General features: G+C 32.9%; 52 protein-coding genes and 1 tRNA gene. 29 read left to right on the forward strand and 24 right to left on the reverse strand.

Annotated elements, in window-relative coordinates; genetic code table 11:
* Window positions 1–585: T9SS type A sorting domain-containing protein (locus tag Q1A73_RS23530; RefSeq protein WP_299610964.1), on the forward strand; the 585-nt coding region annotated here is incomplete at its 5' end.
* 75 nt (window positions 586–660) lie between these two features.
* Here the strand turns inward: Q1A73_RS23530 and Q1A73_RS23535 are convergent.
* From Q1A73_RS23535 to yaaA, 5 genes are all read right to left on the reverse strand, one after another.
* Entirely contained in the window at window positions 661–4,113 is a 3,453-nt protein-coding gene (locus Q1A73_RS23535; RefSeq protein ID WP_299610965.1) for a pyruvate carboxylase, read from the reverse strand.
* Between the two features lie 194 nt (window positions 4,114–4,307).
* On the reverse strand, window positions 4,308–5,441 hold the full coding sequence (locus Q1A73_RS23540; RefSeq protein ID WP_299610967.1) for a TRAP transporter substrate-binding protein: 1,134 nt from the start codon (window positions 5,439–5,441) through the stop codon (window positions 4,308–4,310).
* A 17-nt stretch (window positions 5,442–5,458) separates the two neighbouring features.
* The gene (locus Q1A73_RS23545) at window positions 5,459–6,805 is read right to left on the reverse strand and encodes a TRAP transporter large permease subunit (RefSeq protein ID WP_299610968.1); all 1,347 of its coding nucleotides are present in this window, start codon (window positions 6,803–6,805) and stop codon (window positions 5,459–5,461) included.
* On the reverse strand, window positions 6,805–7,308 hold the full coding sequence (locus tag Q1A73_RS23550; protein ID WP_299610970.1) for a TRAP transporter small permease subunit: 504 nt from the start codon (window positions 7,306–7,308) through the stop codon (window positions 6,805–6,807). Before Q1A73_RS23550 ends, Q1A73_RS23545 begins: the two co-directional genes overlap by 1 nt.
* Before the next feature lie 101 nt (window positions 7,309–7,409).
* A complete protein-coding gene (gene yaaA, locus Q1A73_RS23555; RefSeq protein WP_299610972.1) occupies window positions 7,410–8,171 on the reverse strand; it encodes a peroxide stress protein YaaA in 762 nt (253 codons plus the stop codon).
* 442 nt (window positions 8,172–8,613) lie between these two features.
* On the opposite strand from yaaA, the gene Q1A73_RS23560 reads away from it, so the two are divergent.
* The gene (locus tag Q1A73_RS23560) at window positions 8,614–9,981 is read left to right on the forward strand and encodes a glycoside hydrolase family 71/99-like protein (RefSeq protein WP_299610974.1); all 1,368 of its coding nucleotides are present in this window, start codon (window positions 8,614–8,616) and stop codon (window positions 9,979–9,981) included.
* Between the two features lie 91 nt (window positions 9,982–10,072).
* On the opposite strand, the gene Q1A73_RS23565 is transcribed toward Q1A73_RS23560, so the two are convergent.
* The 3 genes from Q1A73_RS23565 to Q1A73_RS23575 form a co-directional block, all read right to left on the reverse strand.
* Window positions 10,073–10,264 (reverse strand): cold-shock protein, encoded by a 192-nt coding sequence (locus tag Q1A73_RS23565; RefSeq protein ID WP_299610976.1) that lies wholly within the window; start codon window positions 10,262–10,264, stop codon window positions 10,073–10,075.
* A 71-nt stretch (window positions 10,265–10,335) separates the two neighbouring features.
* Window positions 10,336–11,385 (reverse strand): RluA family pseudouridine synthase, encoded by a 1,050-nt coding sequence (locus tag Q1A73_RS23570; protein ID WP_299610979.1) that lies wholly within the window; start codon window positions 11,383–11,385, stop codon window positions 10,336–10,338.
* A 25-nt stretch (window positions 11,386–11,410) separates the two neighbouring features.
* On the reverse strand, window positions 11,411–11,989 hold the full coding sequence (locus Q1A73_RS23575; protein ID WP_299610982.1) for a PASTA domain-containing protein: 579 nt from the start codon (window positions 11,987–11,989) through the stop codon (window positions 11,411–11,413).
* A 94-nt stretch (window positions 11,990–12,083) separates the two neighbouring features.
* Here Q1A73_RS23575 and Q1A73_RS23580 point away from each other — a divergent pair, with 94 nt between their 5' ends.
* From Q1A73_RS23580 to Q1A73_RS23610, 7 genes are all read left to right on the forward strand, one after another.
* On the forward strand, window positions 12,084–13,064 hold the full coding sequence (locus Q1A73_RS23580; protein ID WP_299610985.1) for a D-alanine--D-alanine ligase: 981 nt from the start codon (window positions 12,084–12,086) through the stop codon (window positions 13,062–13,064).
* Between the two features lie 76 nt (window positions 13,065–13,140).
* Window positions 13,141–13,602, forward strand: a complete 462-nt coding sequence (gene coaD / locus Q1A73_RS23585) for a pantetheine-phosphate adenylyltransferase (RefSeq protein ID WP_299610987.1) — start codon at window positions 13,141–13,143, stop codon at window positions 13,600–13,602.
* 47 nt (window positions 13,603–13,649) lie between these two features.
* Window positions 13,650–14,384, forward strand: a complete 735-nt coding sequence (locus Q1A73_RS23590) for a hypothetical protein (RefSeq protein WP_299610989.1) — start codon at window positions 13,650–13,652, stop codon at window positions 14,382–14,384.
* Window positions 14,385–14,448: 64 nt separating this feature from the next.
* Window positions 14,449–15,846, forward strand: coding sequence for a DUF1800 domain-containing protein (locus Q1A73_RS23595; protein WP_299610991.1), 1,398 nt, complete (start codon window positions 14,449–14,451; stop codon window positions 15,844–15,846).
* A 12-nt stretch (window positions 15,847–15,858) separates the two neighbouring features.
* Window positions 15,859–17,052, forward strand: a complete 1,194-nt coding sequence (locus tag Q1A73_RS23600) for a DUF1501 domain-containing protein (protein ID WP_299610994.1) — start codon at window positions 15,859–15,861, stop codon at window positions 17,050–17,052.
* Window positions 17,053–17,386: 334 nt separating this feature from the next.
* On the forward strand, window positions 17,387–17,731 hold the full coding sequence (locus tag Q1A73_RS23605; RefSeq protein WP_299610997.1) for a hypothetical protein: 345 nt from the start codon (window positions 17,387–17,389) through the stop codon (window positions 17,729–17,731).
* A gap of 98 nt (window positions 17,732–17,829) precedes the next feature.
* Window positions 17,830–18,651, forward strand: a complete 822-nt coding sequence (locus Q1A73_RS23610; protein WP_299611000.1) for a class I SAM-dependent methyltransferase — start codon at window positions 17,830–17,832, stop codon at window positions 18,649–18,651.
* 108 nt (window positions 18,652–18,759) lie between these two features.
* On the opposite strand, the gene Q1A73_RS23615 is transcribed toward Q1A73_RS23610, so the two are convergent.
* The 4 genes from Q1A73_RS23615 to Q1A73_RS23630 form a co-directional block, all read right to left on the reverse strand.
* Window positions 18,760–18,972: a hypothetical protein gene (locus Q1A73_RS23615; protein WP_299611003.1), complete on the reverse strand. Its 213-nt coding sequence runs from the start codon at window positions 18,970–18,972 to the stop codon at window positions 18,760–18,762.
* Window positions 18,969–20,363 (reverse strand): radical SAM protein, encoded by a 1,395-nt coding sequence (locus tag Q1A73_RS23620; RefSeq protein WP_299611006.1) that lies wholly within the window; start codon window positions 20,361–20,363, stop codon window positions 18,969–18,971. Before Q1A73_RS23620 ends, Q1A73_RS23615 begins: the two co-directional genes overlap by 4 nt.
* Window positions 20,353–21,096 (reverse strand): prolipoprotein diacylglyceryl transferase family protein, encoded by a 744-nt coding sequence (locus Q1A73_RS23625; protein ID WP_299611008.1) that lies wholly within the window; start codon window positions 21,094–21,096, stop codon window positions 20,353–20,355. The genes Q1A73_RS23620 and Q1A73_RS23625 overlap by 11 nt, the downstream gene beginning before the upstream one ends.
* 91 nt (window positions 21,097–21,187) lie before the next feature.
* The gene (locus Q1A73_RS23630; RefSeq protein ID WP_299611011.1) at window positions 21,188–22,786 is read right to left on the reverse strand and encodes a SulP family inorganic anion transporter; all 1,599 of its coding nucleotides are present in this window, start codon (window positions 22,784–22,786) and stop codon (window positions 21,188–21,190) included.
* Between the two features lie 151 nt (window positions 22,787–22,937).
* Here Q1A73_RS23630 and Q1A73_RS23635 point away from each other — a divergent pair, with 151 nt between their 5' ends.
* On the forward strand, window positions 22,938–24,683 hold the full coding sequence (locus Q1A73_RS23635) for a M14 family metallopeptidase (RefSeq protein WP_299611013.1): 1,746 nt from the start codon (window positions 22,938–22,940) through the stop codon (window positions 24,681–24,683).
* A 20-nt stretch (window positions 24,684–24,703) separates the two neighbouring features.
* Here Q1A73_RS23635 and Q1A73_RS23640 read toward each other — a convergent pair whose 3' ends face one another.
* The 4 genes from Q1A73_RS23640 to Q1A73_RS23655 all read right to left on the reverse strand — a co-directional run bounded on the left by Q1A73_RS23640 (window position 24,704) and on the right by Q1A73_RS23655 (window position 28,026).
* Window positions 24,704–25,384, reverse strand: coding sequence for an ABC transporter ATP-binding protein (locus Q1A73_RS23640; RefSeq protein ID WP_299611015.1), 681 nt, complete (start codon window positions 25,382–25,384; stop codon window positions 24,704–24,706).
* Complete coding sequence (locus Q1A73_RS23645; RefSeq protein WP_299611017.1) at window positions 25,381–26,298, reverse strand: hypothetical protein; 918 nt, start codon at window positions 26,296–26,298, stop codon at window positions 25,381–25,383. The genes Q1A73_RS23640 and Q1A73_RS23645 overlap by 4 nt, the downstream gene beginning before the upstream one ends.
* A gap of 84 nt (window positions 26,299–26,382) precedes the next feature.
* Complete coding sequence (locus Q1A73_RS23650; protein ID WP_299611020.1) at window positions 26,383–27,402, reverse strand: hypothetical protein; 1,020 nt, start codon at window positions 27,400–27,402, stop codon at window positions 26,383–26,385.
* A 15-nt stretch (window positions 27,403–27,417) separates the two neighbouring features.
* Window positions 27,418–28,026, reverse strand: coding sequence for an NUDIX domain-containing protein (locus tag Q1A73_RS23655; RefSeq protein WP_299611023.1), 609 nt, complete (start codon window positions 28,024–28,026; stop codon window positions 27,418–27,420).
* A gap of 8 nt (window positions 28,027–28,034) precedes the next feature.
* On the opposite strand from Q1A73_RS23655, the gene pyrE reads away from it, so the two are divergent.
* Both pyrE and Q1A73_RS23665 read left to right on the forward strand, forming a co-directional pair.
* On the forward strand, window positions 28,035–28,676 hold the full coding sequence (pyrE, locus tag Q1A73_RS23660) for an orotate phosphoribosyltransferase (RefSeq protein WP_299611026.1): 642 nt from the start codon (window positions 28,035–28,037) through the stop codon (window positions 28,674–28,676).
* Between the two features lie 13 nt (window positions 28,677–28,689).
* Window positions 28,690–29,082, forward strand: a complete 393-nt coding sequence (locus Q1A73_RS23665) for an SRPBCC family protein (RefSeq protein ID WP_299611029.1) — start codon at window positions 28,690–28,692, stop codon at window positions 29,080–29,082.
* Window positions 29,083–29,097: 15 nt separating this feature from the next.
* On the opposite strand, the gene Q1A73_RS23670 is transcribed toward Q1A73_RS23665, so the two are convergent.
* Complete coding sequence (locus Q1A73_RS23670; RefSeq protein WP_299611031.1) at window positions 29,098–29,829, reverse strand: biotin--[acetyl-CoA-carboxylase] ligase; 732 nt, start codon at window positions 29,827–29,829, stop codon at window positions 29,098–29,100.
* A gap of 90 nt (window positions 29,830–29,919) precedes the next feature.
* Between Q1A73_RS23670 and rsfS the strand changes: the two genes are divergently transcribed.
* The 6 genes from rsfS to Q1A73_RS23700 all read left to right on the forward strand — a co-directional run bounded on the left by rsfS (window position 29,920) and on the right by Q1A73_RS23700 (window position 34,703).
* The gene (gene rsfS, locus Q1A73_RS23675) at window positions 29,920–30,291 is read left to right on the forward strand and encodes a ribosome silencing factor (RefSeq protein ID WP_299611034.1); all 372 of its coding nucleotides are present in this window, start codon (window positions 29,920–29,922) and stop codon (window positions 30,289–30,291) included.
* 11 nt (window positions 30,292–30,302) lie between these two features.
* A complete protein-coding gene (ftsH, locus tag Q1A73_RS23680) occupies window positions 30,303–32,252 on the forward strand; it encodes an ATP-dependent zinc metalloprotease FtsH (RefSeq protein ID WP_299611036.1) in 1,950 nt (649 codons plus the stop codon).
* Between the two features lie 119 nt (window positions 32,253–32,371).
* Complete coding sequence (locus tag Q1A73_RS23685) at window positions 32,372–32,983, forward strand: LUD domain-containing protein (protein ID WP_299611039.1); 612 nt, start codon at window positions 32,372–32,374, stop codon at window positions 32,981–32,983.
* Between the two features lies 1 nt (window position 32,984).
* Window positions 32,985–33,794 carry a phosphatidate cytidylyltransferase gene (locus Q1A73_RS23690; protein WP_299611041.1) on the forward strand — a complete coding sequence of 270 codons (810 nt, stop codon included), beginning with the start codon at window positions 32,985–32,987 and terminating at the stop codon, window positions 33,792–33,794.
* Entirely contained in the window at window positions 33,784–34,431 is a 648-nt protein-coding gene (locus tag Q1A73_RS23695; RefSeq protein ID WP_299611043.1) for a phosphatidylserine decarboxylase family protein, read from the forward strand. The genes Q1A73_RS23690 and Q1A73_RS23695 overlap by 11 nt, the downstream gene beginning before the upstream one ends.
* A 2-nt stretch (window positions 34,432–34,433) precedes the next feature.
* Window positions 34,434–34,703: an acyl-CoA-binding protein gene (locus tag Q1A73_RS23700; protein ID WP_299611046.1), complete on the forward strand. Its 270-nt coding sequence runs from the start codon at window positions 34,434–34,436 to the stop codon at window positions 34,701–34,703.
* Between the two features lie 55 nt (window positions 34,704–34,758).
* Here the strand turns inward: Q1A73_RS23700 and Q1A73_RS23705 are convergent, their stop codons facing one another.
* The gene (locus tag Q1A73_RS23705; protein ID WP_299611049.1) at window positions 34,759–37,392 is read right to left on the reverse strand and encodes a valine--tRNA ligase; all 2,634 of its coding nucleotides are present in this window, start codon (window positions 37,390–37,392) and stop codon (window positions 34,759–34,761) included.
* Window positions 37,393–37,518: 126 nt separating this feature from the next.
* Here Q1A73_RS23705 and Q1A73_RS23710 point away from each other — a divergent pair, with 126 nt between their 5' ends.
* Window positions 37,519–37,923 carry a DUF1573 domain-containing protein gene (locus Q1A73_RS23710; protein WP_299611053.1) on the forward strand — a complete coding sequence of 135 codons (405 nt, stop codon included), beginning with the start codon at window positions 37,519–37,521 and terminating at the stop codon, window positions 37,921–37,923.
* Between the two features lie 51 nt (window positions 37,924–37,974).
* On the opposite strand, the gene Q1A73_RS23715 is transcribed toward Q1A73_RS23710, so the two are convergent.
* Window positions 37,975–39,354, reverse strand: a complete 1,380-nt coding sequence (locus Q1A73_RS23715) for an aspartyl protease family protein (protein ID WP_299611055.1) — start codon at window positions 39,352–39,354, stop codon at window positions 37,975–37,977.
* 105 nt (window positions 39,355–39,459) lie between these two features.
* Between Q1A73_RS23715 and Q1A73_RS23720 the strand changes: the two genes are divergently transcribed.
* The 4 genes from Q1A73_RS23720 to Q1A73_RS23735 all read left to right on the forward strand — a co-directional run bounded on the left by Q1A73_RS23720 (window position 39,460) and on the right by Q1A73_RS23735 (window position 42,679).
* Window positions 39,460–40,689 carry a pyridoxal phosphate-dependent aminotransferase gene (locus Q1A73_RS23720; protein WP_299611057.1) on the forward strand — a complete coding sequence of 410 codons (1,230 nt, stop codon included), beginning with the start codon at window positions 39,460–39,462 and terminating at the stop codon, window positions 40,687–40,689.
* Window positions 40,690–40,751: 62 nt separating this feature from the next.
* Window positions 40,752–41,768: a UDP-N-acetylmuramate dehydrogenase gene (gene murB, locus Q1A73_RS23725; RefSeq protein WP_299611060.1), complete on the forward strand. Its 1,017-nt coding sequence runs from the start codon at window positions 40,752–40,754 to the stop codon at window positions 41,766–41,768.
* A 99-nt stretch (window positions 41,769–41,867) separates the two neighbouring features.
* Entirely contained in the window at window positions 41,868–42,074 is a 207-nt protein-coding gene (locus tag Q1A73_RS23730) for a membrane or secreted protein (protein ID WP_299611062.1), read from the forward strand.
* A 32-nt stretch (window positions 42,075–42,106) separates the two neighbouring features.
* Entirely contained in the window at window positions 42,107–42,679 is a 573-nt protein-coding gene (locus Q1A73_RS23735; protein ID WP_299611065.1) for a sigma-70 family RNA polymerase sigma factor, read from the forward strand.
* 58 nt (window positions 42,680–42,737) lie between these two features.
* Here the strand turns inward: Q1A73_RS23735 and Q1A73_RS23740 are convergent, their stop codons facing one another.
* Window positions 42,738–42,971 carry a hypothetical protein gene (locus Q1A73_RS23740; protein ID WP_299611068.1) on the reverse strand — a complete coding sequence of 78 codons (234 nt, stop codon included), beginning with the start codon at window positions 42,969–42,971 and terminating at the stop codon, window positions 42,738–42,740.
* A 543-nt stretch (window positions 42,972–43,514) separates the two neighbouring features.
* On the opposite strand from Q1A73_RS23740, the gene lipA reads away from it, so the two are divergent.
* From lipA to Q1A73_RS23755, 3 genes are read left to right on the forward strand one after another with little or no spacing between them, the layout of a single operon-like run.
* Window positions 43,515–44,387: a lipoyl synthase gene (lipA, locus tag Q1A73_RS23745; protein ID WP_299611071.1), complete on the forward strand. Its 873-nt coding sequence runs from the start codon at window positions 43,515–43,517 to the stop codon at window positions 44,385–44,387.
* Window positions 44,388–44,411: 24 nt separating this feature from the next.
* A complete protein-coding gene (gene gap / locus Q1A73_RS23750; RefSeq protein WP_299611073.1) occupies window positions 44,412–45,416 on the forward strand; it encodes a type I glyceraldehyde-3-phosphate dehydrogenase in 1,005 nt (334 codons plus the stop codon).
* Window positions 45,417–45,444: 28 nt separating this feature from the next.
* Window positions 45,445–47,667 carry a response regulator gene (locus Q1A73_RS23755; RefSeq protein WP_299611076.1) on the forward strand — a complete coding sequence of 741 codons (2,223 nt, stop codon included), beginning with the start codon at window positions 45,445–45,447 and terminating at the stop codon, window positions 47,665–47,667.
* A 99-nt stretch (window positions 47,668–47,766) separates the two neighbouring features.
* Here the strand turns inward: Q1A73_RS23755 and lpxK are convergent, their stop codons facing one another.
* On the reverse strand, window positions 47,767–48,774 hold the full coding sequence (gene lpxK, locus Q1A73_RS23760) for a tetraacyldisaccharide 4'-kinase (RefSeq protein ID WP_299611079.1): 1,008 nt from the start codon (window positions 48,772–48,774) through the stop codon (window positions 47,767–47,769).
* A gap of 197 nt (window positions 48,775–48,971) precedes the next feature.
* Between lpxK and Q1A73_RS23765 the strand changes: the two genes are divergently transcribed.
* The 3 genes from Q1A73_RS23765 to Q1A73_RS23775 all read left to right on the forward strand — a co-directional run bounded on the left by Q1A73_RS23765 (window position 48,972) and on the right by Q1A73_RS23775 (window position 52,181).
* Entirely contained in the window at window positions 48,972–50,066 is a 1,095-nt protein-coding gene (locus Q1A73_RS23765; protein ID WP_299611082.1) for a Nif3-like dinuclear metal center hexameric protein, read from the forward strand.
* 3 nt (window positions 50,067–50,069) lie between these two features.
* Window positions 50,070–50,849, forward strand: coding sequence for a C4-type zinc ribbon domain-containing protein (locus Q1A73_RS23770; RefSeq protein WP_299611085.1), 780 nt, complete (start codon window positions 50,070–50,072; stop codon window positions 50,847–50,849).
* Between the two features lie 90 nt (window positions 50,850–50,939).
* The gene (locus tag Q1A73_RS23775; RefSeq protein WP_299611088.1) at window positions 50,940–52,181 is read left to right on the forward strand and encodes a glycosyltransferase; all 1,242 of its coding nucleotides are present in this window, start codon (window positions 50,940–50,942) and stop codon (window positions 52,179–52,181) included.
* Here Q1A73_RS23775 and Q1A73_RS23780 read toward each other — a convergent pair.
* From Q1A73_RS23780 to Q1A73_RS23790, 3 genes are all read right to left on the reverse strand, one after another.
* Window positions 52,178–52,732: a hypothetical protein gene (locus Q1A73_RS23780; protein WP_299611091.1), complete on the reverse strand. Its 555-nt coding sequence runs from the start codon at window positions 52,730–52,732 to the stop codon at window positions 52,178–52,180. The two genes, Q1A73_RS23775 and Q1A73_RS23780, sit on opposite strands and share 4 nt — an antisense overlap.
* Before the next feature lie 124 nt (window positions 52,733–52,856).
* On the reverse strand, window positions 52,857–53,105 hold the full coding sequence (gene rpsT / locus Q1A73_RS23785) for a 30S ribosomal protein S20 (RefSeq protein WP_299611094.1): 249 nt from the start codon (window positions 53,103–53,105) through the stop codon (window positions 52,857–52,859).
* A 36-nt stretch (window positions 53,106–53,141) separates the two neighbouring features.
* Window positions 53,142–53,213, reverse strand: a tRNA-Glu gene (locus Q1A73_RS23790).

Here is a 53,213-nt window from a genome sequence, read left to right on the forward strand (position 1 = left end):
ACTGATGATGGCAATGGAACTACTTATTCCTTTAATCCTACTACTGCAGGTATAGGAAATCAAAATATTACCTATAGTTTTACCAATGCAAATGGATGTACAGATACTGATTCTGATACTGTAGAAGTGTTGGAATCACCTGATGCTTCCGTAGATGATTCTCTTAGTCCAACTTTAACTGCGACTACCTCTGGCGCTACCTATCAATGGATTGATTGTGATACTAACACTCCATTATCAGGTGAGACAAATCAATCTTTTACAGCAACACAAGATGGAAATTATGCAGTGGATATTACATTAGATGGATGTACTCAGAGATCTTCTTGTTATTTAATAGCAAGTCTTGGCAATGAAGATGAAGAATTGATTACTGATAAATTACAAGTATACCCAATTCCAACTTCAGGACTTTTAAACATTTCTATTACCATAAAAAAAGCGGAGATATATGATATCACAGGTAAAAAAGTATTCGAAACTCGTAATACCACATTTGATATATCTGAATTAAATTCTGGAGTATATTTTATGAATATTGAAGGAGAAAAAGGAAATACAATAAAACAGATTATAAAAAATTAGCATCTATCTTTAGTTAAAAAAAAGTCTTTCAGGTTTCTGAAAGACTTTTTTTATACATATAAATAGGATTATTCTTTATTTTAAAGTAATCACTAAATCATCGGCTTCAACCATCGTTCCTGATTTAAGCACTATTTTCTTTACTACTGCATCCTCATTTGCAGTAATAGTAGTTTCCATTTTCATAGCTTCGATAATAAACAATGGATCGTTTTTCTTTATTTCTTGTCCAGTTTTCACCAATACTGAAGATAAAGATCCTTGTAATGGAGCTCCGATTTGTTTTACGTCCGCTTTATCAGCCTTGACGTGAACAATTTTATCTACTTTAATAGAATTATCCTTGATTTCAACATTTCGGGTTTGTCCATTTACTTTAAAAAAGACGGTAACCATTCCATTATCCTGAGGCTCTCCGATAGAAATTAGCTCAAACAATAAGATTTTACCTTTATCTAATTCTATAATAATTTCTTCTCCTGGAGTCATTCCATAGAAGAAATTCTTAGTAGGAATATTCATTACATTACCATATTGCAAATGGTGATTGTAAGCTCCTGTAAATACTTTTGGATATAGCTTATAAGAAAGAAAATCTGTAATATCTAACTCTCTTCCCATTCCTTTTTTAAAGACCTTTACAAAATCCTTAAATTCCGTTTCGAAATCTACTGGTTCGAGATGTGCGTTAGGTCTATTGGTAAACGGTTTTTGATCTTTTAATATTGATTTCTGAAGTTCTTTTGGAAAACCTCCTTCTGGTTGTCCTAATTCTCCTTTAAACAAACTTACTACAGATTGAGGAAATGAAATCGTTTCTCCTCTTTCTTTTACATCATCTATGGTTAAATTATTACTTACTAAATATTGCGCCATATCTCCAACAACTTTAGAACTTGGAGTCACTTTTACGATATCGCCAAACAATTCATTTACCTCTCCATACATTTTGGTAATTTCATGAAAACGATCTGCCAGTCCTAAACCTTGTGCTTGTGGCTTCAGGTTGGAATACTGCCCACCAGGAATTTCATGTTGATATACCTCACCAGTACCTGCTTTTAAACCAGATTCAAATACATAATAATATTCTCGTACCGCTTCCCAATAATTTGAATACTCATTTAATTTAGACATATTCATCGGATTCTCACGATCATGGAATTTCAACATTTCCATAACTGCATTGAAATTAGGCTGCGCTGTTAACCCAGACAATCCACCTAAAGCTACATCTACCACATCTACTCCAGCCTCAATCGCTTTGAGATATGTCGCAGATTGTACCGAAGAAGTATCATGCGTATGCAAATGTATCGGTATATTGATTTCTGATTTTAATGCAGAAACTAATTCATAGGCAGCATAAGGTTTTAGTAAACCTGCCATATCTTTTATTCCTAATATGTGTGCTCCTGCATTTTCTATATCTTTTGCTAATTGCACATAATATTCTAAGGTATACTTGGTACGTTTTGGGTCTAAAATATCGCCTGTATAACACAAAGATCCTTCTGCAAGTCCTTGTGTACGTGTTCTTACGTGTTCTATGCAAGGTGCAATAGATTTCATCCAGTTTAATGAATCGAAGATTCTAAAAACGTCTACTCCGTTCTCCCAAGATTGCTCTACAAATTTACCAATTAGATTATCTGGGTAGGCAGTATATCCAACTCCGTTAGATCCCCTAATAAGCATTTGCAATAATAGGTTTGGCATTGCTGCTCTTAAAGAGCGCAAACGTTCCCACGGGTTTTCTCTTAAAAATCGTAGACATACATCAAATGTAGCACCTCCCCAAACTTCCATACTAAACACTTCTGGATGGTTTTTTGCAAATCCTTCTGCGACTTTAAGCATGTCATACGTTCGCATTCGAGTAGCTAATAAACTTTGATGGGCATCTCTCATGGTGGTATCTGTAAAATGAACTTTCTTTTCATTTTTTAACCACTCCGCAAATTTCTCAGGTCCTAATTCTGTAAGCAGGTCTTTTGTACCTTTTTGATAGGCTGCTTTTTTATCAAATTCAGGAATATGAGGAGTAACGAAGGTTTTGGATGGATCCATTTTTTTTACATCTGGATTTCCATTAACAATGATATCTCCTAAAAAGTTTGCCAGCTTTGTCGCTCGGTTACGAGACTCTTTAATTTTAAAAAGCTCCTTGGTATCTCTAATAAAATTAACAGTAACTGCTCCTTTTCTAAATGTAGTATGATTAAGAATGTTATCTAAGAAAGGCATATTGGTTTTCACCCCTCTAATTCTAAATTCTGATAACGCTCTTCGCATTTTTCTACAAGCTCCATCCAAGGTTCTACTGTTTGCTGAAACCTTTACTAGCATGGAGTCAAAGAAAGGAGAGATAGTAACGCCTTGATAAACACTTCCTGCATCTAAACGAATACCAAATCCAGAAGCACTTCTATAAGTAGTTATGGTACCATAATCAGGTTTAAAATCGTTTTCTGGATCCTCTGTTGTAATTCTACATTGTACAGCATAGCCATTTACTTTAAGGCTTTCCTGACTTTCGATCTTAATTTGCTTATCTGAAAGTTGATATCCTCCAGCAATAAAAATCTGTGTTTTAATTAAATCTACACCAGTCACAATCTCTGTAACGGTATGTTCTACCTGTACTCTTGGATTTACTTCAATAAAATAAATACTACCGTCATCATCCACCAAAAACTCTACGGTACCTATATTATTATAATCTACAGCTTTACATATAGTTAGTGCATATTGATAAAGATTATCCAATATATCTTGAGACACTCCATAGGAAGGAGCATATTCAATTACTTTTTGATATCGTCTCTGCACCGAACAATCACGCTCAAAAAGATGTACCATATTTCCATGATGGTCTGCTACAATCTGTATCTCGATATGCTTAGGGTTTTCTACGAATTTTTCTAAAAAAACAGTATCATCTCCAAAAGCATTTAACGCCTCTCTTTGTGATTCTGGGTAGGCTTTTTCTAACTCTTCCACACTTCGGATTACACGCATACCACGACCTCCTCCACCAGAAGCAGCTTTAAGCATTACAGGAAAACCAATTCTCTTTGCTTCTTTAACTGCGATCTTAATATCTGTAAGATCTTCTTTATTACTTTGAATAATTGGGATATCATTAGCGATGGCAACTTCTTTTGCCATAATTTTATCTCCTAAAGATCGTAGCACGGATACCTTAGGACCAATAAAAATAATATCATTCTCCTTACATCGTTGTGCAAAATCTGCATTTTCTGATAAGAATCCATATCCTGGATGTATCGCATCTACATTATTATTTTTAGCAACTTGTATAATTGCTTCAATATTTAAATACGGTTTTAAAGGTTCATTATCTGCCCCAATTTGGTAAGCTTCGTCGGCTTTATATCTATGTAAAGAATATCGATCCTCATAGGTATAAACTCCTACGGTTTGTAAACCAATCTCTGTACAAGCTCTGAAAATTCTGATGGCAATTTCCCCTCGATTAGCAACTAAAACCTTTTTAATTTGCATGATAAAAATTTTGTGTTTAAATAATATTTAGCGAACATTCGCTGCGAAGATATCGATTCGAATGAACACTTCCAATACATTTTAAACAGAATCCCTGAAATAATTAATTTTTGTAGTTATTATTAACCAACTATTTCTTTCTGTTAAACCTTAAACGTTAACAGCAAATTCATACGTTGAATTAACACAAATACCTATTTCTGTATTTTATTATAGTATGCTTTTTCGGTTACTTCAGACCATTTAGCAATCCTATTCTGGAAGTTGGAATAGCTTTCATAGACCTCTTTAGATAAAGGATCGTCTCCTATCATTTCCTGAATGGCTTCATCAGTATAACTTCGTAATGCGTCCAAAGTTTCTTTAGAAAATTCTCTTACCTCTACGCCTTCTTCATTCACTAATTTATCTAAATAAATACCATTTTGTTTATCAAATTCAGACAACACCCAAACTTGAGCCCTTTTGGCAGCAGCCTGTAAGACAGCTTGAAGATGCGGTGGCAGTGCATCGTGTAAATTTTTATTAATAAAAAACTCTAACTGAGAACCCGTTTCATGCCAACCTGGTGTATAATAATATTTTGAAATTTTATGAAATCCCATTTTATAATCATGATAAGGTCCGATCCATTCCGTAGCATCAATAACTCCTCGTTCTAAACTCGTATAAATTTCGCTACCAGCTACCAAAATTGGTGCTCCTCCAGCTTTTTCTAGCACTTTACCCCCAATACCTGGCAAACGCATCTTTAAACCTTTAAAATCTTCTACAGAGTTAATTTCTCTATTAAACCACCCTCCCATTTGCACTCCAGTATTCCCTCCCATAAAAGGAACCAAATTAAACTGTGCATATGTTTTTTTCCAAAGTTCATATCCTCCTCCTACCTCTAACCAGGAAGTAATTTGTTGGCTATTCATCCCAAAAGGTACTGCGGCAAAAAATTGTGCTGCTGGAGTTTTTCCTGCCCAATAATACGATGCACCACACCCCATTTCTATAGTTCCTTGAGAAACCGCATCAAATGCTTCTAATGGTGGTACTAATTCTCCTCCACCATATACTTTAATTTTAATTTGACCATTAGACAATTCCTCTACCCATTCTGCATATTTTTCCGCTACTTCCCCGACCACTGGAAAATTAGGTGGCCAAGTTGTAGTCATCTTCCAATGGAATATTTTGTCAGGCTTAGTAGTATCATAGGAAGTAGGATTAGTCATACTTGCAGGAGGTTCTCCAAGGCAAGACAAAAAAAACATCATTAGAATACCATATATGAATGTTTTCAAAAATCTATCTCTCCGTATCTTATATAAACTCATGATTTTAGTTATTCTAATTAATTACTATTAAAAATAATCTCTGGAAAAAATAATACTAAGCCTACTATAAAAAGTTGTATAACAATAAAAGGAACTATCCCTCTATATATTTGGCTTGTTTTTACTGTATCTGGCGCGACTCCCTTCAGATAGAACAACGCAAAACCAAATGGAGGAGTTAAAAATGAAGTTTGTAAATTCAATGCCATCAAAATTCCTACCCAAAGCATATTCATATCCAAAGCATTAAAAACAGGTGTTACCACTGGTACGATAATAAATACGATCTCTATAAAATCAATAAAGAAACCCGCAATAAAAATTACCAACATTACCAATAATAGAAACATTAAGGGAGTCAGCTGAGATGAAATAATCAATTCTTGTAAGTATCGATCTCCTCCTAAAGTCCTAAAAACCAGTGTAAATGTGGTAGCTCCTAACAAGATAAAGAATACCATCGATGTAAGACGAGTCGTTTCTTGAGCTACTTCTTTTACTATTTTAAATGAAAACTTTTTCTGAATAATCGTTAAAATCGTTGCTCCCAAAGCCCCAATTGCAGAAGCTTCTGTTGGCGATGCAATACCACTAAATATAGATCCTAGCACTATAACAATTAGCAGTACTGGCAACAATAACACCTTAACAACTTTGGGCCCAAAATGAGTCCCTTTAAACTCCGCAATCTCTTCTGCTGGAATACTCGGTGCGTCGTTCTTATGAACAAATGATTTTATCAAAATATATAGAATGTAAAGCCCAACTAATATCAAACCTGGTAATAAGGCCGCAGAAAATAAGGTTCCCACATCTACAGACGCTGCTCCTCTTGATGAACTATTAATCGTATCCGCCAACAGCACCAATACTATAGACGGTGGAATTATTTGACCTAAGGTACCCGAAGAGGCAATAACTCCTACTGCGAGTTCTGTCTTATACCCTCTTTTTAGCATCGTTGGGAGACTAATTAAACCCATAGTTACCACTGTTGCACCCACGATTCCTGTTGATGCGGCTAATAAAGCACCTACAATAACAACAGATATAGCTAAACCTCCTCTAACTCGACCAAACATCATCGCCATTGTTTCCAAAAGGCTTTGAGCGAGCCCAGATTTTTCCAACATGATTCCCATAAAAATAAATAAAGGAACTGCCATTAACACATAGTTATTAACAACCCCCATAATTCTAGAAGGCAATAAATAAAATGTAGACATGGTAAACTGTTCTGGCGCGAAAATTGAAACACCAAAAGCAAAAGCAACAGAAATCCCACCTAAAGTAAAAGCTACAGGGTATCCTTTAAGAATTAAAATGAATATGATTACAAATAAAACAACCGCTAAAAACTCCATTAGATATCTCTCTTAAAAATTATCTGAATAGATTTTAGCATTTCAGAAACTCCTTGCAATAATAAAAAGGCAAACCCCAAGGTGATACAAAATTTTAGCACGTACAAAGCTGGTAATCCACCTGGTTGGGGAGATCCTTCATTGATCATAAAGGATGACAATCCATAATACCAAGAAGAAACAATCACTACATAACACCAAGGAATTAATAAACATACCCCTCCTAAAAGGTCTATCCAGGCTTTTCCTTTTTCGGAAAATCTAGTGTAAAAAACATCTACTCTAACATGTTTCCCATGTTTAAAAGTATACGCGGAACCTATTAGAAAAAGCATTCCGAAGAGATAAATTTCGGTTTCGATCATCCAAATGAACGTGAACTGAAAAACATATCGCATAACAACATCTAATCCTACTAAAACCGCCAATAGAACCGCAACCCAACTGACAAGAGTTCCAATTTTTTCCCCAATCCAATCTAGAGAATTAATGATTTTTTGCATCCAAAAAAGCCTAAAATATTGAAGGCTTAAGATACTAAAATTAGGAGCATTTAGAAATTTATTCTAATATCGAATATAAAAGCAAAATAAGAACATTGGAATTACCTTACAAAAACCAATTCATTAGGTTTTGTTGTATATTCTTCGCTATAACCATAACCATCATAGTTAAAACCTTTTAAGTCTTCTATAGTTTCCGCTCCAGTATCTATGATATAACGCACCATCATTCCTCTTGCTTTTTTAGCAAAGAAACTGATCATTTTTAATTTATCCCCTTTCCAATCTTTAAACTGAGGTGTGATCACAGGTACTTTCAGGGCTTTCTTATCAATCGCACTGAAATATTCGTTACTTGCTAGATTTACAAATAATTCATCATCTTTCAATTCATTATTTAGTTGTTCCGTAAGCTGCTTCTTCCAAAACTCATATAGATTATTACTTCGTCCTACCTTTAGTTTTGTCCCCATTTCTAAACGATACGGTTGAATTAGATCTAATGGTTTTAGTATACCATATAAACCAGAAAGGATTCTTAATTTATCCTGTAAGACATCTAATTTATCTTCTGGAATTGAATAACCATCTAAGCCTGTATAAACATCTCCATTAAAAGCATATACTGCAGGTCTCGCATTTTCTTGTGTAAATGGAAGACTCCAATCTTGATTTCGTTGCCAATTTAATTGCGCCAACTTATCACTAATACTCATTAGATCTGATAAATTTTTTGGTGACTTTTTTTGAAGAATAGTATTTAATTTTTCAGCTTCAACCAAAAAAGAAGGCTCCGTATATTTTTGAGTAGGTAATGCGGTTTCAAAATCTAAAGACTTTGCTGGTGATACTACAATTTTCATGTGTTTACAATATTACTTTATAAGTTACACTGCACTAAAGGCTGGTGTTAGACATAAAACTCATCATTGTTTATTATACTTTGACGTGCCTCATGAAGTGAATTTCGTTTTTTCAAAAATACAATAGTACTGGAATAAATAAAATCAACTCGAGTAATTCTTACCTATTGAAGCATTGATATACTTTATTGCAAAATACATAAACGCTTCTTCTTTACACGGTTTAACACACTGTTAAGGAATAAATTAACATATAAAAATAAAGGCTTTAATATTTTTAACAGAAAAAAAACCTTACCTTTATAACGTTTTAAACATAAAAACACTTTCGAAACACAGTAGTCATATATCGCTAATTTTAATTAGCAATTCACACTTCCCATCTTTTTTAGTACATCACGCTTATCTGTATTGTGTAATTAATTAATAAACCTATATGACAATGAAACTACAACCTACGATTAAGGCGTTTTTAATGGTTGCCTTAATGATTTTCATTTATTCCTGTGAAAAAGAAGAATTTCCAAGCATCGAACCAGAACAAACCGTCCCCCAAAGAATTCAAGACACAACGTACACTGATGCCCAATTAAAAAAAGTATTGGAAGAAGAAGCAGAAATCATCAAATTAGAAAAAAGCGGTTATGTGGCGGATATATCTGGAATGGATGTAGCAAAAGATAACCCTAAAAAAGTTTATATGCATTATATGCCTTGGTTTCAAAGTAAAGATTACGATGGATACTGGGGACAACATTGGACAATGACTAATAAAAATCCTGATATTACAGATAGTAACGGCAAACAAGAAATAGCTTCTTATTTTTATCCCGTAATAGGTCCATACTCCTCTAACGACCCTGACTTACATGAATATCATTTTTTAATGATGAAATTAGCCGGAATCGATGGAGTTATATTTGATTGGTATGGAAGTAAGGATCTCTACGATTACGAAAATATTAAAAGTGCTACGGAAAGTTTTATTGAAATTATGGAGGATTTAGATTTTGATTTTTCAATTATGTACGAAGATAGGGTTGCTAAGCAAGCATATGACCTAGGATTATCGAACAGTATTATTGAAGCAGCTCAGGAAGATTTCACCTATATCAATAACACCTACTTTACCAGCCCTAATTACATAAAACACAATGATAAAAATTTACTATTTGTTTTTGGACCACATCATATCACCACCCAACAAGAATGGGACACTATTTTCGATATCCTACCCACTGATAACCGTCCAGACTTTTTAACCTTGTGGGCAGCCAATAATTTAGTAGGACAGAATGCTACTGGAGAGTTTTTATGGGTAGACCAAGATCATCTACTAGCCCATGAGCATTATTATAATAATTACGATACCGAAAATCTTACCATTGTTGGGTCTTCTTATCCTGGTTTTGATAGCTTTTATGCAGAAGGTGGATGGTCTGAAGGGATTAATTTATGGAGTATCGACCATAATCAAGGGCAAACCTTTGCAGAAACACTAAATTATACACATCATGAAATTGCAGATTTTATTCAACTTATTACCTGGAATGATTTTGGAGAAGGCACCATGATTGAACCCACAGAAGAATTTGGTTTTATGTATTTACAGCTATTACAACAATATACTGGTGTTGATTTCACTACTGACGATTTAATAGTAGCATTAGATCTATATACAGCCAGAAAATATTTTAGTGGAAATCAAGAAGCCCAAGACTATTTAGATCGAACATACAAATATATAAAGCAACTCAATTTAGTTAGAGCAGACAAGATTATTAAAGCAGTTTATAAATTTTATTCTTAACCATAAAATCACATTAAAAGCAATTGTAAAAATCATAAAAGCCCGTCTGTATCAGACGGGCTTGTTCTTTAAAAAAGTCAAAATGTATATATTATAATACTCTCACGTTTACCGCGTTCATTCCTTTTTTACCTTCTTTAAGTTCGTACTCTACTTCATCACCTTCACGAATTTCATCGATTAAGCCCGAAATGTGTACAAAACGATCTTGATTAGATCCTTCTTCTGTAATAAATCCAAATCCTTTGGAGTCATTAAAAAATTTTACTGTTCCTTTGTTCATTATAAATAATTAAAGCACCAATATACTATTAATAAATGAGCATTCCCCAATTTATTTCAATAAAGACACATTTATTCTTTAGTTAGCTGATTTTTAGCATAATTTCTCCAACGTTCTACACATTGTTGCATATCATCAGGTACTGAGGTTTCGAAGTGCATTTTTTCTCCGGTAACGGGATGTACGAACCCCAAAGTTCTTGCGTGCAATGCCTGTCTTGGTAGTATTTTAAAACAATTTTCTACAAACTGTTTATACTTGGAAAAAGTCGTACCCTTTAAGATTTTTTCACCACCATATCGTTCATCATTAAAAAGTGTATGACCAATATGTTTCATATGCACACGTATCTGATGCGTTCTTCCAGTTTCTAATCTACAAGAAACCATTGTAACATATCCTAAACGTTCAATAACTTTGTAATGTGTAACTGCAGGTTTTCCTTTTTCTGCTTCATCGCTCTCAAAAACAGTATTTTGAAGTCTATTTTTAGGATGACGACCTATATTACCTATAATTGTTCCTTCATCTTCTTTTAGATTCCCCCAAACAATTGCTACATATTCTCTTTCTGAGGTTTTATCAAAAAACTGTTTCGCTAAATGCGTCATAGCGTCTTCAGTTTTAGCAATCACCAATAAACCACTGGTATCCTTATCTATTCGGTGCACCAAACCTGGACGCTCACTGCTATTATTAGGCAAATTATCAAAATGATAAATTAAGGCATTAATCAAAGTTCCGGAGTAATTACCATGACCAGGATGCACAACCATTCCAGCGGGCTTATTCACTACTAACAGAGCATCATCTTCATAAACAATATTCAATGGAATATCCTCTGGTGTTAGCAAATTCTCATAAGGTGGATGAGCAAATAACACTCTTACCACATCGTTAGGCTTTACCTTGTGATTTGATTTTACCGGAATATCATTGACAAAAACACTTCCTGCTTTGGCTGCTTGTTGAATCTTATTTCGGGTAGCATTCTCAACAAAATTCATCAAAAATTTATCTACCCTAAGTGGTACTTGACCTGCTCCTGCTACAAAACGATGATGTTCATACAATTCGTCTTCATTAGGTCCTAAATCGTCTATATCTGGATCTGATTCCAAAAGATGTTATTTTTAGAAGTTTTATTTATGGATTAAGTCGTAGATTACCACTTTGGTCACCTACAACAAGATCAATGGTAGAAGTCTTCATTATTTTATCTCCTGGCTTCAACCTTTTGCCTTTGTACCTAAGTTCTAGTACCTGATCAGAAGGATCTGGTTTAAAAGTAATAGATCCTATTTTAAAGCCAAGAGCCACTAGTCTTGGTTCTACCTGCCTTCTGGTTTTTCTAATAACATCAGGTACTTCTACTTTTCGATATCCCGATGGGTTTAGGGTTACATAGATCTTTCTATTTTCTTTTACCATATTTCCTGCAGGAGGATTCTGCTCAATTACAGAATAACGCGGATAATCAGGATTAAAATTAGCAGAATCTTGCACTTCGAATCTCAAATCTTTGGATTCGACAAGCTCTTTCACCTCATCGAGTGTTTTTTTACTTAAACTTGGAACTACAATTCTCTGATCGTGATTTGTAGAACTATCTAACCATTTCAATGCTATAAAACATAAAATAGCAGTCATTGCGACAGCAATTACTAATTGAATAAGAAATGCTTTACTCCAAATAAACCTTAAAAGTCCTTTAAAAAAATCCATGTATCTGATGATAGTTTCGGCAAAGATATAAAAACGGAAACTTTTTAGCTTTTGTTGTTGGATAAATGATATTTTTGTTTGCAAACCATATCCAATGAAGAAAAATATTGCCATCCTTATGGGAGGTTACTCCAGCGAATTTGATATTTCTATCAAAAGTGGAAATGTAGTTTATAAGCACTTGAACAGAGACCTTTATGAACCGTACAAAATTCATATTACCAAAGATTCTTGGTACTACGTTGATGACAATGATCAAAAAACCACCATTGATCGAAATGATTTTTCCCTAAATCTGAATGGCACTAAAATTATTTTTGATGCTGCTTTTAACATTGTACATGGAACTCCTGGAGAAGATGGTTTACTACAAGCATATTTCGAATTAATTGGAATACCACAAACGGCTTGTGATTTTTATCAAGCAGCACTCACCTTTAATAAAAGAGACTGTATTAGCACTTTACAACCTTATGGAATCCCTACCGCCAAAAATTATTTCTTGAATAAAGGAGATAAAATCAGCACCAGTGAAATTATTGATACCGTTGGTTTACCCTGTTTTGTAAAAGCAAATAAGGCTGGAAGTAGTTATGGCGTTTCTAAAGTAAACACCGAAGAAGAATTACTTCCTGCTATTGATGTAGCTTATAAAGAAGATGACGAAATTATTATTGAATCTTTTCTTAGCGGAACAGAAGTTTCGGTAGGTGTAATTACTTACCAAGGAAAAGACGTAGTCTTGCCAATTACAGAAATTGTTTCAGAAAATGATTTCTTTGATTATGAAGCTAAATATTTAGGCAAATCTCAAGAAATTACTCCAGCAAGACTAAGCAAAGAAGATGAAGAAAAGGTAAAGAATCTGGCCTTAAAAGTATATCAAATCCTAAAAATGAGTGGTTTTTCTAGAAGCGAATATATATTTCATGATGGAGAACCTCATTTTATAGAAATGAATACAAATCCTGGTTTTAGCGAAGCTAGCATTTTACCTCAACAATCAATCGCCGCTGGAATAAGTATACAAGATCTGTTAACTAATACTATAGAAGAAGCTATAAACAGGAAATAACGGAAGAAACATTGTTTTTGCATCATAACTAATTTCAACTTTACCTATATTTATACCAAATAATCACAAGTCACTTATGAGAAGAGCTGTTTTTCCAGGATCGTTTGACCCGATAACGCTAGGACATTATGATATTATAGAAAGAGGATTAACTCTTTTTGACGAAGTTATATTGGCAATTGGAGTAAATGCTGAAAAAAAATACATGTTCTCTTTGGAAGAAAGAAAAAGCTTTATAGAAGACGCTTTTAAAGATGAACCAAAGATAAAAGTAATGACATATAAAGGTCTTACTGTAGAGTTCTGTAAACAACAAAATGCGAACTTTATTCTTAGAGGACTTAGAAACCCTGCAGATTTCGAATTTGAAAAAGCAATTGCTCACACCAATAGAAAAATGTCTGAAATTGAAACTGTATTTTTACTAACCTCCTCAGGAAAAAGCTATATCTCCTCTTCTATCGTAAGAGATGTTATCCGAAACGGAGGTGACGTGACTGGCTTGGTTCCTGAAACAGTAGTATACAAAAGAAAATAACACGTTAAACAACATAATCCCAAATCTAAAACCCCAATCAATTAGCTATGAAAACCTACAAAAAACTTAGTATCACTCTACTTTTAATGTCCATAACGTTTTTCGCATGTAGTACGGATGATGATGAAAATGACAACACTATAGAACCGCCTATTAGCTGCGAAAATGCGACTAATTTCATTTTTGAAGAAAAGGATGGTTTAGTGGTTGCAGAATTTGAAAGTATCAACAATATTAATGATTGGAATAACGAAAACTCTGTAGCTGGTTTTTCTGGTACTAGTTATTTAGTATGGAAAGGAGATCAATTTCTAAATGCTCCTGGAAATGGTTTGTTAACTTATAACATAAACATTACTACCACAGGAACCTATAGATTTATCTGGAGATCAAGAATTACGAATGGAACTTCTGGATCCGAACATAACGATTCTTGGTTACGATTTCCTGATGCCTCTGCATTTTTTGGTCAACGCAATGAAAGTATTGTCTATCCAGGAGATACAGGTCAAACACCAAATCCTAATGGCTCCAGCAAAGATGGGTGGTTCAAAATCTACAAGAGTGGTCCAGCAGATCAATGGAAATGGCAAGCATCTACAAGTGATAATGACGCACATGACATTTTTGTAACTTTTGATACACCAGGAACATACATGATGGAAGTATCTGCAAGATCTTCTTTTCATGCACTTGATCGATTCGTACTATTTACAGAAAATGTTTCTCTGAGTGATGCTACAAGTGAAACTGCAGAATTAAGCGAAATTAACTGTAATTAAGAATAGAAAGTTCGTACTTTAAACCTTTTCTAAAATTGATAGTCAAAGCAGAAACACTTTGATTATGAGTTCTTTTCTAACAGATAAACAAATACAACATCTTTATTGGCGTACTGGTTTTGGAATTTCTCCTTCTGAATTAAAACGTGCAAGAACTTTTTCTAAAAAAGAAATTGTAGATCACTTGTTTTCTGAAAGTAACGAGATAACTGATTTATCTCTTGACTTTGGAATTCTACAAAAAGATCCAAGAAACTTATCACGCGAGGAACGCAAGGAATTACGAAAGCTTCGTAATCAAAAAATGCTAGATCTCAACTTACTATGGCTACGGCAATTAGCAGAGAGCAAACAAGTATTGAGAGAGAAAATGACTTTGTTTTTTCACAATCATTTTGCTGTTCGATTAAAAACTCCAAGAGCAGCGCTACACTTAAATAATGTAATCAGAAAAAATGCTCTGGAAAGTTTTGAGGATATGCTATTGGAGGTTTCTAAATCTCCAGCGATGTTACTATTCCTAAACAACAGACAAAACAGAAAGAACAATCCAAATGAAAACTTTGCTCGAGAAGTTATGGAGTTATTTACACTTGGCAGAGATAATGGATATACCGAAAAAGATATAAAAGAAGCTGCAAGAGCTTTTACTGGATGGAATTTTAATAAACAAGGGACTTTTGTTTTTAGACAAAAACATCATGACTTTGGCTCTAAAACTATTCTAGGAAAAACAGGGAATTTCAAAGGAGAAGATGTTATAAAAATTCTTCTAGAACAAAAGCAAACGGCAAAATACATTACAGAAAAAATATACAAGTTCCTCGTAAATGAACGTATAAACCCAACTCGTCTAGAAAAACTTAGTTCTATTTTCTATGAAACAAATTATAATATAGAAGCTTTATTAAGAGGTGTTTTGGAAAGCGATTGGTTTTACGATCATGAAAATATAGGAGCCAAAATAAAATCCCCGATAGAATTAATCGTTGGACTTAGTAAACCTTTTAACATACACTACAAGAATCCAAAGGTATTATTATACCTGCAGCGAAAATTGAATCAAGTATTATTTTTCCCACCCAATGTTGCAGGATGGAAAGGCGGAAAATCCTGGATAGATAACTCTACACTCATGCTTAGATTAAAACTAGCTTCTGTTTCACTCAATAATGGTGTTATTGAAATAAATGACACTGTTGATAGTGAGATGACTACAATGATGAAAGAGAAGTATTATAACAAAATGAAGTCACAAATGCAGAAAAGAGTGAAAGCTACTCCTCATTGGGAACCTTTTCTAGATGCTATAGAACAAAAATCCAGACAACAATTGATAAACTATGTACTTCAACCTAATTTATCTAAAGGTGCCCAAGAAGTAATCTCCACCATTGAAGAAAGAAACACCAAGAATTTTATTATTGAGCTAATGAGCTTACCAGAATACCAACTTTGTTAAAACTTTGAAATCATGGACAGAAGAAATTTTTTAAAACAATCCGTTTTTGCATCTGGAATCACATTAGTTCCATCATTTTTAAAAGGAATGGAGTTTTTAACACCAGAACAATTATCTGGATATAAAAATGTAATCATTATTCAATTATCAGGTGGTAATGACGGATTAAACAGCATCATTCCAATACAGAATGATATCTATCATCGGTTAAGACCTACTATCTCCAAAAAACAAAGTGAGACTTTAAAAATAAACGATGATCTAGCTTTCAATAGTGCTTTACAACCCATAAAAGATTTATATGATCAAGGCAATATTTGTATCATAAACAATGTAGGATATCCTAATCCCAACAGATCTCATTTTAGAAGTACGGACATCTGGCAAACGGCTAGTGATACTAACCAGTATTTATCTTCTGGTTGGGTAGGCAGATATCTCGATGCTAATTGCCAGCATCCGTATCAAGCAATAGAAGTTGATAATTCTTTATCTCTTGCTATGAAAGGTAACACATTAAATGGCATCGCAGTTTCGGATCCTAAACAGTTACATCGTACTACCAGGGAGCCTTTCTTTAATCAATTGATTAATAATACTCAAGAAGACATGTTACATGAGGACAACCAAGGTTATCTTTATAAAACTATGTTAGAAACGTACTCTTCTGCTTCTTATATTTATGAAACTTCCAAAATTTACGAATCTAAAGTAACATATCCGCAGTCGGCATTCGCACGGAATTTAAAGACCATAGCTGATTTTATCATATCCGGATTAAAAACAAGAGTATACTATAGTTCGCTGGGAGGTTTTGACAGTCATGTAAATCAAGTAAATAGTCAAGATCGATTACTGGGAATATATGCAAATGCTGTTAGTGCTCTTGTAAAGGATCTAAAAAAGAATAATAAATTTAAAGACACATTAATACTTACCTTTTCAGAATTTGGACGTAGAGTAAAACAAAATGGCAGTAGAGGAACAGATCATGGTGCAGCAAATAATGTAATGATAATGAGTGGATCTCTTAAAAAAGCTGGAATTTATAATGAATTACCAAATCTATCTGACCTTGATAATAATGGAGATATCAAATACACCGTCGATTTTAGAAGTATTTATGCATCTATTTTAGATAACTGGCTCGAAGTAAATGATCATACAATTCTAGGCTCCGATTTTAATAAATTATCCTTTGTATAACTATCTTGCTAAAGATAGACTAGAAAAACCAAAATTAAATGTAAGCCATAAGCTACAAAGCAACTCAATCTTAAAAAATATTACCCATCTATTTTAAATTTTCAAAACCTCATAAAACAATAAAAATCAAGAAGTTTTAACAATAAAAAAACTATCAAAAACCCTTTTTTCTAACAAAAGTCAACACAGTTTTTACGGTAAAACCGTAAAAACTGTGTTTTTTATCGATACAAAAGACCTCTTTATCTAAAAGATGTGAAATCATTTTATTTCATAACTATTTGATTGTAAATTTGGTACAAATCAAGTAGTACAATCGCTAAGCCCCGATCCTATGAAAAGCATTATTCTTTCCTTATTTGTTTTACTTTCTTTTTCTACTATGAATGCTCAAGAAATTGCTTCATTAAATACAATCAACAAGGAAATAAGTAATGTACAGAATACCAAAGTAGATTTTTATCAAACATTAATTGCTGTTAATAATTTTGACATTAAAGTTAAAGAGGTAAAAACAAGTACTAGAGAAACAAAAAAGGATTTTTACAAGGCGTTAATGATAAAAAATGGTTTTATCACTGATAGTACGAAGACAACAAGATTAGCGAATAGTAATGACAAAAAGCGAAAAGACACCATAATGGTGGACACTACACAAATCACTGGATTATTGCCATAATTTCTTTGAATATATACACATTAAAACACCACTATTTTCTTGCTTGATATAGTGGTGTTTATTTTTTTAATTAAAATTCAAAAAGCTTACATTTATGAATGCAAATTCATGAAACAGCTTTTATCGTATCTACGTATCGTTCTTATCACGAAAGTGTAAGTAAGGATATTTATGCCAAACTATGGAATAACCCGAAAACAGAGGCTATTATTCCAGAAATTCTAGATAGCGTATCTACAAATGAATCCATCCTTCATAGTTTACGAAATAGATTTTTTCATGAAAGCCTACAATCTTTTTTCTCTAAAAACAAAGGAGGAGTTCTAATTAATTTTGGTGCAGGTTTTAGTATGTATCAATTTTTATTAGGCGCTGATGTGCATACTATCGAAATAGACAAGAAAGATATCATCGAATACAAAAAGAATCAGATAGAAGTTTGGACCAGAGAAGGAAAATTACCTGAACGTAATACAACCTACATCAGTTTTGATTTTAATCATGATTCTGAAGAAACCATGATTACAGAATTAAACAGATTAATCAACCAACAACCTATATTCATTGTATTAGAAGGAGTGTTATTTTTTTTAGATCGAAAAGTAACAGATAAACTTTTTACAGTTTTTAAAAATATACAGTCAAGCGGTGATGTGGTAGGTAGTGTATCTTATATTCCCGAAATTGAACATACAGATGTTTACAAAAGACTATTACACTATTTTGATAGTCATAATAACACGAATGATTCTTTTGCCCATCAAACAATACCCACATCGTACTACACCCAAATTGAAGGATATCGGTTAGTAGAACATACTGATGAATGTAAATTATCTAAACTCTACACTCCAAATACACCATTAGAAGATCCAAATGAAATTCTAAACGAACACTTATATCTTTTGGAGAGAGTTTAATTTAACAGCATCATATATAGCTGTAGTAGCTTCTATTTTCTAAATAAGAAAACCTTAGTTAGCGGTAAGACTTATACTCGATACTATAATGTAACGCAAAATCTCACTCTAATTCAGTAATATCCCACAAATTCCTAATCCAATTACAAGATATACTCCCGATAGAATAAAGAATACTTTTCCTGCCTTTCGTTTTTTATTCCTAAAAAGAACAAGACCTATAATGGCCAGCAATGCAGGTGGGCCAAATAATATGAGTAAAATCAAAAATACTAAACCACCTAGGTTACCTACTTCTAATAAAATTAAATTGGTAGTCATACAGTCTCTTTTCTTAATTGTTCTAAACGCTCTTGTTTATCATCTCTGTAAAATAGATTCATTGTCTCAAAAGGAATAATTTTATAGTCCTTATTCACAATATGTACACAGGACTTCTTAACTGCTCTTACATCAAAATTATAAGCATCTATAAACTGCATAATAATAATTCGGAATAAGTTATCATAACCCAATTCCGGAGCGTCTATCTCGGGCAAGCAGCACATGATCGATTTAAGATTTTCGGAAGCAACATCTACAGAATTTCCAGTGCTAAATAACTCCAGCATTTTTTCCTGCAACTCTACATCTTGTTCATAAACAATAGTATTTTTACCATTATCTAATAAATCCGCAGGATTAATATATCTTGTTAACGGAGTTAATCCATCTTCGTTTTTTAAGGCATATCCCATGACCAAAGCATCAGGGTTGCAAGGAACCGGAATTAAATCGTCCGCCTCAAATATTGGAAATTGTTCTAATATTTTTCTACGAACTTCGGTTAAGGTAATTCGATCCGTTTGAGCATTAAAATCTTCTAGTCGGCCCGCAATTTGTGTAGGTTGCAATGTAACTCCTCTAACACATCTTTGGCGAGAAGCAAAAGATAAGATTTCTCCGATTTCAGAATCATTTAATCCTTTTTCTAGGGTAACAACCATAGTAGTAGAAAGATTAAATTGATTTAAATTTTCTATAGCTTTCCTTCTAATAGCAGTTAAATCTTCTCCTCTAAGCTTTTTCAGAACTTTTGCGTTCAAAGAATCAAATTGTAAATAGATTTCAAAATCCGGCATATAACTTGCTAATCGCTCTACAAAACCAACATCTTTTGCTATCCTGACACCATTTGTATTCACCATAAGGTGTCTAATTGGCAATTGCTTTGCATAGTCCAAAATATCAAAAAATTGAGGATGTATTGTAGGTTCGCCACCACTAATCTGAACTACATCAGGCTCTTTTTCATTTTCTACAATAGTATCTAACATCTTTTTAATCTCTTCCAATGTTCTATGTCTTCCATAATGTGGAGATGAAGAAGCATAGCAGGTCGGACAAGTTAAATTACATCTATCTGTAACTTCAATTATTGACAAACAAGAATGTTGTTCATGATCTGGACACAATCCGCAATCATAAGGACACCCATAATCCGTAGCTGTGTTAAACTTATACGGAAACTCAGAAGGTTTATTATAATTTCTTATGCTTTTGTAATATTCTATATCATCAGCAATCAAAACTTTGGATTTGCCATGTTCTGGACAATGTTTCAACATGAAAACTTTATCATCTTCAAAAACAATTTTAGCATCAATCCTTTTTAAACAAATAGGACAAAGACTTAGCGTAAAATCGTAATAGGTATAATTTCTAGTTGGCATATAAGATTTTTCGAATTGTTTTTTGATAGTACAGTAGGCATAAGATACACAAATACTGAATACTACTAAGCCCAAATATGAGAAAAGTATTGGGTTTTAGAAACTCGACAAGAAAACGAAAGAGAAAATAAAAAATCATAAAACATTTAAAAAGAAGACCTGATTCTAAATCTAGTCGCTGTTGAAAACGTTTTAAAACGATCCATAATAGTATCAAAAAAACCACTTCAAAAAGAGCAATAGGATATCTAAATAATCCATCACCCAAATCTAATCCCAAAAACGAAGTTGTTTCTTTCCCATAGGTAAATTCATTGATTCCTGCTAAAAAACAACCAATCCTTCCAATGATAATACCAAGAATAATGGGATATGTAAACAAATCCCCCGAAGATTTTTTTTCCTTAATTATCTTTTTAGCGATTTCAACTCCTAATAAACCACCAAAAAGACCTCCCATTATCGTTTTAGCACTTATAATCTGAATTAAATATTCTGGAGTAAAAGATATCGCTAAAGGATTTTCTAAAAAGCCAACGATTCTAGAACCTAAAAAAGCTCCGAAAACTGCTCCTATAATAATAGACAATCTATTTGAAGAAGATATTGTGTCTAAGGAGTCTTTTCTTAAATAAATATAATATCGAAATCCGATAAAAAAGGCAGCATATTCAAGCATCAAATGAACATTCAGTTTAACACCAAAAACTACAGGCTCAAAAGGAATATCCATCTAATATTAATTTCGATTAAAAACCGAAATATACGTTTTATTTAGACTACAATCGAGATTTAAACATCTCAAAATAAAGCGTATTGCCAGTTTACTTCATTGCCTTGGCCATTACATGATACCGTGGATCATCAATATCATGCTCTATCACATTTGCTAATCTTGGAGACGCTTTAATCATCAAAGCCTGGCATTCCTCACTAAGATGCTTAATTCTAACTTTTTTACCAGCTTCTTCGTATTTACCCACAAGATTAAAAATTGCTTCCAAAGCAGAGTGGTCACTTACTCTAGATTCTATAAAATCAATTTCCACATTTTCTGGGTCGTTGGCTACATCAAATTTAGAGTTAAATGCCTGAATACTCCCAAAAAATAATGGCCCCCATATTTCATATACCTTTGTACCATCTTCTTTAACATGTTTACGAGCTCGAATCTTTTTAGCATTTTCCCAGGCAAATGCCAATGCAGACATAATCACACCAGCTATTACAGCTACTGCCAAATCAAAGAAAACAGTAAGTGATGATACTGCAATTAAAACGATAGCATCAGTTAAAGGAATCTTATTCAATATTCTAAAACTAGACCATGCAAAAGTACCGATAACAACCATAAACATTACACCTACTAAGGCTGCGATAGGCACTTGCTCTATCAATCCAGAAGCAAACAGAATAAACATTAATAAGGTTACTGCTGCTACAATCCCAGATAAACGAGTACGTCCTCCTCCTTTGATATTAATAATCGATTGTCCGATCATAGCACAACCTCCCATACCTCCAAAAAGACCTGTGATGATATTCGCTCCTCCTTGAGCAAGACATTCTCTATTAGAATTTCCACGGGTCTCTGTTAATTCGTCAATAAGATTCAGAGTCATTAGAGATTCTATTAGTCCAATAGCTGCTAAGATTAGTGCATAAGGACCAATAAATTTCAAGGTCTCTATATTCATTGGCACTTTATCAAAAATATCGAACTGAAACTGAGGCAATCCTCCTTTAAGACCTTCTCCTCCACCATCTCTAATAAAACTACCTACAGTTGCCACATCTAACTTACCAAGAATTACAATAGCCGACACTACTAAAATTCCAATCAATGCTTCTGGTAATTTGGCTGTTGCTTTAATCTTCGGCAATCCCCACATGATCAGCATTGTTAATCCTACTAACCCTAACATTAAGAATAATTCAGATCCTTGCATCCAAACCTTTTCTCCTCCAACAAACTCTTTAAACATTCCTAACTGAGAAAGGAAAATAACGATTGCCAAACCATTTACGAACCCCATCATTACAGGATGTGGTATCAAACGAACAAACTTACCAAGTTTAAAAACACCTGCTAACATTTGTATAATTCCCATCAAAATAACGGTTGCAAAAAGATAATACAAGCCTAACTGCTCTCCTTCTGCTCCCATAGCATTCCCTTCTGCAACTAAGTTAACCATTACTACGGCTAATGCCCCCGTAGCACCAGAAATCATACCAGGACGACCTCCAAAAACAGAAGTAATCAACCCAATCATAAATGCTGCATACAAACCAACTAACGGGTCTACACCTGCCACAAAGGCAAAGGCAACTGCTTCTGGAACCAAAGCTAAGGCTACAGTTAATCCAGATAGAATATCATTTTTGGCGTTCGCTACTCTTTTTCGTACAAACTCAGTCATAATCCGTTTATTTTGAGGGTGCAAAAATACAGTTATTTTACATCCCAACAAGTAAAATCTAGAGCTATCTGAAGAAAGAAATAAACTAAAACGTTATAGAAGATCAAAAAAAAGTAAAACTTAGTATATTTAGGCCTAACTCATACTACACATGCGAATCATCACACTCATTATCAGTATTCTAACTATTATATCTTGTAACACTTCCAAAGAAAACTCCTTAAAAGACTTTGATTTTACCACGAACTTTGAAAAAAGTAATGGTACCGAAACACCAACGTATCAGGAAGTGATTACCTACTATAAAAACCTTGCAAAAGCTTATCCAGAGATCAACATACAGGAAATCGGAATGACAGATAGCGGAAATCCTTTGCATATAGTTACTTTAAACCCAGAAGCGATATTCGATTTTGAAAAAATCAGACAAGACAAACGTATTCTACTAATAAATAACGGTATTCATCCTGGAGAAAGTGATGGAATCGATGCAACGATGATGCTTTTTAGAGACATAGTAAATGGAACTATCGAATCTCCTAAAAATACCGTCTTAGTTACTATTCCTATTTATAATATTGGTGGCGCTTTGAATCGGAATACCGGAACAAGAACTAACCAAAACGGTCCAAAAGCATATGGATTCAGAGGAAATTCGAGAAACTATGACTTGAATCGAGATTTTATCAAAAGTGACACCAAAAACGCTCAAACTTTTGCTAAAATATTCCATCTAGTACAACCTGATGTTTTTATCGATAATCATGTTAGTAATGGAGCAGATTATCAATACACGCTAACACATCTTTTCACCCAACACAACAAATTAAATGGCGAGTTAGGAGCTTATCTAAACAAAGAGATGCACCCACAATTAGAAACACTTCTAAAAGAAAAACAATGGGACATTACACCTTATGTAAATGTTTGGGGTACTACTCCGGATAAGGGATGGACCCAGTTTATGGATTCTCCAAGATATTCTACCGGATACACCACATTGTGGAACACATTAGGAATGATGGTAGAAACTCATATGCTTAAACCATATAAACCAAGAGTTGAAGGCACTTATGAACTTATGAAATCAATGATTGACATTACTGAAAAAGACGGTGAAAAAATAAAAGATTTACGATCCAAGGCATTCAGCAATTTACCCAAACAAGAAACGTATATCGTAAACTGGAAAGTAGACACAACGAAAGCTACTTATTTTAAATTCAAGGGATATGAAAGTGCTTATATTGAAAGCAAAGTTACGGGTGCAAAACGGTTAAAATATTACGATGACAAACCCTACACTAAAGAAGTTCGTTACCAAAATTATTTTAGTCCTACTACGACAATCAAAACACCAAAAGCCTATGTAATTCCAAAAGGATGGTGGCCAATTATAGAAAAATTAGATCTTAATCATATTTCATATAAAACCTTAGAAAAAGACAGCACAATATCTGTTGAAGTATATCATATCGAAGACTACAAAAGTAGAAAAGCTCCATATGAAGGACATTATCTTCATTATAATACCAAAGTTCGCAAAAGTGTTGAAACCATCTTATTCAAAGAAGGTGATCATATTGTTTTTACAGATCAGAAAGGATTTAGATATATTTTGGAAACTTTGGAACCAGAAGCTTCAGATTCTTTCTTTAATTGGAATTTCTTTGATACTATTCTACAACAAAAGGAAGGGTTCTCTCCATATGTATGGGAAGATAAAGCATTGGAATTATTGGAGAATGATAGTACTTTAAAGCAACAATTTGAGGAAAAGAAAAAAGATACTGTATTTGCTAAAAATTGGTATGCACAATTAGAATGGATCCATAAGCAATCCAATAATTACGAAAAAGCGCACCTGAGATATCCTATTTACCGAATTAACAAATAACAACATAAAAAAACTAGTAGTTATTGCAAGTTAAGCTTATCTATTTTACGATGAATACCAGTGCTTTGCATTTCTTTTTCAATAGCTTGAAATTCTGATTTATCAGCACTTCTAAGAATACTTCCGTTTTTTAAGTAATGTAAGTAATCGCAGGTATCGTATAAGGTAGAAAAAATATGTGATGACAAAATTATAATCTTATTAAGCTCTTTTAACTTCAACAAGATTTGATTGATAATCGCATTGCTGTGAATATCAACCCCATTAAATGGTTCATCTAGAATATAAACATCATTTTTTTGCATTAAAATTCCTGTTAACGCCAATTTCTTTTGCATGCCAGTAGAATAGGTTTCGGCATATTGATCTAATGGTAAATCAAAAATGTTTTTTTCATTTATATCAATCTCTTTTTGACTTCTAGCTTTACATAGTAATCTTAAATACTCTTTACCTGTAATCTTAGATAGGAAGTAGGGATCTGTTTGCAAAAAACCCATCACGTTTTTAAGAGTTCCCTCAGAATATTCAATAACTCCTTTAAAACTTTCAATACCAGCAATAGCCTTAAAAAGTGTAGTCTTACCAGCACCATTTTCTCCAACTATTCCATGAATCTCTCCTGGATTAAAAGACAGATTTATATCCTTTAGTACTTCATTATCATTATAGCTTTTTGATAAAGATTTGATAGATATCATTGTAATGATTGATTTAAATTACGTAAAGCTTCTTTATAAAAATATGGTATTGTGATGATCATTATTGGTGGAAACAACAAACATAACGCTCCAACAATTCCTTGAAATATTCCTAATCCATAATATTCAAACGCATATTTCATAAAAACATACATTATCAAATACAACCAACCTATTAATAAAAACAGCAATGTAAAATGAGTTTCTTTGGCATAAAAAACAACTAATACAATTAAAATGGGAAGAACCAGTAGCAAACTATTCTTCAAAGCCACCATAACTTTGTGTTTTAAAAACTCTTTTGGATTCTTATCATATATCCAAACATAATACGCGGGATCAGGTTTTGTATAATAACCAGAACATACCAATAAAATTAGAATTAAAGCAAAGATTCCTAAGTTATAATTCTCCTTATATATTGCTATACCTGCCAAACAATAAACCAACGGAAAAACCCAAAATGTTTTTCGAAAACCAATGATAAATTCTGTAGGCTCTTTTCCAAAAGGAGTAGGTATTATTATAGTTTGTCGTTTTCCTTTTTTAAAAAAAGAAATTAAAACACCTATTACACATAATACAAACGCTTCAATAAAAAACCCCTTAACTACCAACAAAAGCGCAAACGGAATAACCTTTATAAGATTATTAAGAATCATGATTTTCCTGTATTCAGCAGCTAAAAAATGTTGCTTAAGAAATTCTACATGATTGGCATTCGTAAGACTATACGAAAATATTGTTGCTATAAAAATATAGATATAATTAGCGTATAAAACTCGATCAAAAAAACTCAGAGACATCCAACAAAAGAGAAAAACTATAATAGGATATCCAATAACAGGTTCTGTACCAAAATCTTTAAAGGCACGATACACGCGTTTATATTGTAATTGATAGTAGTATTTCAAACTATTGATTTATCCACTGAGATTATAACATATGTCACCTTCGTAACATATATGTTACAAAAAAATATTAGCAAGACCTTAAAATCAATCTTTCAATCTCAGATGTAAGCTATCCAACTCTTCAAAAACCTCGTTATTATTTAAGAAAAAGGATTTTTCTTCCTCTTCATCCACGTAGCGAATCATTTGATCTTTAACCAACACATTAGGATAATCTAAAGTATTATCTCTATACAGGTATTTTAACCTTCCCACCATTCCAGTTTCGACATTACTCACAAATATAGTATCAAAATAATCTGGAGCACCCGAAAACTGGATTACCAAATAGGTATCTAACAATACTACTTGTTTAATAGAATCCCATCTCAATTTACCTACACTTCCGGTTAGATTAATCTCATTTACCAAAATCCATTTTTGCAAATCTTTTTTCCTTACATAAACTCCGTGCGATGTTTTGAAAACCTCATACAGATCATTTTTAGTTACTAACTCTGGAGAGGATTCGTTCATTTGATGACATCTTCCGCAATACGACAAAAAACCTTTTTTTACTTCTGGAGCATTGTTTTCGTGTAATCTTATTTCTTCAGGAAAAAGTACCTTAATCATATCTTCGTCCAAAATCATGCTATAATTATCTTTAGGAACAACTATTGGAACACTATCCCAAGGGATATCTGGATAAATAATAAGATCAAAATATTTATTTTTAGAGAACTTTCGATTGGAAGATTTTCCTTTGATTATCCATTCTAAAGAAGGATCAGCAACTTCCTGTACTTTTGGAAACAGTCTTTTTTGAATAGCTGATAAGAACAATTGATTTTCTGGTTTTTGTAAAGCATCTGGAATCCAATGCAATGTCGTCATAGCACAAAAACAACCAAAATTACTAAGCTCATAGGTCTCAGCATTTTTACCATTAATAAGTTTTACATCTGTTCCCCCAAAATTACTTCCCCCATCATAAATCGCATACAAAGTATCTTTAACACCATCCTTATTAAAATCTTCTATAATCGGAGTATATTCTTTATGAGATTGCGCAAACATATGTATCATAGAAAAAAACAATATATGTGTAAAACAGTCTCTCATATATTGACTTTTACTTTAGGATAAATATTCGTGAGAAAACAATTGTTTGATATTTGCGTAAGAATCTTTTAAAGCCTTTTTCGCTTTTTTAGCATCCTTCCATTTCACTTTCATAATACCTTCATTCTTTTGCGGGGTTAAAACTCCATCATATTCGGTTTTCATCTCAAACCAATAGGTTACTTTAAGCCTAAATTCTCCGTTTCTTTTGAAGATATGATAGGTTTTATATAAGAATTTAGTAATCTCCAGTCCTGTAACTCCGGTTTCCTCTTCTACTTCTCTAATGGCAGTAGTTTCCATATCTTCCTTCTTCTCGGCTTTACCTTTCGGTAAATCCCATTTCCCATTTCTATGGATAAACAAAACCTCTTTTTTAGAATTATAAACCTTTCCTCCTCCTGCGACAACTACTGGTAGTTTTGCATACAAATGTTCCAAAAGTTTTTCTTCACTTTTATGATAGAAATGATATTTTACCTCTTTACCTTTATCTTCTTTATGCAAAATATCTCTAATAATTTCAGGAAATTCCACATCTTTAATATGAATTGTTTTATAATCCTCAATTCCCTTTTTTGTGGACAGAATAATAGGCGTATTATTCACAAAAACTTTATACATTTGCAACTATGATTTTTGACAAAAATACAGCAAAAAAAACTGCTGAACTACTATTGCAAATTAATGCAATTAAATTACAACCACAAGAACCTTTTACATGGGCTTCTGGATGGAAATCTCCTATCTATTGTGATAATCGTGTGACTCTTTCTTATCCCGTTATTCGTAACTTCTTGAGAGAACATCTTGCTAAGTTTATTGAAGAAAAATACGGAAAACCAGATGTTATTGCTGGGGTTGCTACAGGAGCAATCGGAATAGGAATGCTTGTAGCCGATTACTTAAATCTTCCATTTATCTACGTTCGACCTGAAGCTAAGAAACATGGTAGAAAAAATCAAATTGAAGGAATTGTGCCGTCTGGCAAAAATGTGGTAGTAGTTGAGGACCTTATCAGTACAGGAAAAAGTAGTTTAAATGCGGTAAAAGCTCTTAAAGAGGTAAATGCCAATGTTAAAGGAATGGTAGCTATTTTCAACTATGGTTTTGATATAGCATCTCAGAACTTTGAAGATGCGGCATTATCTTTGCACACTTTAAGTAATTATGAAAATCTTCTGGAACAAGCTTTGGACACAAATTACATTACAGAAGAACAACAAGAAACACTACAAAACTGGAGAGTAAATCCAGCAGAGTGGAATCAATAAATTTTTAATCTCGATGAATCTAGAAAGTCCTACAGTTACTGTAGAAAAAACTCAACAAGAAGTTTTTGAATTTTTAACAAAAGTTGAAAATTTTGAAGAACTTATGCCAGAAAGCAAACAAAAATTCGAAAAATTAAACGATTCAAGATTTCTTTTTCAATTAAAAGGAATGCCAGAAATCGTATTAGAACAAAAAAGTAACACTGCTCCTACAACTGTTGTTCTTGGAGCGGCTAGCGACAAACTTCCTTTTACACTTACCGCTAATATTGCAGATGCAGGAGAAGGGAAAAGCACTACTCAATTAGTATTTGAAGGGCAATTTAACGCTATGATGGGAATGATGATAAAAAATCCTATTCAAAACTTTATTAATACGCTAAGTGAAAACATAGGTAAATTATAGTTTTAACATCCTTGATCAATAAAGAAGCTTTACTTCTTTAAGATCAAAACTTCTAATAATTTCATCTTCTAATAGAATTTGAAGTTTTCCAGCTGTTGTTATATCTTTAATAATACCCACGAACGAATTACCCTTGACATCCATAAATGTTGAGGGTTTATTTTTTCTAAACAACAACGACTCGTATGTTTTTTTAATAAATGAAAAATTAGCTGGAGCTAGTATTCCAAATTTACTTTGTAACTTTTCTAAAAGAATAGATAATACTTCATCCAGTTCAAAATGTTTACCTAGAATTTGTTTTAAGGATGATGCCAGAGGAAGATTATCAAAATGCTGCTGATTCACATTAATTCCAATACCAATAATCACTCCTTTAAGCCTGCCATTATTAACCATATTTTCTATTAAAATACCACATATCTTAGACCTATCTGACAGAATGTCGTTTGGCCATTTTATAGACAGTTTTGGCAGCAGTAAAGATTCTAAAGTTTCGTATACACTGATAGAAACCACCATAGACACATAAAATTGATGAACAATATCAAGATCATTAATTGGCATAAACACACTGCAGGTAAGGTTTTCTCCCGGATTACTTTGCCAAGTAGTACCCATCTGACCTTTGCCCTGCAACTGCTCATGTGCTACAACACAAACAGGTTTATCCAAAGACTTTTCTCGATTCATATCTCGAAGAAAAATATTTGTAGAGTCAATGGCATCAACTTTGATTATATGCATAAATAACAGTGTGAAATTTTTTACAAATGTCTGCAAATGCAAACATATAAACATAAAAAGTAATAACTTTACACAAATTAAAAAAAATGCATGACTAAAAAAGAAATCGGTACTGACCAACTAATAACTCATATAATCAAAGGTATTGAAGAAGTAAAGGGTAATGATATTACCATTTTGGACTTAAGAGAAATTGAAAATACAGTTTGTAGTTATTTTGTTATTTGCAACGGTACTTCTAATACTCAGGTCAATGCCATTGTTAATTCCATCCAAAAAACGGTAAGCAAGTCTATAAAAGATAAACCTTGGCACGTAGAAGGTGGAGAAAATGCAGAGTGGGTATTGATTGATTATGTAAATGTAGTTGTCCATGTTTTCCAAAAACACATCAGAGAATTTTATGACATAGAAAGTTTATGGGGAGATGCGAAAACAACAACTATCGAAACAAACTATTAAAAAAGGCGTAAATGGCTAAAGACAATAAAAAAATGGACTCGAATAAAAAACCAAAGTTTAGCGCATATTGGATTTATGGTGTAATAATCGTTGGATTTTTAGCATTAAATTTTCTAGGTGGAGGAAGTATGGGATCTGCCCCAGAAACATCCACTTCTGATTTTAATAATTTCTTGAGTAATGGAGAAGTAGAGAAAATAGTTATTATTACAAATCGAAGGCTCGCTAGAGTATATCTTACTCCAGAAGCAAAAAACCAAGATAAACACACAAAAAACAAAAGAAATTCATTTTTACCAGCAAGCCCGAATGATCCTGATTATGAATTTGAGTTTGGTGATCTTCAAAATTTTGAGAATGAAATTTCTAGAATTAAAAGTGAGAACAATCTTTCTACTGAAGTAGGGTATGATACCGAAAGCAATATGTGGGGAGATATATTTATCACTTTACTTCCGTTTGCTTTAATTATTGGTGTTTGGATATTTATCATGCGACGAATGAGCGGTGGTGCTGGTGGTGGTGCTGGTGGTCAGATATTCAATATCGGAAAATCGAAAGCTAAACTTTTTGATCAAAATACAGACGTTAAAGTTTCATTCGAAAATGTAGCTGGATTAGAAGGAGCAAAAGAAGAAGTACAGGAAATCGTTGATTTTCTTAAAAACCCTGAAAAATATACTTCTCTTGGAGGTAAGATTCCAAAAGGAGCTTTATTAGTCGGACCTCCAGGAACGGGAAAAACATTATTAGCTAAAGCAGTTGCTGGTGAAGCTAAAGTACCATTTTTCTCATTATCAGGTTCTGACTTCGTAGAAATGTTTGTAGGTGTAGGTGCGTCGAGAGTACGTGACTTATTTAAACAAGCGAAAGAAAAATCACCAGCTATCATTTTTATTGATGAAATAGATGCCATTGGTAGAGCTAGAGGTAAAAGTAATTTCTCAGGATCTAACGACGAAAGAGAAAACACGTTGAATCAACTTCTTACCGAAATGGACGGTTTTGGAACCAATACTAATGTAATTGTAATTGCTGCTACCAACCGTGCAGATGTATTAGATAAGGCGTTAATGCGTGCTGGTCGATTCGATAGACAGATTTATGTAGATCTTCCAGATGTTCGTGAGCGTAAAGAAATTTTTGAAGTTCATCTTAAACCTCTTAAAAAGGAGGATGAATTAGACACAGACTTTTTGTCTAAACAAACTCCAGGATTTTCTGGAGCTGATATCGCGAATGTTTGTAACGAAGCTGCCCTTATAGCTGCTCGTAAAGGAAATAAAGCAGTTGGTAAACAGGACTTCCTAGATGCAGTAGATAGAATTGTTGGTGGTTTAGAAAAGAAAAATAAAATTATTACTCCAGCGGAAAAACGGGCAATTGCATTTCATGAAGCTGGACATGCTACAGTAAGTTGGATGTTGGAGCATGCCGCACCTTTAGTAAAAGTAACCATTGTACCAAGAGGACAATCGTTAGGAGCTGCTTGGTATCTACCAGAAGAAAGGTTGATCGTAAGACCAAACCAAATGCTAGATGAAATGTGTGCAACTTTAGGAGGTCGTGCTGCTGAAAAAGTGATCTTCAATGAAATTTCTACAGGTGCGCTAAGTGATTTAGAAAAGGTTACAAAACAAGCTAGAGCCATGGTTACTATCTATGGACTTAATGATAAAATAGGAAACCTAACATATTATGACTCTTCAGGTCAAAACGAGTACGGTTTCACAAAACCTTATAGTGAGCAAACTAGCGAGCTGATTGATAAAGAAATTTCGAACATCATCGAAGAGCAATATCAGCGTGCTATTGAATTGTTAGAAAAAAATAAAGATAAACTTACAGAACTAGCAGAAGTATTGTTAGAGAAAGAAGTTATCTTTAAGGACAACCTAGAGAAAATTTTTGGTAAACGTCCGTTCGACAAAAAAGAAGAAACGATCATTGAACCTTCTTAGAAAGAGATCGTTTTTTTACAAGTAAATTAAAAAAATCTTAATCTAATAAGAGTATTAGGTTAAGATTTTTTTATCTTTGAAAGTAATGTTAACCCGTAAATCCCCGACGACATCTAAAAATGAGTCTATTTAGAAGATTATTTTCCTCGAAATCTAAATCAGACCAAAAGAGTAAGGAGCGACATGCTGAAGATCGCAGTAAATATATGCCTGAAATCAACCTACCTGTTGATGAAAGCTTTATGATAAATTTTAAAAGGAATGGTGGTAAATTCCTTTATTGCGATAGTGATGATGAAGTTCTTGATTCTTTTGACAAGATCCTTTTAGAAAATGATTGGTATGAAAAAGATGTTTGCTGTTTTGATATTGGATTAGAACATAAATTTTCAGGATTTAACCTCAATTATATCAAGAAATCACCCGCTTCATTTTTTTTCGCCACATGCGAATATTTGATTGCAGATAGTGGCGCAATTCTAGTTTCCTCTAATCAGCTTAGAGAAAAGAAACTAACAGAATTACCAGATGATTTTATAATACTAGCATCAACAAGTCAATTAGTTAATAGTATTGGCGAAGGTTTAAAAGGAATAAAAGAGAAAAATAAAAACGCTATTCCTTCTAATATCACTACCATAAAAAACTTCGAACCGCAAAAAGAAAAAGACTTCTTAAGTTACGGAAGTAGCTCAAAAAATCTATATTTGCTGCTGTTGGAAGATTTATAATATGAAGGAAATACTCACAAGGTCTTTATCGGGTTTTTTATATATCTCGTTATTATTAATTTCTATTTTCGTTTCTCAATATACCTTCATTGGAGTGTTCGTGATCTTTGGGATTATCTGCTTATATGAATTTCAAAAATTAATTCATTTAAAAAACACTTGGTTATATCTTGTGTTTATTGGTTTTCTTTTATTATTTCATATTCCTGCTTTAAAAATTCCGATATGGGTCCCTTTAATTGTTTTAGGGCTTACCATAATCACTCAACTATTTTTAGTTAGAGACCTTATTACCATTAGGATCATTCCTATGTTCGAGAAAAGAAAATATTTTACAAGCATATTTTATCTTATCACATCCATTGTTTTCCTTACTCTTATACCCTGTTATGATGGTATATACAACCCAATTATGATTGCCGGACCTTTACTAATGATATGGACTAATGATACTTTTGCTTATTTGGTTGGAAAAAACTTTGGAAAACATAAATTACTAGAACGAATATCTCCTAAAAAAACAATTGAAGGTTTTATCGGTGGTTTCATTTTTACGCTAATAGCTGGTTATTTAATTGCTATATTTTCTAACACCTTATCTATCTATCTTTGGTTGATTATAAGTATAATAATGAGTATTTTTGGTACACTGGGAGACCTTATACAATCTAAGTTCAAAAGACAAGCTGGAGTAAAAGATAGTGGTTCTATAATGCCAGGTCATGGTGGTATTTTTGATCGTTTAGATAGTATTATATTTGCAAGTCCATTTTTATACGCATTTTTACAAATATTAAACCATGTTTCATAAAGAAGGTTATAAAATCATAGCAGTAGCCATAGTACTTTTTCTAGGCATTAATGCAGCATCTTATGTTGCAATTCAAATAGACCAATGGATTATTGCCATATTTGCGGTAACATTAGTTTTTTTAATATTGATACTACAGTTTTTTCGAAATCCAAAAAGACATACGGATATTAATGACAATACAGTTGTTGCTCCTGTAGATGGAAAAGTAGTTGTCATTGAAGAAGTATTCGAAAAGGAATATTTTAAAGAAAATAGACTACAGGTATCGATATTTATGTCTCCTATCAACGTTCATGTAACCAGACACCCGATTAATGGAAAAGTAGCTTTTAGCAAATACCATCCTGGAAAATACCTTGTTGCATGGCATCCAAAAGCGTCTGAAGAAAATGAACGTACGACTGTAGTGGTAAAAAACAATTTTGTAGAAGTGCTTTACAGACAGATTGCTGGGGCACTTGCAAAAAGAATTGTAAATTATGCAGAGGAAGGCGAAAAAGTTGTTCAGGGATCCGATAGTGGTTTTATAAAATTTGGATCCAGAGTAGATGTTTATTTACCGGTAGGAACAGAAGTAAACGTTTCCTTAAATCAAAAAGTAAGAGGTGGCGAAAGTATTATCGCCAATGTATAAGTATGACCAGCGAGGAATTAAATATTGCTTTTCAAAAGGCTTTTGAGAAAGCCTGTAACACAAAAATTGAATTACCTCCTGATGTAATGCTTCATTTTTATGCTTACTATAAGCACGCAACCCATACCGAAGGTTTTTACACACCTTCTGGAGATAGCGAATTAAGAAACGCCTTCAAACTCAATGCACTCTTTCAGGTAAAAAACCTTACTTCAGAAGAAGCAAAACTTAAATACATAGAACTAGTAAATAAGCATATTACAGATGTATAAAAAAAGGCTTTGGTGTAAAAATCAAAGCCTTTTTTTATTATCTAAACTATTCCTACTATTGCAGTCCTGAAAGACTTGCCTTTAGGGTAGCTATTTTGGCTTCTGCATCTGCTTGTTTTTTACGCTCATTAGCAATCACTTTTTCTGGCGCATTATTTACAAAACGCTCATTCTGAAGTTTTTTCTGTACAGATTTCAAAAACCCTTCAGTATAAGACAACTCCTCTGTTAATTTCTTAACCTCCTCTTCTACGTTAACCGAACCAGAAATAGGAATAAAATATTCATTTGATTTTACTCTAAAAGAAAGAGCCCCATCTACTTTAGCATCTACATAAGACAATGCCTCGATGTTACCTAGTTTAGAAATTACAGAATCAAAAGTCTTAGTACTATTTTCACTATTTAAAACTGATAATTCTATAGTTTCCTTAAAAGAAATATTCTTTTCTTTACGTATCGTTCTAATACCAGAAATCACATCACTAGCAAAATCAAAGGCCGCAATCAACTCTTCATCAACCGAAGTAATGATTGGCCAACTAGAAACAATCAACGCTTCTTCTTTTGTTCTATCAGCTATTTGTTGCCAAATCTCTTCTGAAATAAAAGGTACAAAAGGATGCGAGATTTTTAGATTATCCTCAAAAATCTCAATAATCTCTTTATAAGTTTTAGCATCTATAGGACTTTGATACGCTGGTTTCACCATTTCTAATAACCAACTACTAAAATCATCTCTGATCAATTTATAGGTAATCATTAATGCATCGCTAATTCGATACTTGGTGTACGCATCCTCTAATTCTACTAAAGCCTTTTGAAATTTAGACTTATACCATTGTATAGCCACTTTAGAAGCTTCTGGTTGTTCGATAGTACTATCCACTTCCCATCCACTAACTAAATTAAAAGAACTATAGATCTTATTTACAAATGATTTTCTTCCCTGATCACAAAGATCCTCATCAAACATCAAATCGTTTCCGGCAGGAGAACTCAATAACATCCCTACTCTTATTGCATCTGCTCCATATTTATCTATTAGGTCTAAAGGATCAGGAGAATTCCCAAGAGATTTAGACATTTTACGTCTTTGTTTATCTCTTACGATTCCCGTAAGGTACACGTTTGTAAAAGGTTTCTCTTTTTTATATTCATATCCAGCAATAATCATTCTCGCTACCCAAAAGAATAATATTTCTGGTGCAGTAACTAAATCATTTGTTGGATAATAATAATTTATTTCTTCATTTTCTGGCTCTAAAATCCCGTTAAAAACACTCATTGGCCATAACCAAGAAGAGAACCAGGTATCTAACGCATCAGGATCTTGCTGCAGATCACCTTCTGTTAATCCAGCGTTTCCAGTTTTTTCCTTCGCTAATACAAGAGCTTTTTCTTGGGTTTCGGCAACCACAAAATCCTCTTTACCATCTCCATAGAAATATGCTGGAATCTGATGTCCCCACCATAATTGTCTTGAGATATTCCAATCTCTAACATTTTCCATCCAATGGCGATAGGTATTAATAAACTTTTCTGGAACAAGATTAACATCCTTATTTATAACAGCATCTAAGGCAGGTTTAGCTAAACCTTCCATTTTCAGAAACCACTGATCACTAAGTTTAGGCTCGATAACAGCTTTGGTACGCTCACTTGTTCCTACTTTATTAAGATGTGTTTCTACTTTTTCAAGCACTCCTAGCTGCTCTAGTTCTTTTACAATCTCCTTTCTAACAACGAATCGATCTTTACCTTCATAATGAAGCCCAAAAGAATTTAAAGTTGCATCATCATTAAAAATATCAATTACTTCTAGAGAATGTTTATCTCCTAAAACTTTATCATTCTGATCATGAGCAGGTGTAACCTTTAGACATCCTGTACCAAATTCCATATCTACATATTCATCTTCTATGATCGGAATTGTTCTATTAGCGATAGGTACAATTGCTTTTTTACCTTTTAGATGTGTAAATCTTTCATCATTTGGATTGATACAAATTGCAGTATCTCCCATAATAGTTTCTGGTCGAGTAGTTGCAATTGTTAACACATTGTTACTTCCTTCTATTTTATAGTTTAAATAATAAAGATTTCCTTGTTTTTCTTCATAAATAACCTCTTCATCAGATAATGTTGTTTTTGCTTCTGGATCCCAATTGACCATTCGATACCCTCGATAAATAAGGCCTTTATTATATAAATCCACAAATACTTTTATCACAGATTGCGACAAATTGTCATCCATTGTAAAAGCAGTTCGTTCCCAATCACAAGAGGCTCCAAGCTTTTTTAACTGCTCTAATATAATTCCGCCATGTTTATGTGTCCATTCCCATGCGTGTTCTAAGAACTCTTCTCTGGTAAGATCATTTTTATTAATCCCCTGCTCTTTTAGTTTAGCCACAACTTTAGCTTCAGTAGCAATGGAAGCATGATCGGTTCCTGGCACCCAACAAGCATTATACCCTTTCAGACGAGCTCTTCGAATCAAAACATCCTGTATCGTATTATTTAGCATATGTCCCATATGCAATACACCTGTGACGTTTGGCGGAGGAATAACAATCGTGTATGCTTCTCGTTCATCAACTTCAGAATGGAAATAATTATTCTCCATCCAGTAGTTATACCACTTTTCTTCTACTGATTTTGCATCATATTTTCCTGCTAACGCCATAGTTTGGTCCGATTTTTGGATTTTAGAGTGCAAAAGTAATTATTATATACGACAACTTGAAAGTCTTTTGCAATTTTGAAGTTGGATAAAAAGTAACTACTTTTACATATTATAAAAACCTACGTTATGAGAAATGTAATCATGATTTTATTTATTGGTTTTCTGGGAATTACCCTAAACGCTCAGGATGCCAAAGCAAAAATCGAATTTAAAACAGAAGTAATTGATTATGGCGAAATTACTAAGGGTAGTGATGGTGTTCGCCAGTTTGAATTTACAAACACAGGAAATGCTCCGCTAATTATTTCTAGAGTATATTCAAGTTGTGGATGTACTATTCCTAAAAAACCGGAAGATCCAATTGCTCCAGGAGAAAATGGAGTTATTGAGGTAAAATATGACACTAAACGTGTAGGTCCGATTCGTAAATTAATCACTGTATATTCAAATGCTGAAGAATCTACGAAAGCAATTAGAATAACAGGAAGAGTATTGGATGATACAAAAAGTGTATTGGAAAAGAAAAATTAGAAATTATATGTATTAACCATAAAAAAAGGCTTTACTAACGTAAGGCCTTTTTTATATTACTTTTTTGAGTCTAAAAGTAAATTTCATTTCTATACCCAATCGTTCTATCTTAATACTTATTCTTTTCCCTTCTTCAGAATAGAACAAATCATTAAGATCCGACAGTTTATACAAACTAGCTTTCTTCCCATTAACTTCTAATACACTATCTCCTTTCATTAAACCTACTACAGCAGCTGGTGAACCAGGCCGCACCTCTGCAATTTTAAATTCGGGTTCTAAAGAGTAGACAAATGAACTCACATCAGCTTTAAAGACATTTACAGAAATTTTACCATTCTCCTTAGTAACAAAATCCAAGGATGGTCTTGATGGACTTCTACGTATATTATAATTCTTAGCAATTCTAACTCCATTATGCTGAATAGTAATTCCACTCATATTATAATGAAAAGGCTTGCTAAAAAATCTATTCTTCTTGTAAGTAATTTTCTTATTAGGATAATCAATGATCATATTAAACCTTTTCAAAACACTACCTCCAATAGAACCTTGTCTAGTCTTAAGAGAAATCCCCTGAATATATAAAGAGTCAGGAAAAGAAGCCGTTACTTGTTTTATTTCAAAATCTCCTATATTTAATCCTTCCACCTTAGTCTTTTTTCCATAAATATCTCCATTAAAACCTTTTCCAAGAAAATCACCAAATGACTCTTCTGGGACGGTTATACCAATTTTCGGATTTTCAAATAACCACAGAGCAGAACTTGATCCTGAATCTAATAAAAGATTCACATCTACAAGCCCCTTATCTGTCTTATATTTTGCTTTGATCATTGGTCTCTTACGATTATTATCTAAATTCAAATCTGTTTGATAGCACTTCTTACACTTCTTATATTTATAAGAAACCGGATCAAATACTTTTATAATGCCTTTTGAATAATTAATATTTAAAATAAATTTTTTAAAAAAATCATAGCCTATAATTCCATGAACGGGGAATCCCATCAACGGCGAAAAGTTCATGGATTCATCAAAAATCATATAGACGGTATGATCATCACTATAAGCATTACCAATCTTTAATATATTGTTTGTAGATTTAATTGCTTCCGCTGGTGCTTCATTTCCCAGGCCTCTGAGATAAATTTTAGAAGCATTCTTTAACTCTAATGACTTTCGTTTATCGATACTAAAAAGAATAGTTGAGCCAACACCAGTATCTAAAATAAAAGATAACTGCACACCATTGAGCTCTACAGGTATAATAATAAGGTTGTTAGCTAGTTCAAATTTAATCTTATCGCCAGTCTCCCCTTCAGGTAACTTAAAACCATCTTGCGCTTTTAGGATAAAAGGAGTAAGTAAAAGTAGAATAAGGGCCTTCTCTTTAAGAAAATGATAAAAATCCCTGTACAAAATCTTCATTCCGCTAAATATAGAAAAATACTTGAAAATTCCTGATAATAATTAACTTAAATCCTAAATAATTTAAGAAATTTACCGCTATTTTACTTTATAAATTTAAATAGAATGCCTGTAATATCAAGTAAAGGAAAAGCAATGCCAGAATCACCGATTCGGAAACTTGCTCCTTTTGCAGAAAAAGCGGTAAAAGAAGGGAAACATATTTTCCATCTTAACATAGGTCAACCAGATATAAAAACACCTATAGAAGCAATGAAAGCGGTCAGAGAACACAAATTAGATGTTCTTGCTTACAGTCATTCAGCCGGTTTTGAAAGTTTTCGAAATAAGCTTGCTGGTTATTATGCAAAACATGATATTACGATATCATCAGAAGATATTCTGATCACCACTGGTGGTAGTGAAGCATTAATTTTTACGATGGGTAGTATTACCGATCCGGGAGATGAAATTATTGTTCCAGAACCTTTTTATGCAAATTATTATAGTTTTTCTACACAATCAACAGTGACAGTTGTACCTGTAATCTCTAAAATAGAGAATGGTTTTGCCTTACCTCCTATTCAGGAGTTTGAAAAACTTATCACGCCAAAAACCAAAGCTATTTTAATTTGTAATCCAGGTAATCCAACAGGATATTTATATAGCAAAGAAGAAATAAAAGATCTAGCTGCCTTAGCAATTAAATATGATTTATTTTTAATTTCAGATGAAGTATACAGAGAATTCGTTTATGACGACTCAGAACACTACTCAATTCTTCAAGAAAGATCCCTTAATGATCATGCTATAGTAGTTGATTCTGTTTCTAAACGATACAGTATGTGCGGAGCTCGCATAGGTTGTTTGGTAAGTAAAAATAAAGATGTGATGCAGACAGCTATGAAATTCGCACAAGCTAGATTAAGTCCACCAACATTGGCACAAATAGCTAGTGAAGCTGCTTTAGAAGCACCAGAATCATATTATAAAGAAACGGTAGCAAAATACAAAGAGCGTAGAGATACTTTGGTTGAAGGTCTGAAGAATATTCCAGGCGTACAGGTAGCTACTCCTCGTGGAGCTTTTTACTGTATTGTTGAATTACCCATCAAAGACGCCGATGATTTTGCTAAATGGTTACTTGATGAATTTCATGTGAATAATGAAACGGTAATGCTAGCACCTGCTTCTGGATTCTATTCTAGCCCAAATCAAGGGTTAAATCAGGTAAGAATTGCATATGTACTTAACAGGAGAGATCTAAAAAAAGCTATAAATATTCTAAAACTGGGATTGGAAAAATATATGGATAAGAAATCTTTTGTACCAACAGAAGAAAAAGTTAGTTTATAAAACTATAAATAGTTATATCTTTCACATAATTAAAATTCATACAACTTTAAAATTCTTGTTTTTTGAAGATAGAACATCAGAAATCTCTTAAAAAGTACAACACATTCGGAATAGATGTAAAAGCAAAAAAGTTCATTTCAATAAACTCCGAAGAGGAACTTTATGAAGCATTGACTCTTTGTAAAGATGAAGACATTTTTATTCTTAGTGGAGGAAGCAATATGTTACTCACTCGAGATATTGACGCAACTGTTCTACACATTTCCATATCTGGTATTTCTGTTACAGAAAAAACCGATAATACAGTTTTAGTATCTGCAAATGCTGGAGAAAATTGGCATGATTTTGTACAATTCTGTATCGATAAGGGATACGGAGGACTTGAAAACCTCTCTTTAATTCCAGGATATGTAGGTAGTGCTCCGATTCAGAATATAGGAGCTTATGGAGTAGAATTAAAAGATAACTTCGTAAGCTGTGAGGCTATTCATACCCAAACAAAAGAAAAAAGAATCTTTACAAAACAAGATTGTAATTTTGGCTACAGAAACTCTGTTTTTAAAAATGAATTAAAAGGAACTTATATTATCACTAAGGTAACTTTTGAGTTAACTACAGCTCAACATCTCTTAAACACTAGTTATGGAGCCATTGAGGCAGCGTTAAAGGATAAAAATTGTACCAAACCTACAATTAAAGATATCGCTGAAGCAGTGATAAGCATTAGAAAAAGTAAACTTCCAGATCCATCCGAAATAGGAAATAGTGGTAGTTTTTTTAAAAATCCGGTGATTTCTTCTACTGCTTTTACTGTTTTACAAAACACCTACCCTACTATTCCTTCGTATAAAGTTGATGAAAAACATATTAAAGTCCCTGCAGGTTGGCTGATAGAGCAAAGTGGCTTTAAAGGAAAACGCTGGGGAGACGCAGGAGTTCATAGCAAACAGGCACTTGTATTAGTAAATCACAATAATGCTACTGGAAAAGAAATACTAGAACTATCCTTAAAAATAAAAGAAACTGTACGGCAAAAATTTGATATTTCTTTAGAAACCGAAGTAAATATTATTAAATAGCAAAATCCTTATAAAAATAGCACTTCTAATTTTCTTAAATTCTCATTTTAAGCTGTTTTTCTTCGTATCTTTGTACCAAATTAAGGAACATATTTAATTATGAAATTAGTATTACTTACCGTAGCACTTTTATTAGTTGCTTTTGCTGGGATTGCTATTAAATTATGGGCGAAGAAAGATGGAAAATTTGCAGGAACATGCGCTAGTCAAAGTCCTTTTCTGAATAAGGAAGGTGAGTCTTGTTCACTTTGCGGTAAAACACCAGATCAATATGCTAATTGCAATGAAACTGAACATGCTAAATAAATAACAAAGCACTTCTTTTCAAAACCACTTCATTGAAAAACGAATCAATAGAATTACTAGAGCATATTAAAAAAGCTAAAGAAGGAAAGCAAGCATCCTTTAATTATTTGTTGGACACATATTGGAATGATGTATTCAATTTTCAACTTAAAAGAACTAATAATGAATATGAGTCTGAAGATATAACTATACAAAGTTTCTCTAAAGCTTTTGATAAAATTGATACTTTTAAAGAAGAGTATAATTTTAAGACTTGGTTAATTCAGATTTCTAAAAATATTCATATTGATTTACTCAGAAAAAAGAACGCTTCCATACGATCGAAAACTACAACGGATGTTGATGATTCTGTTTATAAAATAATCGATGATGCTCCTACTCCAGAAGACAAATTAATTACCGAGCAAAATCTTGCCCAACTACTTAGGTTTATCAAACAACTTAAACCTCATTACCAAGAGGTTATTAATTTAAGGTACTTCCAAGAATTAAGTTATAAAGAAATTTCAGAAGTTTTAGATGAGCCTATGAACAACGTAAAAGTAAAACTGTTAAGAGCTAGAAAGCTTTTGGCGGAAATCATCACGAATAAAAAAAAGAATTAATCCATTTTTAGCAGTGATTAATTCTTTTCATTATTATGAGAGTAAACAATTCCCAATTTTATCGTAAACTAAAAGTGGAAATTTTCTTTAAAACTCCGTGTAAAGGCTCTATCCATTTATCATTGATTTTTTTATCATACTTAATAAACTTCTGAACCAGTCCTTTAGGAGCTGATATCTCTTTTTCGATTCCGGTTATATTAATAAATTTTTGATTACTAATTAACCATTTTTCTACTCGCTTTCTGTTTTTTTTCAGTTGTTTCTGTTGTTCTAATTCTTCTTTTGACATTTTTAATTGGTTTTTTAACTTTTTTTTAATGACTAAAAAATGGGGTTAAGCTAATTTTAACCATGACCTAAAGTATTTCTACTAAAAATTATGTACATCAAAAATAGGAAAAGAATTCATATAAAGCTATAAAAACCTTATTAAAATTACGGTTTTACCGCAATTTTAATAAGAATAAATCCCTTTTTATTCCTACAAAATCAAACTATTATTGATTCAAAACATTGATTTACAGAAATTTACAATATTTTCAAAGACCATAATTTTCGGCAATTAGTTAGTTGAAAAAATCTCTCTTTTTTTTCCAAAAATTCCCTTTTGCAAAAAATTGAGAAGATTTTAATCCTTAATATACTATTAACAGAAAATATACTCAATAATTGTATGCTTTTTTTTCGAGAACACGGTGATTTCTTACAAATTTTCTGTCTACATTTAAATCTCTCTATCTTTTAGAGTCTTTCTTAGTAAAGTCCCAAGAAAATCAAAAACCCTATTTTTATAGAAGCTTTCTTCGTATTTTTGCCTAAAATATTGCTTAGTATGAATAATGAAGTGACCGCAGTAGCACCACCCAAGGGAAAACCAAAATGGCTACGTGTAAAATTGCCTACTGGAAAAAAGTATACCGAACTTAGAGGACTTGTAGACAAATATAATTTACATACCATCTGTACTTCTGGTAGCTGCCCTAATATGGGAGAATGCTGGAGCGAAGGAACCGCTACTTTTATGATACTTGGTAATATTTGCACTCGCTCTTGTGGATTTTGTGGTGTAAAAACTGGAAGACCAGAGACTGTGGATTGGGAAGAGCCAGAAAAAGTTGCCCGCTCTATTAAACTAATGGATATCAAACACGCAGTGATTACATCTGTGGATAGAGACGATTTAGCAGATGGAGGATCTATTATATGGGCTGAGACTATTCAGGCAATTCGAAGACTTAACCCACATACAACTTTAGAAACTCTAATTCCTGATTTTCAAGGAAAAACAAAAAACATTGATCGTATTGTAAATGTTAAGCCAGAAGTTGTTTCTCATAATATGGAAACGGTAAAAAGGTTAACTAGAGAGGTTCGTATACAAGCTAAGTACGAACAAAGTTTACAAGTTTTAAAATACCTAAAAGACAACGGTATTAATCGCACTAAAAGTGGAATTATGTTAGGGCTAGGAGAAACGGAAGAAGAAGTAATCCAAGTTCTAAAAGACTTGAGAACTGTAAACTTAGATATTGTAACTATTGGACAATACTTACAACCTAGTAAAAAGCACTTGCCAGTAAAACAGTTCATTACTCCTGATCAATTCAAAAAATATGAACAGATTGGATTAGAAATGGGATTCAGACATGTAGAAAGCGGAGCACTAGTTCGATCTTCCTACAAGGCACAAAAACACCTTACCTAACTTCTTTTCTTTACTTAAGAATTAATGAATATACCTATAAGAATAGCCATTAATGGATTCGGGAGAATTGGTCGTAACCTGTTTAGACTATTGCTTAAGAACCCTAATATTGATGTTGTAGTTATAAATGACCTTGCAGACAGCAAAACGCTTAGTCATTTACTCAAATATGATAGTATTCACGGAGTGTTACAAGAAAACGTTTCTCATAATAATAGTCATATTATAGTAGATGATTTATCCATTCCTTTATTAAATGCAAAACAACCTGCTGATTGTAATTGGAAAGATTACAACGTAGATATAGTAATTGAAGCCACTGGTAAATTTAAGACTAGAGAGCTTGCTATGCAACATGTAGCTGCTGGTGCCAAAAAAGTTATATTATCTGCACCACCTTTAGAAGACTCTGTAAAAACGATTGTACTTGGAGTAAATGATGATTTAATAGATGGTACAGAAACGATTATTTCCAATGCATCTTGCACTACAAATAACGCTGCGCCGATGATTAAGGTAATAAATGAACTTTGCGGAATTGAACAAGCATATATTACCACAATTCACAGTTACACCACCGATCAAAGCCTACATGATCAACCGCATAGAGATCTTAGACGCGCCCGAGCCGCCAGTCAATCTATAGTTCCTACAACAACTGGTGCTGCTAAAGCCCTTACCAAGGTTTTTCCTGATCTGAGCGATGTAATTGGTGGATGCGGAATAAGAGTACCAGTTCCGGATGGATCTCTGACGGATATCACCTTTAATGTAAAAAAAGAAACCTCGATAGAAGAAATTAATACCGCTTTTAAAAAAGCGGCTCAATCTGATCTTAAAGGGATATTAGCTTATACAGAAGACCCTATCGTATCAGTAGATATTCTTGGTAACTCACATTCTTGTGTATTTGACTCGCTAATGACATCTGTTATAGGAAAAATGGTGAAAATTATTGGCTGGTATGATAACGAAATAGGATATAGCAATAGAATAATTGATTTAATTATTAACATTTCTAAGAAATAACTATATTAGTTGAGTTATAACAAGGAAAATGCCTTACCAAATCAAACATTTTATACTTATATTTTTATTCAATTGTTGTTTCTATGCGTATTCGCAATCCGAAGAAACAGAGAAAAATATTGCAATAAAAGATTCTATTGAAAATTATCTCATCAATGCTTCTGAAGCGATAAACACTGATAAATTAGCAAACGCTTTACAAAACATAAGTAAAGCTAAAGAACTTGCCATAGAAAGTCAGGACATTCAATATATAGCCCAAACTAATCGAGTACTTGCTGAATTATATTTAGAATTAGGTGATTTAAACAGCGCCAAAGAACAAATAAAAAAAGCAATAGAAATACAAACTAAACTCGAAAATGAAATTGCACTAGCGAATTCTTATAATGTATGCGGATCTATTCTTACCAAATTGAAAGAATTCGAAAATGCCAAAAAACATCTTGATTTATCTGCTTCTTTGACAGAAAAAAACAATCTAAAAGAGTTAGAAGGTCCAATACAAATAAATTTTGGACTATTGTCACTGGAAATGAATGAACCAGAATCAGCTATAAGTTATTTCAATAATGGTTTGCCAAAGATAGAATCCTTACAGCAATCCTACCATAAAGCCAAACTTTATATTGGAAAAGCTAAAGCTCAAATGATGCTCGGATTATTAGATGATGCTGTGAGCACAAATGAGCTCGCGATGAACATAGGAGCAAAAATGGGCTTCTTAGAAATACAATCCGAAAGCTTAGAACTAAATAGCAGAATTTTTCAGGAAAAAGGAGAATTTGAAACATCATTAATTAATCTAAGATCTCATGAGAGATTTAAAGATTCTCTTTTTAACGTCAATAAGGAAATCATTGCACAAGACGCAAGAGCCAAATTTAATATTGAAGATGAAAAATTTGAAATAGAAGAGCTTAAAGAAGAGAACAAACAACAGCAAAAATCTTTAAAACTAGGAAGACTAACTACTATTTTAAGTATCGCTTTAATTACTATTCTATCTCTACTTACTCTTTCCTTATATAAAAACAATAATTTAAGAGCGAGAGCAAACGAGCTTTTGCAAAATAAAAACACCGAATTAATCTTAGCAAAAGAAAATGCGGAAAGAGCTAGCGAAGCTAAAGTTCAGTTCTTATCAACTATTACACATGAGCTCAGAACTCCGCTATATGCAGTTACAGGCTTAACACATTTATTATTAGAAGAAAGCCCTACTCCTAATCAAAAAGAGCATTTAAACTCCTTAAAGTTCTCTGGAGAATACCTACTATCTTTAATAAACAACATACTAGATCTCAACAAACTAGAAGCCAACAAAGTAGAGATTGAGAACACTTCATTTAATCTACAAAAGAGAATTAACGACGTATTGATAGCTCTTGGCAAATCTGCCAAAGACAGAAATAATAAACTACACTACGAATTTGACAAATCAATCCCAGCCAAGCTGAAAGGTGATCCATTAAAAATTTCTCAGATCCTAATCAATCTGATAGGTAATTCCATTAAGTTCACTCAGAATGGAGATATTTGGATTACTGTAAAAATGATCAATCGTATTGAAAATAAAGTGTTCCTAAATTTTGAAATTAAGGATAATGGTGTTGGTATCTCTGATAAAAAACAACAGAGTATTTTTGAAAATTTTACACAAGGATCTGTTCAAATTAATAGAAAATTTGGAGGTACTGGTTTAGGGCTCTCCATCGTTAAAAATTTACTTTCGCTAATGGACAGTGAAATTAAGTTAGAAAGCGAATTAGGACAAGGATCAAGATTTCATTTTGACTTGAAATTCGAAGTATTTGAAGACGTTGTTTCTAACTATCAGGAAGAGGCCAAAAAGATTGACTATAATATTATGGTTGACAAAAGGGTTCTAGTAGTAGAAGACAATAAGATAAATCAACTTATTACTAGAAAAATCTTAGAAAAAAATAAGATGATTTGTGATGTAGCAGACAATGGGAATATTGCTATTAATAAAACAAAAGATAACGATTTTGATTTAATCCTAATGGACATACACATGCCAGGCATAAGTGGAATTGAAGCTACAAAACAAATTAGAGAATTTAATACTAAGATTCCTATAGTAGCCCTTACAGCAGTAACATTAGACGATAATTTAGATGAGTTTTACAATAATGGTTTTAATGATATTATCCCTAAACCTTATAAAACGGAAGAGTTCTTTACAAAATTACACAAAGCATTATCCGAAAAACAAACTGCAACTTAAAGTTTGGCACATCTATTGATATTACTAACATAACATAGAAACCTTTTTCTTTGTTGTTGAGTTAGCCAAAATATATAAAATGAGATCTTATAGAAGGTCTCATTTTTTTATGAAGGAAATGATATAATCATCAAACTTCTCCTGACCATTAATAAACTGCATCTCTATAGGTTGATACCAAAGAGATTCTGAAGAAAGGTGAGGTACCAACCTTACATAATCCTTTTCTGTAGTTACGATAAAAGGATGTGCTTTTAAACTATCAATATCTTGTTCTGAAAAATTATGATGATCTGGATAATTAATATGAGTAAACTCTAATCCCAATTCGGAATAATATGTTATCAGCGGTTTAGGATTGGCTATTCCTGTTACAAGTGTAAAAGGAGTGTTTTTCATATTTTGAATAGACTTCGTATCCGAAGTATTCATAATAAAATCTCCATAATTTATAGTTGCAAATAGAACCAGTTGCGAAGGTTTAACCTTTAGTTTATCTTTAATTGCTTTTTGTTCTTCTTCATTAAGATGATTAGGACATTTTGTAACCACTATTACATCTGCCCTATCCGCCCCACTTCGTGGCTCCCTTAAGTTACCAGTTGGCAATACAATATCATCACAATACAAATCATAATAGGAGCTCAGCAAAATATATATACCCGCTTTTACCTTACGATGCTGATAAGCATCATCTAATAAAATAACTTCTGGATTGGGTACTTGTTTTTTTATGTTAGCAATTCCATTACGTCGATCTGCATCAACAGCAACTAAAACCTCAGAAAATTTCTTTTTAAACTGCAATGGTTCATCTCCAACATCTTTAGCATTAGCCGAAGTTTTTACTAACTGAAAACCTTTTGTTTCTCGTTTATAACCTCTACTTAAAGTGGCAAGCACCGCCTTATCTTGTAACAACCTGATAAGATATTCTACCATAGGCGACTTACCAGTTCCTCCAACACTTAAATTTCCGACAGCTATGACCGGAAAATCATAACTGGTAGATTTTTTAATCCCATAATCATATAACTTATTCCTCAACCAGGTAACAACAAAGTATATCGGAACAATAGGTAAAAGTATTTTTCTTAAAAAGTTCAAAAGGAAAAATGTAACGATTCTATTAATAAAGCAATATTGGCAAATGTATAAAACGAAATTAGGCGTTACAAAACTTTTGGTAAGTTCCTATAAATGAAAAACATTTCTTAGCGGATAAAATTAAAACACCATTGAAACTTTGATTATTCTTAAAAGTTTTTTTACATTCCATAATAGATATTTAAAAACATATTTTGATGCAAATAAAAGAGGTAATACAACACCTTGAAAACATGGCTCCTACTAGCTATGCCGAAGATTTCGACAATGTAGGATTATTAGTAGGAGACAAAAACACAGAAGTAACTGGTGTCTTAGTTACGCTTGATACCTTAGAAATAATTATTGACGAAGCCATTGAAAAAAATTGCAATCTGATTGTTAGTTTTCATCCGATCGTTTTTAAAGGGATCAAAAAATTTAATGGAAATAATTATGTAGAGCGAGTAGTAATGAAAGCGATCAAACATGATATTGCAATTTTTGCAATTCACACAGCCCTTGATAATGCATTACAAGGTGTTAATGATATGATTTGCGAACAATTACAACTGATCAACAGGAAAATTCTTATTCCCCAAAAAGGTACGATCAAAAAACTAACCACTTTCGCACCAATAAAAGAAGCAGACACATTAAAATCTAAATTATTTGAAGCAGGAGCAGGAACAATTGGAAACTATGATAATTGCAGTTTTTCTTCTGAAGGAACAGGAACTTTTAGAGCCTTGGAGAATGCTAATCCATCCGTTGGTGAATTAGGAGAAACACATCAAGAAAAAGAAACCCAAATCCAAATAACATACCCAAAACATTGTGAAGGTAAAATTCTAAAAGCTCTTTTTGAAAATCATTCTTATGAAGAAGTTGCTTATGAAGTAACCTCATTAGAGAATACAAACCAACATATCGGAATGGGGATGATCGGAGAATTGAAAGAAGAGATGGAAGAAACAGCTTTTTTAAAGCACGTAAAAACCACTTTCAAAACAGGATGTGTAAGACACTCTGCACTATTAGGAAAACCTATTAAAAAAGTTGCCGTATTAGGAGGAAGCGGTAGTTTTGCTATAAGAAACGCACAATCCGCAGGAGCGGATATCTTTATCACCGCCGATCTCAAATATCATCAGTTTTACGAAGCCGAAAATAAATTGATTCTTGCAGATATTGGTCATTATGAAAGCGAACAGTACACAAAAAACTTAATTGTTAGCTATCTTAGAAAAAAAATCAGTAATTTTGCAATCATTTTATCGGATAAAAACACCAATCCAATTCAATACATATAAAATATGGCAAAGAAAGAAGTTACTGTTGAGCAAAAATTAAGAGCACTATATGATTTGCAATTAATTGACTCTAGAGTTGATGAGATCAGAAATGTACGTGGAGAACTTCCATTAGAGGTAGAAGATCTTGAAGATGAAGTAGCCGGATTAAATAAGAGATTAGAAAAACTAAATACAGATCTTGAAAACATAGATGATGGTATTAAGTCGAAGAAAAATCTAATCGAAGAAGCAAAATCCTTAATCAAAAAGTACGGCGAACAACAAAAGAATGTTCGTAACAACCGTGAATATAATTCTCTAAGCAAGGAAATAGAATTTCAAGAATTAGAAATTCAATTGTCTGAAAAGCACATCAAGGAATTTAAAGCTCAGATCATTCAGAAAAACGAAATCATTGATCAGACAAAGGAGCGCCTTACTGAAAGAAATAAACATCTTGCACACAAAAAAGGTGAACTTGATGCAATCTTAGCTGAAACTGAAAAAGAAGAGCAGGCATTAATAGCTAAATCAGAAGATTTTCAGAACAACATAGAAGAAAGACTTGTTTCCGCTTACAAAAGAATTAGAAAAAATGTAAAAAACGGACTAGCAGTCGTACCTATCGAGCGTGGAGCATCGGGAGGTTCATTTTTCACTATTCCTCCACAAGTACAAATGGAGATTGCTTCTCGTAAGAAGATCATTACCGATGAGCACAGTGGACGTATACTGGTAGACCAAGCATTAGCACAAGAAGAAAAAGAAAAAATGGAAGCTTTATTTTCTAAATTATCTTAATCCATTTTTCAACAAATACCAAAAGCCTCAGAATTCCTGAGGCTTTTCTTTTTTTAATCAAAACGCAAACTCTACGGTTACAATAAGACAATGAATAAGATACTAATTATTGGAAGTGTATGGCCTGAGCCTAATTCATCAGCAGCTGGCATAAGAATGCTCCAACTAATACAACTATTCTTATCTCATAAATGGAAAATCACCTTTGCTAGCGCAGCCTCAGAAAGTGAGCATATGCATAACATAGAAAGTCTTGGGGTAAAAAAAGCTACTATTCTCATCAACGATAAGAGCTTTGATGATTTCCTACTCTCTTTGCAACCAAATATTGTTTTATTCGATAGGTTTATGACCGAAGAACAATTTGGATGGAGAGTATCCAAACAACTTCCAGAAGTACTTAAAATATTAAATACAGAAGACTTACATAGCCTAAGAAAATCCAGACAAGAGCTATTTAAAAATAAGAAAGCTTTTAATTTTTTAGACGTAAAGAAAAACGACATTACGAAAAGAGAAATTGCGAGTATATACAGATGTGACCAATCTCTCATTATTTCAGATACAGAAATAGATATCTTAAAAACAGAATTTAACATTCCACAAAATATTTTATACTATTTACCCTTCTTATTGGATCCAATAAATATTGAATCTAAAAAAAACTGGCCTTCTTATGAAGACAGAAATCATTTTATAACCATTGGGAATTTTCGTCACGAACCTAACTGGAACAGTGTTTTATATCTAAAAGAAACCATTTGGCCCCTAATAAAAAAGAAATTACCAACTGCCGAATTGCATATCTACGGCGCCTATCCGCCTCCAAAAGCAACACAACTACATAACGAAAAACAAGGCTTCCTTATAAAAGGATGGGCAAAAGACTCTAAAGAAGTTATGAAAGATGCGAAAGTATGCCTAGCACCATTACGTTTTGGAGCAGGAATCAAAGGCAAACTTGCAGAAGCTATGCTTTGTGGCACACCAAGTATTACCACACAAATAGGATCCGAAGGAATGCTTAATGACGATACAGACTGGAATGGTTTTATTAAAGACAATCCTGAGGAGTTTGCCAAAGCAGCTGTAACACTATACAACAATAAAAACATTTGGCATCAAGCACAACAAAATGGAATTGAAATTATAAATACCCGATTTCACAAGGAAAAACTAGGTACACCTTTCATAAAAAGTATTAAAAACATTCAAAAAAACATAGAAAATCACCGTGCTTCAAATTTTATTGGCTCGATGTTACAATATCACACAATACGAAGTACCGAATTCATGTCGAGGTGGATTGAAGAGAAAAACAAGAACAACTAATGCCCTAAGACGTTTACAAAAAATTGATCAATACCAAAAAACAATAGCAGTAACAGAAAAACAAAACCAACTGTATGCCACCAATTTTGTTTTGCCCCAAAAGATTGACGCAAACCAATTAAACGAATAATTTTAATCAATCTCTCCTTATTCAACACCAACACCAAAACAAGCAAAAGAAAGTACAGTATTGCGCTTGCCATTGCGCCATAGGTATCAAAAAAGATCGCATCGAATACTATAATATTTAACAAAACAGGAATCAAAACAAAAACACCAAACAGTTTAGTTCTTTCAAACAACAATAAACCCGCTCCGATCAGCTGAGAAACACCTATAAATAAGATATAAGCATATGAATACCCCATAAAAGACCATGCTAAATCAAAACCACCAACTTCTGATAATGGAATATTAGCTATCTCATCTGGCAAATTACCTTTTCTGTAAAATTGCCCACCTAATAACTTCCCTAATCCATATACAGTAAGCAATGCAAAAACATACCATCGAGAAGCTAACTCCAGAAAATATAAAAACTTAGAATTCATTTCTTATCTTTTATAGTTAAGACGATAGTTCTTAAAATCTGGTTACGTTTTTTGATTATATAAAACGAAAAAACCTCTTCAAAAATGAAGAGGCTACAATTTCTTTTTAAGAATTCTCTTTATATTAAAGAGCTGCTACGTGCTTCGCTAACTTTGATTTTAAATTAGCAGCTTTATTATCATGAATGATATTACGCTTAGCTAATCTATCAATCATAGAAACTACAGAAGGAAATAACGCTTCAGCTTCTTTCTTATCAGCTTCACGTAATTTCTTTATAGCATTACGTGTAGTTTTATGCTGATACTTATTTCTAAGACGCTTAGTCTCACTATTTCTAATTCTTTTTAATGCTGACTTATGATTTGCCATCTTTTCTCTATTAAAATTCTTTCTTCTAAAAATTCGTAGCCCGTAGGGGAATCGAACCCCTCTTACCAGGATGAAAACCTGGCGTCCTAGCCGATAGACGAACGGGCC

The sequence above is a fragment of the uncultured Aquimarina sp. genome, from assembly GCF_947492115.1.
Lineage (GTDB): Bacteria > Bacteroidota > Bacteroidia > Flavobacteriales > Flavobacteriaceae > Aquimarina.

What these genes read in the sequence shown, in the direction of transcription:
- Q1A73_RS23545 (WP_299610968.1), bottom strand. Translation starts at nt 6,805, where the DNA reads ATGGAGTTTTTAGCGGTTGTTTTATTTGTAATCATATTCATTTTAATT.
- Q1A73_RS23535 (WP_299610965.1), bottom strand. Translation starts at nt 4,113, where the DNA reads ATGCAAATTAAAAAGGTTTTAGTTGCTAATCGAGGGGAAATTGCCATC.
- Q1A73_RS23560 (WP_299610974.1), top strand. Translation starts at nt 8,614, where the DNA reads ATGAAACTACAACCTACGATTAAGGCGTTTTTAATGGTTGCCTTAATG.
- Q1A73_RS23610 (WP_299611000.1), top strand. Translation starts at nt 17,830, where the DNA reads ATGCAAATTCATGAAACAGCTTTTATCGTATCTACGTATCGTTCTTAT.
- lipA (WP_299611071.1), top strand. Translation starts at nt 43,515, where the DNA reads ATGAATAATGAAGTGACCGCAGTAGCACCACCCAAGGGAAAACCAAAA.
- Q1A73_RS23550 (WP_299610970.1), bottom strand. Translation starts at nt 7,308, where the DNA reads ATGCAAAAAATCATTAATTCTCTAGATTGGATTGGGGAAAAAATTGGA.
- Q1A73_RS23720 (WP_299611057.1), top strand. Translation starts at nt 39,460, where the DNA reads ATGCCTGTAATATCAAGTAAAGGAAAAGCAATGCCAGAATCACCGATT.
- Q1A73_RS23630 (WP_299611011.1), bottom strand. Translation starts at nt 22,786, where the DNA reads ATGACTGAGTTTGTACGAAAAAGAGTAGCGAACGCCAAAAATGATATT.
- Q1A73_RS23635 (WP_299611013.1), top strand. Translation starts at nt 22,938, where the DNA reads ATGCGAATCATCACACTCATTATCAGTATTCTAACTATTATATCTTGT.
- Q1A73_RS23590 (WP_299610989.1), top strand. Translation starts at nt 13,650, where the DNA reads ATGAAAACCTACAAAAAACTTAGTATCACTCTACTTTTAATGTCCATA.
- Q1A73_RS23605 (WP_299610997.1), top strand. Translation starts at nt 17,387, where the DNA reads ATGAAAAGCATTATTCTTTCCTTATTTGTTTTACTTTCTTTTTCTACT.
- yaaA (WP_299610972.1), bottom strand. Translation starts at nt 8,171, where the DNA reads ATGAAAATTGTAGTATCACCAGCAAAGTCTTTAGATTTTGAAACCGCA.
- gap (WP_299611073.1), top strand. Translation starts at nt 44,412, where the DNA reads ATGAATATACCTATAAGAATAGCCATTAATGGATTCGGGAGAATTGGT.
- ftsH (WP_299611036.1), top strand. Translation starts at nt 30,303, where the DNA reads ATGGCTAAAGACAATAAAAAAATGGACTCGAATAAAAAACCAAAGTTT.
- Q1A73_RS23755 (WP_299611076.1), top strand. Translation starts at nt 45,445, where the DNA reads ATGCCTTACCAAATCAAACATTTTATACTTATATTTTTATTCAATTGT.
- Q1A73_RS23780 (WP_299611091.1), bottom strand. Translation starts at nt 52,732, where the DNA reads ATGAATTCTAAGTTTTTATATTTTCTGGAGTTAGCTTCTCGATGGTAT.
- coaD (WP_299610987.1), top strand. Translation starts at nt 13,141, where the DNA reads ATGAGAAGAGCTGTTTTTCCAGGATCGTTTGACCCGATAACGCTAGGA.
- Q1A73_RS23670 (WP_299611031.1), bottom strand. Translation starts at nt 29,829, where the DNA reads ATGCATATAATCAAAGTTGATGCCATTGACTCTACAAATATTTTTCTT.
- Q1A73_RS23765 (WP_299611082.1), top strand. Translation starts at nt 48,972, where the DNA reads ATGCAAATAAAAGAGGTAATACAACACCTTGAAAACATGGCTCCTACT.
- rsfS (WP_299611034.1), top strand. Translation starts at nt 29,920, where the DNA reads ATGACTAAAAAAGAAATCGGTACTGACCAACTAATAACTCATATAATC.
- Q1A73_RS23770 (WP_299611085.1), top strand. Translation starts at nt 50,070, where the DNA reads ATGGCAAAGAAAGAAGTTACTGTTGAGCAAAAATTAAGAGCACTATAT.
- Q1A73_RS23700 (WP_299611046.1), top strand. Translation starts at nt 34,434, where the DNA reads ATGACCAGCGAGGAATTAAATATTGCTTTTCAAAAGGCTTTTGAGAAA.
- Q1A73_RS23565 (WP_299610976.1), bottom strand. Translation starts at nt 10,264, where the DNA reads ATGAACAAAGGAACAGTAAAATTTTTTAATGACTCCAAAGGATTTGGA.
- Q1A73_RS23575 (WP_299610982.1), bottom strand. Translation starts at nt 11,989, where the DNA reads ATGGATTTTTTTAAAGGACTTTTAAGGTTTATTTGGAGTAAAGCATTT.
- Q1A73_RS23685 (WP_299611039.1), top strand. Translation starts at nt 32,372, where the DNA reads ATGAGTCTATTTAGAAGATTATTTTCCTCGAAATCTAAATCAGACCAA.
- Q1A73_RS23580 (WP_299610985.1), top strand. Translation starts at nt 12,084, where the DNA reads ATGAAGAAAAATATTGCCATCCTTATGGGAGGTTACTCCAGCGAATTT.
- Q1A73_RS23650 (WP_299611020.1), bottom strand. Translation starts at nt 27,402, where the DNA reads ATGAGAGACTGTTTTACACATATATTGTTTTTTTCTATGATACATATG.
- Q1A73_RS23705 (WP_299611049.1), bottom strand. Translation starts at nt 37,392, where the DNA reads ATGGCGTTAGCAGGAAAATATGATGCAAAATCAGTAGAAGAAAAGTGG.
- Q1A73_RS23655 (WP_299611023.1), bottom strand. Translation starts at nt 28,026, where the DNA reads ATGTATAAAGTTTTTGTGAATAATACGCCTATTATTCTGTCCACAAAA.
- Q1A73_RS23715 (WP_299611055.1), bottom strand. Translation starts at nt 39,354, where the DNA reads ATGAAGATTTTGTACAGGGATTTTTATCATTTTCTTAAAGAGAAGGCC.
- Q1A73_RS23600 (WP_299610994.1), top strand. Translation starts at nt 15,859, where the DNA reads ATGGACAGAAGAAATTTTTTAAAACAATCCGTTTTTGCATCTGGAATC.
- Q1A73_RS23595 (WP_299610991.1), top strand. Translation starts at nt 14,449, where the DNA reads ATGAGTTCTTTTCTAACAGATAAACAAATACAACATCTTTATTGGCGT.
- Q1A73_RS23775 (WP_299611088.1), top strand. Translation starts at nt 50,940, where the DNA reads ATGAATAAGATACTAATTATTGGAAGTGTATGGCCTGAGCCTAATTCA.
- Q1A73_RS23740 (WP_299611068.1), bottom strand. Translation starts at nt 42,971, where the DNA reads ATGTCAAAAGAAGAATTAGAACAACAGAAACAACTGAAAAAAAACAGA.
- Q1A73_RS23540 (WP_299610967.1), bottom strand. Translation starts at nt 5,441, where the DNA reads ATGAGTTTATATAAGATACGGAGAGATAGATTTTTGAAAACATTCATA.
- Q1A73_RS23620 (WP_299611006.1), bottom strand. Translation starts at nt 20,363, where the DNA reads ATGCCAACTAGAAATTATACCTATTACGATTTTACGCTAAGTCTTTGT.
- Q1A73_RS23730 (WP_299611062.1), top strand. Translation starts at nt 41,868, where the DNA reads ATGAAATTAGTATTACTTACCGTAGCACTTTTATTAGTTGCTTTTGCT.
- Q1A73_RS23625 (WP_299611008.1), bottom strand. Translation starts at nt 21,096, where the DNA reads ATGGATATTCCTTTTGAGCCTGTAGTTTTTGGTGTTAAACTGAATGTT.
- Q1A73_RS23695 (WP_299611043.1), top strand. Translation starts at nt 33,784, where the DNA reads ATGTTTCATAAAGAAGGTTATAAAATCATAGCAGTAGCCATAGTACTT.
- Q1A73_RS23615 (WP_299611003.1), bottom strand. Translation starts at nt 18,972, where the DNA reads ATGACTACCAATTTAATTTTATTAGAAGTAGGTAACCTAGGTGGTTTA.
- Q1A73_RS23690 (WP_299611041.1), top strand. Translation starts at nt 32,985, where the DNA reads ATGAAGGAAATACTCACAAGGTCTTTATCGGGTTTTTTATATATCTCG.
- rpsT (WP_299611094.1), bottom strand. Translation starts at nt 53,105, where the DNA reads ATGGCAAATCATAAGTCAGCATTAAAAAGAATTAGAAATAGTGAGACT.
- Q1A73_RS23665 (WP_299611029.1), top strand. Translation starts at nt 28,690, where the DNA reads ATGAATCTAGAAAGTCCTACAGTTACTGTAGAAAAAACTCAACAAGAA.
- pyrE (WP_299611026.1), top strand. Translation starts at nt 28,035, where the DNA reads ATGATTTTTGACAAAAATACAGCAAAAAAAACTGCTGAACTACTATTG.
- Q1A73_RS23640 (WP_299611015.1), bottom strand. Translation starts at nt 25,384, where the DNA reads ATGATATCTATCAAATCTTTATCAAAAAGCTATAATGATAATGAAGTA.
- Q1A73_RS23710 (WP_299611053.1), top strand. Translation starts at nt 37,519, where the DNA reads ATGAGAAATGTAATCATGATTTTATTTATTGGTTTTCTGGGAATTACC.